Origin of the sequence: Aminobacter carboxidus, assembly GCF_014863355.1 — a bacterium.
Classification (GTDB): Bacteria; Pseudomonadota; Alphaproteobacteria; order Rhizobiales; family Rhizobiaceae; genus Aminobacter; species Aminobacter carboxidus.
Map to the genome: position 1 here is coordinate 166,556 of NZ_JACZEP010000006.1, position 55,839 is coordinate 222,394.

Sequence of the window (55,839 nt, forward strand, 5' to 3'; positions counted from 1 at the left end):
CCCAGCCGAGCAGCGAGATGTCGGCAATGGTGTAGTCGTCATCCATGATCCACTTGCGGCCTTCGAGCCGCTTGTCGAGCACGCCGAGCAGGCGGCGCGACTCGTCGCGGTAGCGCTCGAGCGGACGCTTGTCCGATATCTCGCGGCCGGCGAACTTGTGGAAGAAGCCGAGCTGGCCGAACATCGGGCCGACCGACGCCATCTGGAAGAACACCCACTGGATGGTCTCGTAGTGGCGGGCGCGATCACTGGGGATCAGGCGGCCGGTCTTTTCGGCGAGATAGATCAGGATAGCCCCTGACTCGAACAGCGCCAGCGGCTTGCCGCCGGGACCGTTGGGATCGATGATCGCGGGAATCTTGCCGTTCGGGTTCAGCGCCAGGAACTCCGGCGTCCAGCTCTCGTTCTTGCCGATATTGATGGCATGCGCCTCGTAGGGCAGGTCGAGCTCTTCGAGTGCGATCGACACCTTCACGCCGTTTGGCGTCGGGAAGGAATAAAGCTGGATGCGGTCGGGGTGCTGCGCCGGCCAGCGGGCCGCAATCGGAAATGGAGTGAGATCGCTCATCGTCGGTTCCTCGTGGGGTGGCCCGGCGTGACGCGCGCTGGCCAGAATGGTGGGGGCATGCAAAAGTTAGTTACGCAGGCGCGCCGCATCAATATGCAGGCGCGCTGTTTATCCCGATGACAGTTGAAGCCGACGACAGCGCGGTCAGACCGCCTTCACCGCAACGACGGCGTTGGTGCCGCCAAAGGCAAAGCCGTTGCTGATCGCCACGCGCACGTCGCGCTTCCTTGCCACGTTCGGCGTCACGTCGAGATCGCAATCGGCATCGGCCTCGCGATAGTTGGCGGTCGGCGGCACGATGCCTTCGCGCACCGCGTTGACGCAGGCGATCATCTCGAGCGCGCCAGAGGCGCCGAGGCAATGGGCGTGCATCGACTTTGTCGACGACACCGACAGCTTGTCGGCATGGGCGCCGAAGACGCGGCGGATGGCGGCCGTTTCGATCTGGTCGTTGGCCTTGGTGCCGGTGCCGTGCGCGTTGATGTAGTCGACCTCTTCAGGCGCAAGCCCGGCATCGGCCAGGCAGGCGCGCATTGCAGCGGTCGGGCCTTCGACAGTCGGCGCCACGATGTCGGACGCGTCACCGGACATGCCGGTGCCGGCAAGCTCGGCCAGGATCGTCGCGCCGCGCGCTGTTGCGTGTTCATACGTTTCGAGCACGACCATGCCCGCACCCTCGCCGAGGACCAGACCCTGCCTGTCGGCGGAGAACGGACGGCAGGTGTCGGGCGCAACGACGCGCAACGCTTCCCAGCCCTTGATCACGCCCCACACCAGCGGTGCATCGGTGCCGCCGGCAACGATCGCGTCGGCGCGGCCGAGCAGCAGCTGGTCCATCGCGGTGGCGAAGGCGTGGTTGGACGACGAGCAGGCGGAAGTGACACCGAACACCGGTCCACGCAGGCCAAGGCTCATGCTGACCTGGCCGGCGGCTGCACCCGGCATGACCTTCGGCACGGTGAAGATGCCGGCGCGGTTTTTGCCTTCGAGCAGGATAGCGCGATAGTTCTCTTCGATCGCGTCCCAGCCGCAGACGCCGACACCGACGATGGAGCCGACGCGGTGGGTGTTTTTTTCATCCACGACCAGGCCGGACTGCCGCATCGCTTCCTTGGCCGCGATGACAGCGAGAAGGCTGAAGCGGTCCATCGAAACGAGCTGCTTGCGCTCGATACCATGCTCGGGAAGCTGCTTGATCTCGGCGCCAATGCGGATCTTGAGGTCATGCAATTCGCCATTGGTCAGCGGCCCGATGGCCGGACGGCCAGCGCGCATGGCATCCCAGATGGCCGGAGCGTCGGTGCCGAGCCCGCAAAGCCCGCCGATACCGGTAATGACGATGCGGGGGCGCTTCATCTCAGGCAGATTTTGCAATCAGGACGCGAACGGCTTCGACCATGTCGCCGACATTCTTGAGGCTGCTCCACGCATCGACGGTGTTCATCTCGATCTCGATGCCGTACTCTTCCTCGAGGTCGAAGATGATCTCGGTGAGTTCCAGCGAGTGGATGCCGAGCGACGTCAGCTCGGTATCGAGCGTGATCTCTTCGCCACCTTCCTCAGCATGCGCCTTGATCTTGGCGATGATGTCCGTTGCCAACTGGTCGGCCATAAGTACCCTTCCCCAGAACTCTCAAACTTGCCGAGCCCGTGCCGCGCAGCTCCTGCGCCGGCCCCGAGCCCGACCTTTCAGACGAAAATCGCCCCCGAATTGAGCCAAAAAGGCGTCCCTGTATAGAAACGGAAACGTCAGGAGGCAACAAGCTTGTATATCGACAATTCCGCCAGTGTGGCTAACCTTTGGGCATCATGACATCAGACACATCCTTGTCCGCTCAGACGGACGCAGCGGCAATTTCCTCGCAGCGCGTGGCGGCGCGCGCCCGCATCGAGGTCGAGCGCAGTGCCGGCCGCAGCCGTCTCGCCCGCCTCTACCAGGACGGCGCGGCCAAGATCAGGCTGCCCGAAACCGACGCCGATCCATTGGAAGCGGTGCTGATCAACATGGCCGGCGGGCTGACCGGCGGCGACAGGCTTGGCTGGGAGGTTTGCGTCGGCGCGGGCGCACGCGCCGTCATCACAACCCAAGCCTGCGAGAAGGTCTACCGCGCGCTTGCCGACCGTGCCGAGGTCGACGTCCGCCTGTCGGTCGGTGCCGGCGGCTGCCTCGCCTGGCTGCCACAGGAAACCATCGTCTATGACCGCTCGGCCTTTTCACGCAGGCTCGACGCCGACCTCGCCGCCGGTGCGGAAGCGCTTGTTGTCGAAGCCACCGTCTTTGGCCGCAGCGCCATGGGCGAACGCGTGGAAGGTGGCATGTTCCGCGACCGCTGGCGCGTCAAGCGCGAGGGCCGGCTGGTCCATGCCGAGGATTTCGCCGTTGGCCCCGACATCGAAGCGACATTCGCCAGCCCGGCCTCGGCGGGCGGGCGGGTCGCCATGGCAACGCTGCTGCTGGTTTCCGACCGCACCGAAACGCTGCTGGAGCCGGCGCGCCAGATCATCGGCGACGACGGCGGCGCCAGCCTGTGGACGGTCGCCGGAACTGGCAAGCTTCTTGCGAGGCTTTACGCAGAGGACGGCTATTCGCTGCGCAAACGACTCGTCCCGCTGGTCGAACTGCTCAACGGGCAGGCAGGCCTGCCCAGACTTTGGTCACTTTAGGATTTTTGGTACCGGCATGAACCTGACGCCAAGGGAAAAAGACAAGCTTCTGGTCGCCATGGCGGCGATCGTCGCGCGCAAGCGGCTCGAACGCGGCGTCAAGCTCAACCATCCCGAGGCGGTCGCGCTGATCTCCGACTTCATCGTCGAGGGCGCGCGCGATGGCCGCCCCGTCGCCGAGCTGATGGAGGCCGGCGCCCATGTCATCACCCGCGCCCAGGTCATGGACGGCATCGCCGAGATGATCCACGACGTCCAGGTCGAGGCCACCTTTCCCGACGGCACCAAGCTCGTCACCGTCCATGAACCGATCCGCTGAGGTCTTGCCCATGCTGGAACTTCGCCCCAACTGCGAGTGCTGCGACCGCGACCTGCCACCCATGGCGACAGACGCTGTCATCTGCACCTTCGAATGCACCTTCTGCACCGACTGCGCGACTGGCGTGCTTGGTGGCTCCTGCCCCAATTGCGGTGGCAATTTTTCCGCCCGGCCGATCCGGCCTGCCGCGATGCTCGTCAAATATCCGGCCTCGACCAAGCGCGTGTTGAAAGCCGAAGGCTGCGCGTCGAAATCCGCAGCCTGATTGTCCCGAACCGAAGGTATCCGCACATGCTCAAGCGTCTCGCCCTCGCCGTATCCCTGCTCTCGCTCTCGGTTGCACCCGCCCTTGCCCATCTCAATCACCAGGAGCATGGCTCGTTGCTCGCCGGCGTGTCGCATCCGCTGTTTGGCGCCGATCACATCCTAGCCATGGTCGCGGTCGGCTTGTGGGCAGCACTGCTCGGCGGCCGCGCCCAGGGGCTGGTGCCCTTGGCCTTTGTCGGAACCATGGCGCTGGGCTTCGCCGCCGCCATCGCCGGCGCGCCTCTGCCCTTCGTCGAGCCCGTCATCCTCGCTTCGGTGGTGGTGATCGGCCTGCTTGCCACGGTTGCGCTCAAGGTGCCGACCTGGGCCGGCATGGTCATGGTCGGCTTCTTTGCCTTCTTCCACGGCCACGCCCATGGCGGCGAACTTGGTTCGGCGGGCGCGCTGTCCTTCGGCATCGGCTTTGCCCTGTCGACGGCGCTCTTGCATGCCTCCGGCGTCGGCCTCGGTCTCGGCATCGGCCGCATCTTCGGTGGCGATACCGGACGGCTGGTGACGCGCATTGCCGGTGGTGCGACAGCGCTCGGCGGCCTGTGGCTGGCGCTCGGGGCGTGAGACCCATGATCCCCGGCGAATTCATCACCGCTCCAGGCTCGATCGAGCTCAACAAGGGCCAGCCGACCGTCACGCTCAAGGTCGCCAACATCGGCGACCGGCCGATCCAGGTCGGCAGCCACTATCATTTCTACGAGACCAACAGCGGCCTTCGCTTCGACCGCGAACAAGCGCGCGGCATGCGGCTCGACATCGCCGCCGGCACCGCCGTGCGTTTCGAGCCGGGCCAGGAGCGCGACGTGACGCTGGTGCCCTATGGCGGCAAGCGCGAGGTCTACGGCTTCCAGCAGAAGGTGATGGGAAAACTCTGATGCCAGCACAAATCTCCCGCACCGCCTATGCCAGGATGTTCGGCCCCACCGTCGGCGACAAGGTGCGGCTTGCCGACACCGAGCTGTTCATCGAGGTCGAGAGTGATTTCACCTGTTATGGCGAAGAGGTGAAGTTTGGCGGCGGCAAGGTCATCCGCGACGGCATGGGCCAGAGCCAGCTCAGCCGCGCCCAGGGTTCGATGGACTGCGTCATCACCAACACTGTGGTTCTCGACCACACCGGCATCTACAAGGCCGATGTCGGCCTCAGGGACGGACGCATCGCTGCCATCGGCAAGGCAGGCAATCCCGACACCCAGCCCGGCGTCACCGTCGTCATCGGCCCCGGCACCGAGATCATCGCCGGCGAAGGCAAGATCCTGACCGCCGGCGCCATCGACACACACATCCACTTCATCTCGCCGCAGCAGGTCGAAACGGCGCTGAATTCGGGCGTCACCTGCATGGTCGGCGGCGGCACCGGCCCGGCGCACGGCACGCTTGCCACCACCTGCACACCGGGACCGTGGAACATCGCCCGCATCCTCCAGGCCTTCGATGGCCTACCGATGAATGTCGGCGTGTCCGGCAAGGGCAATGCCTCGCTGCCGGGCGCGCTGGAAGAGCAGGTGCTGGCCGGCGCCTGCGTGCTCAAGCTGCACGAGGACTGGGGCACGACGCCCGCCACCATCGACACCTGCCTCTCAGTCGCCGACGCCTACGACGTCCAGGTGGCCCTCCACTCCGATACGCTCAACGAAGGCGGCTTCGTCGAGGACACTGTCGCCGCCTTCAAGGGCCGCACCATCCACTCCTTCCACACCGAAGGTGCCGGCGGCGGCCATGCGCCCGACATCATCAAGATCTGCCAGTATCCGAACGTCATCCCTGGATCGACCAACCCGACGCGGCCCTACACCGTCAACACCGTCGCCGAGCACCTCGACATGCTGATGGTCTGCCACCATCTGTCGCCGTCGATCCCCGAGGACATCGCCTTCGCCGAAAGCCGCATTCGCAAGGAAACCATCGCCGCCGAGGACATCCTGCACGACCTCGGCGCCTTCTCTGTCATCTCGTCGGACAGCCAGGCCATGGGCCGCGTCGGCGAGATGATCATCCGGACATGGCAGACCGCCGACAAGATGAAGCGCCAGCGTGGTTCCTTGGCTGCTGAAACAGGCGACAACGACAATTTCCGCGCCCGCCGCTACATCGCCAAATACACCATCAACCCGGCCATCGCGCATGGCATGTCGCGCGAAATCGGGTCGATCGAAGTCGGCAAGCGCGCCGACCTCGTGCTGTGGAACCCGGCCTTCTTCGGCGTGAAGCCCGACCTGGTGCTGCTCGGCGGCTGGATCGCCACCGCCCCCATGGGCGACCCCAACGGCTCGATCCCGACGCCGCAGCCGAGCCACTACCGCCCGATGTTCGGCTCGTTTGGCAAGGCGCTGACCAACAGCTCGATCACCTTCGTCTCGAAGGCCGGGCTGGAGAGCGGCCTGCGTGAACGGATCGGCGTCGAAAAGCAGTTGGTGGCGGTGGAAAACACCCGTGGCGGCATCGGCAAGCGCTCGATGATCCTCAACGACGCGATGCCTGAGATGGAGGTCGATCCCGAGACCTACGAGGTGCGCGCCGACGGCGAGCTTCTGACCTGTGAGCCTGCGACGGTCCTGCCCATGGCGCAGCGCTACTTCCTGTTTTAGCTTCTGCGCCAAGCATTGGGAGGCCGCGATGAAGCTCGAAATGATCCAGGTGGATGCCTTCACCGATAAGGTTTTCACAGGCAATTCGGCGGCGGTCGTGTTCCTCGAGGACTGGCTGCCCGACCAAGTGCTCCAGGGCATCGCCTTGGAGAACAACCTCGCTGAAACGGCCTTCCTGAAGCCGAGCGGGGACGAGTGGGACATTCGCTGGTTCACCCCCACCGACGAGGTGCCGTTCTGCGGCCACGCGACGCTGGCCTCGGCCTGCGCGCTCCATTTGCGCAAGGGCGTCGAGCGGACCATGCGCTTTTCCACCCGCGAGGTCGGCGACCTCAAGGTCGCGCCACAGCACGGCGGTTATCGCATGGACATCCCACGCTTCGATCCCGACTACGCCATCCCTGACGATGCACTGGTCAACGGCCTGCGCGATGACGGCTGGGTCCGGCTGTTCCGCAACCGCGAGAACTTTTTCGTCGAGCTGGCTTCCGAGGCTACGCTGCGCGCCTACCAGCCCGACCTGCCGCACATCGCCAAGCTCGGCTCGTTCGGCCTGTGCATCACCGCGCGGGGCAGCGACTGCGATTTCGTCTCGCGCTATTTCGCGCCTGGTGCTGGCATCCCGGAAGATCCGGTCACCGGCTCGACCCACGCAACACTCGCTCCCTACTGGACGGAAAAACTTGGCAAGACCACGCTGGCGGCGCGCCAGCTGTCGGCCCGGGGCGGTGTGCTCGGCTGCGAAGTCGCGGGCAACAGGGTCTACCTCACCGGCCAGGCCGTGATCTACATGGATGCGACGATCCACCTTCCTTGATCGCCCCTGCCGTCGAAGAACCGCCCGCGACCTGATGCCACGCCGGCAGCGCTGGAACGGCTTCCGGCGAGTTGTTATCTAGCCCCCGCTAGCTAAAAATTCGGCAGGATTCCTGGACCCAAGACCAGGGCATCCTGCTTTCTTGGAAATGGAGTTTCAAATGATCGGCAAGAAAGTTCCTGCTGTCACCTTCCGCACGCGCGTGCGCGACGAGGCCGTTGGCGGCCCGAACCCCTTCCGCTGGGAAGACAAGACCTCGGCCGACTATTTCGACGGCAAGCGCGTCGTGCTGTTTTCGCTGCCGGGCGCCTTCACGCCGACCTGCTCGACCTACCAGCTGCCCGACTTCGAGAAGCTGTTCGGCGAATTCCAGGCTGAAGGCATCGACGCGATCTACTGCGTGTCGGTCAATGACGCCTTCGTCATGAACGCCTGGGGCAAGTCGCAGAACCTCGACAAGGTCAGCTTGATCCCGGACGGCTCGGGCGAGTTCACCCGCAAGATGGGCATGCTGGTTGCCAAGGACAATGTCGGCTTCGGCATGCGCTCGTGGCGCTACGCTGCCGTCATCAACAACGGCCGCATTGAAAAGTGGTTCGAGGAAGAAGGCTTCGCCGACAATTGCGACAGCGATCCCTACGGTGTCTCCTCGCCGCAGAACATTCTTGAAGCCCTCAAGAACGACGCCGTCGCCGAGGCCGCGTAAGCTTCAACGTCTTCGCTTGATACAAAGCCTCGGCCGCGAAAGCGCGCCGGGGTTTTTTTGTACCCCAGGCCATACACGGCCTGCTCACGGCAACGTCTATTGGCTCGAAATTTGTTTCGGCGCAGGATGCCCTCAAGCATCCTCCATCTCGAATTTCTCCCGGAACAAGACGACCATGCCCGCATTCGATACCAGGGGCGCGCGATGACGCCCGAACCGGCGGCCGCCGAAATCTTCCCGCATATCCGCATCGTCATGGGCATGATCATCGGCCTCGGCATGGCGCGGCTTTTGTCGGGCGTCGCCCGCATCGTCCAGCATCCCGACCAGTACCGGCTCTACCCGGTGCACCTCGCCTGGGTGGCGTCGCTGCTTTTGACGCTGGTGCATTTCTGGTGGTGGGAGTTTGGCCTCTATGCCGTCGAGAGCTGGACCTTCGGCACCTACCTGTTCATCCTCGGCTACGCGATCACGCTGTTTTTGCTCTGCGCCCTGCTCTTCCCCGACTCGATGCAGGACTACAAAAGCTACGAGGATTTCTTCTATTCGCGCCGTGCCTGGTTCTTCGGCCTGTTGGCCATGACCTACCTGCTCGACATCGTCGACACATTGATCAAGGGCGAGGCGCATTTCGCCCATTTCGGCGGCGAGTACCTGATCCGCACGCCCATCCTGGTGGCACTTTGCCTCATCGCCATCGCCACAGCGAGCAAGCGGTATCATCTGACTTTCGTGACGGCTACTTTGCTGTATCAGATATCGTGGATCTGGCGGCTGTTCGACACCATCGTCTAACCGCCGGCAGCTCCGCCATCACGCCACAGGAAAAAACGACCCATGCTGCGCGCTATCCAGATCATCCGTGCCGACGCCGCCACCGGTGCGCAGCCATTCGATGTCGCCGTGCTCGCTCATGACGAGCGCCACGTCAGGCGCCGCGTCATCGCGCTGTCACAAGGCGAGCGCGTTCTCGTCGACCTGCCCGAGCCGGTGGTGCTCGAAACCGGCGTTCTCCTGCTTCTTGAAGACGACCGCACCGTCGGGATCGTCGCAGCCGAGGAACAGCTCTACGATATTCGCGCCCGCGACGCCGTCCACCTGACGCAGCTTGCCTGGCACATCGGCAACCGCCATCTCGCCGCTGCCATATCGGCCGAGCGCATCCTCATCCTGCGCGACCATGTCATCAAGGCGATGCTGGAGGGGCTCGGCGCCACCGTCACCGACATGCTGGCGCCGTTCGAGCCGGTGCGCGGCGCCTATTCCGGCCATGGCGATCACGGCCACTCGCACGATCATGGCCATCACCATTACGACCATGGCAGCCACCACCATCACCACCATGACTGAGCGCGGCACCACCGCATTGCTGCGGCTGATGGCCTGGCTGTCGCCGGCCTTCCCGGTTGGCGGCTTCTCCTACAGCCATGGCCTCGAACGCACTGTGCATGACGGGCTCATCGCCAATCGCGACGACCTCGCCGGCTGGCTGGCAACGCTGGCCGTCTCAGGCTCGGGCTGGAACGATGCCGTGCTGTTTGCCGAGGCGTGGCGGCGTGCTCGCGATGGCGGCGACCTCGCCGGTGTCGCCGAACTTGCGGAAGCACTGGCCGGCTCGCGCGAACGCCACATGGAAACGATGCTACAGGGAAAGGCCTTCCTCGCCGCAGCAGCCGCCTGGCCGCATCCGGTGCTGGAACGACTTCCGCCCGACTGCCCCTATTGCGTCGCCGTCGGCGCTGTCGCCGGCGCGCATGGCATTGCGCTTGAGGATGCGCTGGCAGCTTACCTGCAGGCCTTTGCCAGCAACCTGATCCAGGCAGCGATCCGGCTCAGCGTCATCGGCCAGACCGCCGCCACCGGCATCGTTGCCGCGTTCGAACAGACCGCTCTTTCGACGGCGGCGCGTGCGGCAGTATCGACACTCGACGATCTGGGGTCCGCCGCCATAACCTCCGACATCATGGCGATGCGCCACGAGACCCAACATTCGAGGCTGTTCCGCTCATGACCGTGCTCGCTTTCGCCCTCGCCGCCGTGCTTTACCTCATTGCCTCCATTCATGCCTATTGGGGGCTCGGCGGCGTCTGGCCCGGCACCGACCAGGCCTCCTGTGCCCGCGCTGTCGCCGGTTTCCGCGGCGTCGAGACCATGCCCGGCGCCTTCGCCAGTTTCGCCGTCACCGCCTGCGTGGTGCTGGCAACGCTGTGGCCGCTGGCGCTTGTCGGCGTCTTCGCCACTCCCTTCCCCAAGGCGGGGCTTGCCGCCTCGGCCCTGCTGATCGCAATGGTCTTTCTCGGCCGTGGCATCGCCGGCTTCACCCCGGCATGGCGCCGGCTGACGCCGGAAATGCCGTTCGCGCGCCTCGACCGGCAATATTACTCGCCGCTGTGCCTGCTCATCGGCACGGGTTTCGTCGTCCTCGCAATCAGCGGATTTCAGTCATGACCTCGAAAAACGGCCCGCTTCGTATCGGCATCGGCGGCCCTGTCGGCTCTGGCAAGACGACGCTGACCGAAAAGCTGTGCAAGGCGCTGCGCGACGAGTTCTCCATCGCCGTCGTCACCAACGACATCTACACCAAGGAAGATGCGATGATGCTGGCGCGCCTGCAGGCGCTGCCGGAAGAGCGCATCATGGGCGTGGAAACCGGCGGCTGCCCGCACACCGCCATCCGTGAGGACGCCTCGATCAACCTCCAGGCGATCGCCGAGATGAACCGAAAATTCCCCGACCTCGACATCGTCTTCATCGAGTCCGGTGGTGACAATTTGGCCGCGACCTTCTCGCCCGACCTCGCCGACATCACGCTCTATGTCATCTCGGTCTGCCAGGGTGAGGAGATCCCACGCAAGGGCGGTCCCGGCATCACCCGCTCCGACTTCCTGGTCATCAACAAGAGCGATCTCGCGCCCTATGTGAACGTCAATCTCGAGGTCATGGAGGGCGACGCCGCCCGCCAGCGCGGCAAGCGCCCGTTCGGCTTCACCGATCTTTCGCGCGGCAAGGGCCTGGAAGCCGTCATCGATTTCATCGTCGAAAATGGCGGGCTCAGGCTGGATCAGCAGATTTCAGCCTGAGCCGATGTTGCCGTGCCGCGACAGGCACGGCATTCTTCCCCGGCTAAAGGGAGGAACAACATGGCCGTCACCCAGCTCAAGCAGACAAACCTGCCGTTCTATGAGGAGCGCGTCGACCTTGCCTGCGCCTTCCGCTGGACGGCGCGGCTCAACATGCATGAGGCGGTAGCCAACCATTTCTCGCTCGCCGTCAATGACGACGGCTCGAAATTCCTGATGAACCCCAACCAGGTGCATTTCTCGCGCATCAAGGCGAGCGACCTGCTTCTGATCGACGCCAACGATCCCGAAACGATGAGCGGGCCCAACGCGCCCGACCCCACCGCCTGGGGCTTGCACGGCGCGGTCCACCGCAACTGCGCCCATGCGCGCTGCGTCATGCATGTGCATTCGATCCACGCGACGGTGCTCGCTTCGCTCGCCGATTCCACCTTGCCGCCGATCGACCAGAACACGGCGATCTTCTTCCGCCGCCATGTCGTCGACGCCCATTATGGCGGGCTGGCTTTCGAGGAAGAGGGCGAGCGCTGCTCCAGCCTGCTCGCCGATTCCAAGGTCAAGGTGATGATCATGGGCAATCACGGCGTGCTGGTCGTCGGCGACAGCGTCGCCGACACCTTCAATCGGCTCTATTATTTCGAGCGCGCCTGCGAGACCTACATCAAGGCTTTGTGGACCGGCCGGCCGCTGCGCACGCTGTCGGACGAAATTGCCGAAAAGGCAGCGCTCGAGCAGGAAGACTATCCCGGCCAGGCCGAACGCCACCTCGCCGAGCTCAAGGCGATCCTCGACGAGCAGGAGCCGGTGTATCGGAACTGACGCACTGCCTGGCCAGGTCCGGATTGTTCGAAACCGCTTGTGCTCGGTTACATCGCGGATGGATCCCGGCTCTCCGACGCTCGCTGCGCTCGCGCTTCGCCCCGAAGATGACGAGGGTGAGATAACTTCGTCAGGAGCGCGACGTCGCGGAGACCCGGGGATCCATCCATCCTCGCCATCTCCGCCGCGCCAAAGGTCCCATTCAAATCCTTGCAGCTAGTCCAGCCCGAGCAACGCCCTGACCTCTTCAGCACTGTGCGCCACCAGCGCACCCGCCGGCCCCTCGATCTTGTCCTGCGGCCAGAAGATGGTGCGCATGCCGGCGGCGACGCCGGCCATGGCACCCGGCACGCTGTCTTCCATCACCGCCGTGTCGGCAGCCGCGATGCCGGTGAGGTAGGCGGCGCGCAGATAGGGCTCGGGATCGGGCTTGCCGTTGCGCACGTCGTTGCGGCTGATCGTCTTCATCGTCGGCTCGTGCACGCCGACGGCTTTCAGATTGGCCTCGACCACCATGCGGTCGGAATTGGACACGATCGCCTGGACCACGCCCTTGGCCTTCAGGTCGCGGAAGATCTCCATCGCGCCGTCGCGCGGCAGAAGGTTGGGCGCGCGGCCCATGTAGTGATCGTATTTGAGGTTGATCCAGTCATCGAATTCGAGGCCAAGACCGAACTGGTCGCGCAGCACCTCATAGACCGGGCGCGCCGCCTGGCCGACGACGCGGGCGTGCAGGTCGGCCGGTGGTTCCACGCCGACGCTGCGTAGTGCTGAAACCAGCGATTCCTCGTGCAGCGGCTCGCTGTCGATCAGCGTGCCGTCCATGTCCCAATACACTGCCTTCGGTGTCATGCGAGCGATCCTTGTTCACCCCATTGCTCATAGGAGCTTTGGCGGTGGAAATGAACCGCTCATGTGACAGTGCAGTACACATGCGCGTGCGCCAAACCATCAGCGGCGGCGGCCGCAAGGGTCGTTGCCGTCGAGATAGCCCATATCACGCTTAAGGTGATCCGGCAGGTCGCGGACATCAAGGAGACGTTTGCGCGAACGCCAACCGAAGACTGCCGCCAGCCGTGAAGTCAGGGAAACCGGTTCGCAGTGGATGAGACTTGCCTGTGCCGTGTTCATGACATTCAACTCCGCTAATACCCGTCATCAGTTGATGGGTTGACCTTGATATAACGCTGTGAAACCCTTTATTTCCAATCGAACGTCGATCTGAACCCATTAACAGGGCTTATGTATAATGGCCGAGCAACTACCGCCGCTTGCCGCTGTCAGGGTGTTTGAAGCCGCCGCCCGCCACGCCAGCTTCACCAAGGCAGCGGCTGAGCTCGGCATGACCCAGGCGGCGGTCAGCTACCAGATCAAGCTGCTCGAAGAGCGCGTCGGCGCGCCGTTGTTCCTGCGCCAACCCAGGCAGGTGGTGCTGACCGAAACCGGCGCCCGCCTGGCACCCGCCGTCAGCGACGCGTTCGGCATCCTGAGCGAGGCCTATGCCGCGGCGCGGGCCGGCTCGGGCGGCACCTTGTGCATCTCGACGGTGCTGACCTTCGCCTCCAACTGGCTGGCGCGCCATATCGGCTCGTTCCAGCTGCGCCACCCAGCCATCGCTGTGCGCCTCGATACCTCCAGCCACATGGTTGATTTTTCGCGCGAGGAGGTCGACATCGGCATCCGCTCCGGCGACGGCAATTGGCCGGGACTTGTCACCCATTTGCTGTTTCGCGCCCAATACGCCCCGATGCTGAGCCCGCGCCTTGCCGAAAGCGTCGGCGGCATCAAGGAGCCAGCCGATCTTCTGAAGCTGCGTATCCTCGATCCCAGCGACGTCTGGTGGAAACGCTGGTTCGAGCTCGCCGGTGTCCCCGCCGACAGCCTGGAAGGGCGCCCCGACACCTCGATGGGCTCGCAGGCCTACGAGGCCAATGCCGCAATGGCCGGCCAGGGCGTGGCGATCCTGACGCGAAAGTTCTTCACCAGCGAGCTCGCCGAAGGCCGGCTGATCCAGCCCTTCGACCTGCTTGGCGATGACGGCCATGCCTACTGGCTGGTCTATCCCGAGGCGCGCCGCAACGTGCCCAAAATCCGCGCCTTCCGCGAGTGGCTGCTGCCCGAGATTTCCGACTTCGCCGACTGAGCGCCGGCGCCCGCACCACGGTGCTGGCTCAATGCTTGGCCACCCTGACGCCTTGCCAGGCCAGCCCGTTTGCTTCAAAACCGCTCCACGGCGAGGCAAAACCAGGTGTTTTGAGGCCGAATCGATCGATATCGGCGGCATATCTCGCGATATCGGCACGAAAGACGAAAAGAAATGTCTGCGATCGCAACCGGCGCGCAATCACCGGCAACGCCTTGGCGTCACGAAATTCGGGCGATGCTGGCGCTCGCCTGGCCGATGATTCTGACCAATCTCGGCCAAACGGCGATGACCGCCACCGACGTCATGATGATGGGCCGGCTCGGATCGAACGCACTCGCTGCCGGCGCGCTCGGCTCCAACCTCTATTTCGCGCCACTGATCTTCGGGCTCGGCCTGATGCTGGCGACCTCGCCGATGATCGCCACCGAACTCGGCCGCAAGCGCCATTCGGTGCGCGACCTCAGGCGCACCGTGCGCCAGGGGCTGTGGCTCGCCATCCTGGTCTCGATCCCGATCTGGATCATCCTGTGGAACGCCGAGGCGATCCTCAAGGCGATGGGCCAGGAGCCCGCACTCGCCGAAACGGCCGGCGTCTATGTGCGCTGGCTGCAATGGGCGGTGCTGCCGTTCTACGGCTACATCGTGCTACGCTCGTTCATCTCGGCGCTCGAACGCCCCGGCTGGGCGCTGACCATCGTCTTCGCCGCCGTTGCCTTCAACGTACTCGCCAACTGGTGCCTGATGTTCGGCCATCTCGGCTTCCCGGCCATGGGCGTCGCCGGCTCGGGGCTGGCCACCACCTTGTCGAGCGTATTGATGTTCGCCGGCATGGCGGCGGTGGTGACGCTGGAGCCAAAATTCCGCCGCTACCACCTGTTTGGCCGCTTCTGGCGCGCCGACTGGCCACGTTTCGTCGGCCTGCTCAAGCTCGGCCTGCCGATCGCCGGCATCCTGGCCTTCGAGGTCACCATCTTCAACGCCGCGGCCCTGCTGATGGGCCTGATCGACGCGCCGTCGCTGGCAGCGCACGCCATCGCCATCCAGATCGCCTCGATCAGCTTCATGGTGCCGCTCGGCCTCAACCAGGCTGTCACCGTGCGCGTCGGCCTCGCCTATGGCGCTGGCAATCCCGAGGGCGTCAGCCGCGCCGGCTGGACCGCCTATGTCATGGGCGTCTCGTTCATGACGATGACCGCGCTGATCATGCTGTTCTGGCCGCATCTGCTGATCAGTGCCTTCATCGACGTCTCCGATCCGGCCAATGCGGTGGTCATCGGTCTCGCCGTGTCGTTCCTGGCGCTCGCCGCCCTGTTCCAGATCGTCGACGGCGCCCAGGCGGTTGCCGCCGGCATGCTGCGCGGCCTGCACGACACGACGGTGCCGATGATCTATGCCGGCATCGGCTACTGGGGTGTCGGCCTGCCGCTCGGCGCGGTGCTCGCCTTCCATTTCGGCTTCAATGGCGTCGGTATCTGGATCGGCCTGTCGGCCGGGCTCGCGGTGGTTTCCGTACTGCTTCTGTGGCGCTGGCTCAGACGCGACAGGCTCGGCCTGATGCACCAGCCGGTGATCTGACGAATAGGGCCGCGGGAACGCGGCCCTATTCGATTCAGCTCTCCGAGGACATCGCCCCAAGCAGCCGCCTGATGTCGCCGAACTTGGCGATCAGGCCGAACACCAGTGCCGCCACCGCGACGAAGAACACCGACACCGAGGCCATCGTCGGCGTGTAGCCATAGCGCAGGGCGTTGAAGATCTTGATCGGCAGCGTCTCCAGCGTGAAGCCGATCGTCATGTAGGCGACGATGTATTCGTTGAGCGACAAAACGAAAGCAAAGGCATAACCCGAGACGAGATAGGGCCGGATCAGCGGCAGCACCACCGTTTTCAGCACCGTGCGGTCGTCGGCGCCCATCGTCGCCGCCGCCTCGACCAGCGAACGGTCGATGGAGGCGAAGCCAAGCGACAACGTCACCAGCGGTAGGGTGACGAAGAAGATCGCGTGGCTGATGACAGCCGTCCAAGGCTGGCCGTAGAAGCCCGACGTCGCCCAGAAGGTGAGCATGCCGAGTGCGGTGATGACCGGCGGCAGGATGAACGGCGCCAGCCCCAGGATCTGGAACACGTTGGCCCAGGGCGCTATGCGCCGCCACAGGAACCATGCCAGCGGAAGCGCAATGGCGACGGCGAGAGCCGCCGCAGTCACCGCCAGCGACAACGAGGCGAACAGCGCCTTGCGCCATTCCGGATCGGCGAAGATCTGCGCGTACCAGGCCAGCGAAAAGCCTTTCGGCGGAAAGGCCAGGTCCTGCTTTTCGTTAACGGAGACGCCGGCAACGACGATCAGCGGTGCTGCCAGGAACAGGGCAACGGCTGCGAAATAGAGCCGGCGAAGGAATGTCTGTATCACAGCGCGTTCTCCCTGCGTCCGACGAGCAGCGTCAGGCCGACAAGTGCCAACGACATCAGCACCAGAAACACCGCCATCGCTGCCGCAAACGGCATGTTGGACTGGTAGATGGCCTGGTCGGTGATCAGCACCGACAGCGTCCAGTGCGACGGCCGGCCAAGGATCTGCGGCAGCAGATAGGAGCCGAGCGCGAAGACGAAGACCATGATCAGCGTCGCGACGATGGTGTTGCGCAGTGCTGGCACGACGACGTTCATGAAGGCCCTGACCGGCGAGGCGCCGAGCGTGCGCGCCGCCTCCAGCAAGGTTGGATCAAGCCGCACCAAGGCGGGGTAAAGCACCAGGATGGTGTAGGGCAGCGCCTGGTAGACCATGCCGGTCAGCACCGCCCAGAAGCTTGGCGTCAGCGCCACCGGCTCCTTCATCAGCCCGATCGCCACGAACAAATTGGTGATGCCGGCGGTTCGTGTAAACAACGTCGACCAGGCAAAGCCGATGATGACCTCCGACAGAGAAAGCACCGACAGCAGGCAGACCAGCCAGATCGTCTGCACCTTGCGTGGCCGCTTGGTCAAAAGGTAGGTGAAAGGAAAAGCGATGACCACGCAGCAGATCGCCACCGTCACCGCCAGCATCAGCGAAAAGCCCAGCACCTTGGCGAAAAACAGGCTGAGGAAGCGGGCGTAATTGTCGAAGACGAAGTCGGGCGTATAGAAGCCCGAGGGATCGCGCTGGAAAAAGCTGACGGCGATCATCGTCGAGAACGGCACGACGAAGAAGACGATCAGCATCAGCCCGGGAAAGAACAGCGGGCTGTAATCGGCTAGCGATTTCGGCGCCTCGCGTTTCATGACTTGAGCACCACGCAGGCTTCCTCCGGCAGGACCACGCCAACCTGCTGGCCGGCCACCACTTCGGGCCGTTCACGCGGCGTGGCGACAGCGACGATCGTCTTGCCGCCTGTTTCAACGAAGGTCTCGATGGTGCCGCCAAGATCGCGCACGAACGTCACCGTACCTGATATCGCGTCGCCGCCGACTGGGCCGAGATGCACGTCCTCGGGACGGATCGAAACAGACGCCTTGGTCAAGCCTTCGGGCATCGTCAGATTGGGGATGGCCTGGCCGAGCACCGAGACGCGGCCCGCTTTGTCGACGGTGGCGTCGAGCAGGTTGGTCATGCCGATGAAGTCGGCGACGAAGGCGTCGGCCGGCTTGCGGTAGATCTCGATCGGCGGTGCCGCCTGCAGAATCTTGCCGTTCCCCATGACGACGACAAGGTCGGCCATGGTCATTGCCTCGCGCTGGTCGTGGGTGACGACGAAGGTGGTGATGCCCAGGCGCTGCTGCAGCTGGCGCAGCTCGACCTGCATCGCCTCGCGCAGCTTGGCGTCGAGCGCCGACAGCGGCTCGTCGAGCAAAAACAGTTTTGGCGACAAAGCGAGCGCGCGGGCAATGGCGACGCGCTGGCGCTGGCCACCGGAAAGCTTGGCCACCGGGCGGTCGGAAAAGCCCTGCAGATGGATCAGCTTGAGCAACTCGTCCGAGCGCTTCTTCTGCTCGTCACGCGATGCGCCGCGGATGCGCAAGGGATAGGCGATGTTGTCACCGACCGACAGATGCGGAAACAATGCCAGCGACTGGAACACCATGCCGAGGTTGCGTTTGTGCGTCGGCACCGGCGTGATGTCGGTGTCGTCGAGCAGGATCTGTCCGCTGGATGGGTCCTCGAGCCCGGCGATCATGCGCAAAAGCGTGGTCTTGCCGCAGCCCGACGGACCAAGCAGGCAGACGAACTTGCCATGCGGCACCGACAGATTGGCCGTGTCGACAGCGGTGAAATTGCCGAATGACTTGGTGATGTCCTTAAGCACGAGTCCGGACATGAGGGGGCCTTGAAACGTTGGAGCGGCGTTGCGGAAAGCGTCTCTTGTCCCTGTCCTGAGCTTGTCGAAGGAACAGGAAGAAGATGCCGGCAGGCAGATGAGGGGCGGTGCGAGCCTTGCCGCGCCGGCTCTGCCCCTCATCCGGCCCTACGGGCCACCTTCTCCCCGCAAGCGGGGAGAAGGAAAGGAGAGATCAGCCAACGATCAGCTCGGTCCACTTCTGGTTAATCCAGTCGGCCTTGGTGGTGTAGAGATCGTAGCGTGGCAGGATCGGCGGGATGTCGGACGACACGCCGGCGAACTGTTCCGGCGTCAGGTCGAGCAGCTCGCGCTTGACCGTCGGTGCGGTGCCGACCTTGCGCGACATCAGCGACTGCACGGCGGGCTGGCACATGTGGTCGATGAAGGCGTGCGCCTCCTCGGTCTTCTTCGAGGCGCGCGACAGGACCCACGAGCCCGAATCCTGGATGCCGCCTTCCTTCGGGAAGGTCGAGCGCACCGGCTGGCCTTCTGCCGCAGCGAGACCGGTGACGTCGTGGTAATACTGGCCCATCGGGATTTCGCCCGACTTCAGCGCCTGTTCGAACTGCGCTTCGTCGCGATACCACAGCCGCACGTTCGGCTTGACCTCGGCGAGCTTCTCCAGCGCCTTCTGGATGCCCTCTTCAGTGTCGAGCGCCTTGGTCCCGCCCATGAAGGTGGTCGCCGTCACTTCGAGCAGGAACGAGTTGGAAGCGAGCGCCAAAAGGCCGAGCTTGTCGGCGTTGGCCGGATCCCAGAATGCCGCCCAGCTGTCGGGCGCCGTTGCAAAGACGTTGGTGTTGGTCACCAGCGTGATGTACCAGGCGACCGCGCCAATGCCGGCGACGCGGCCATCCGGATATTTGTTGACGAAGTGGTCGAGCAGGTTGGAGCTGTTCTTGATCTTGGCAAGGTCGAGCGGCGCCCACAGCTCGGTCGACTGGCCCTTCAGCATCGAGGTCTGCGACATCATTGAAAGGTCAGCCGGCGCCTGGCCTGCCTTGGCCGCCTGTTCGAGCTGCACCAGCCAGGCCTCGCCGGTCGGCTCGGCGACGGACTCGACCGCGATGCCCGTTGCCTTGGTGAATTCGGGGAAGATGTGCTCGTCGAAGGATTTCTTGAAGTAGCCGCCATAGACGCCGATCTTGATCGACTTGTCCTGGGCACGCAGGATCGACGGCATGGCCAGCAGGCTTGCCGACGCGACTCCGGCGCCGAGAACCGCACGGCGGCTGATCGGATGGTTCAGGATCTTGGTCATTGTCATTCTCCTCATTTATTGCCGGCTTTGTGCCGGCTGTTCCCTTGGATTTTTATGACGGAGTGTCGTTCAGCGTGCTGCGGCGCGGGCCTCCAGTGAACGGGCATATTGGGTCAGCGGGTAGCAGAGCACGAAGAAGATCAGTGCCACCAGCCCGTAGACGGTGAACGGTTCGAAGGTCGCGTTGTTGATGGCGTTGGAGGTCCTGAGCAGCTCCTCGAAGCCGATGATCGAGGTCAGTGCGGTTGCCTTGATCAGTTGGACGAGAAAGCCAACGACCGGCGCGCGGGTTATGGCGAAGGCCTGCGGCAGGATGATCAGGCGCAGTTCCTGGATGTAATGCAGGCCAAGGCTGGCGCCGGCATCCCACTGGCCGCGCGGCAAGGCATCGACGCCGCTACGCCAGATCTCGGCGAGATAGGCGCTGGCAAAGAAGGTCAGGCCGAGCACGGCGGCCGTCCACGGCTCGATGCGGAAACCGAGCATCGGCAGGCCGAAGAACATCAAGAACAGCTGCATCAGCAGCGGCGTGCCCTGAAACAGCGCGATGTAGCCGCTGGCGAAGCGGCGTGCCCACTTGGCCTTGGAGATGCGCAGGAACAGGATGGCGATGCCGACGACGCCGCCACCGACAAAAGCCGCGATCGACAACAGCACGGTCCAGCGCGTCGCGAAGATCAGGTTGCGCAGGATGTCCCAGAAGGTGAACTCGATCATGACACACCCGCCGAAAGTGTGCGGCGGCCGACGCCGACGAGAACACGGCGCAATATGATCGACAGGCCGAGATAGATCATCGCCACGACGAAGTAGGTCTCGAACGGACGGAAGGTCCGTGCCTGCAGCATATCGGCTTCGTAGGTGAGTTCACTCACTGCGATCTGCGACACGACTGAAGACTCGAGCATCATGATCACGATCTGGCTGGTCAGCGCCGGGAAGATGACCTTCAACGCCTGCGGCAAGACGATCTTGACGAAGACCTGACGCGGCCGCAAGCCCAAAGCAAAGGCCGCCTCGCGCTGGCCCCTGGGCACCGCGTCGAGGCCGGCGCCGACGATCTCGGTGGTGTAAGCGGCCATGTTGAGCGTCATCGCCAGGATGGCGGCAACGATCGGGTCGAGCCGGATGCCTAGGCTCGGCAGGCCGAAGAAGATGAAGAACAGCTGCACCAGGAACGGCGTGTTCCTGATGACCTCGACATAGACCGTGATCGTACGCTTCAGCCATGGCGGGCCGTTGCGGCGTCCGGCGGCGGCCAGCACCGAGATCACCGTGCCGGCAATCGTCGTGATGACGATCAAGAAGATCGTCATGGCGGCACCGCGGGCAATCGCGCCCGCAGCCCCTTCAAGCCAGCCGAAGTCGAGGCTGTAGCTCACCGCTTAGTCCTTGAGGTTTTCAGGGTTGAGCGGAACCTTCAGCCATGCCTCTGATGACTTGCTGAGGCGGCCATCAGTGAGCATCGCCGCCACCGTGTCGTTGATGACCTTCTTGAGGCCGTCTTCGCTCTTGTTGAGGCCGATATGCGACGGCGAGGTCAGGAGCTGGAACTTCTGCTCCGGCTTCAGCGCCTCCTGGCGTGCCAGCACCTGGGCGCCGACGTCGTTGCCGACAACCATCAGCTGGGTCTGGCCGGAAATGAAGGCCTGGATGACGGCGTTGTAGTTGTCGAAGCGCTTGATGTCGGCGCCGGCAGGGGCCGCCTCGGTCAGCGAGGTGTCTTCCAGCGTGCCGCGGTTGACGGCGATCGACTTGTCGGCGAGGTCTTCCTTGCCGGCGACCTTGAGCTCGGCGGGGCCGATCACGGCGATGTAGTAAGGCGCATAGGCGGCGGCGAAGTCGATGACCTGCTCGCGCTCCTTCGAGTAGCCGACGCTCATCAGCAGGTCGACGCGCTTGTCGGTCAGGTAGGGAATGCGGTTCTGGCCGGTCACCGGCACCGGGTTGAGCTTGACCTTGAGTGCGTCGGCGATGGCCTGCGCGACATCCATGTCATAGCCCTTGAGGCTCATGTCGGCGCTGGCCGAGGAGAAGGGCGGGAAATCGGCGAAGACGCCGACATTGATCTGGCCGGCCTTGGCGATGTCTTCGAGCGCGTCGGCATTGGCCGGCTGCACGGCGAAAATGGTAGTGCCGGCGACGAGCAGGGCCGCTGCCGTCGTTTGCAGAAGCGTTTTGATGTTCATGTCGGTTCCCTCTGGAATGTTTGTTGTTGAACAGTCGCGTTAGCATCTGGCCGCCGCTTCCCAAACAGCGGCCAGTCGAATTGCTGTTGGCTATGCACCCTTGTTGGTGACGAAGGGGCTGAACAGCATCAGGCTCAGGATTTCGAACAGCATCTGGGCCCCGGCATGCGCCGTGTTGGTGGTCGAATCATATTGCGGCGCGACCTCGACGACGTCGCCGCCGACAAGGTTGAGGCCCTTGAGGCCGCGCACGATCTCCAGCACCTCGCGCGTCGTCAGCCCACCGACCTCAGGCGTGCCGGTGCCGGGCGCGAAGGCGGGGTCGAGGCTGTCGATGTCGAAGGACAGGTAGGTCGGGCCGTCGCCAACGATCTTCTTCGCCTTGTCGATGACCGCCTGTATGCCCATGCCACTGACCTCTTCGGCGTGGATGATGGTCATGCCGGATTCGTAGGAGAACTCCCACAGATATTCGGCCGAGCCGCGGATGCCGATCTGGATGACGCGGCTGGGGTCGAGCACGCCGTCGAGCACGGCGTTGCGGAACGGGCCGCCATGGTGGAACTTGGTCAGGTCGTAGGCGCCGCCGGTGTCGCAATGGGCGTCGATGTGGATCATGCCGACCGGGCGGTTCTTGCCGACCGCCCTGAGGATCGGATGGGTGATCGAGTGGTCGCCGCCGACCGACAGCGGCACAACGCCGGCGTCGACGATCTGGCCGATGCGGCGCTCGATGTCCTCATGGCTCAGTTCGAGCCGGTAGCGGCTGCGGAACGCCACGTCGCCAATGTCGGCGACGCGCAGTTCCTGCACCGGGGCGCAGTCGAGCACATGGTTGTAAGGTCCGATGCGCTCGATGGTGCGCAGCGCGCGCGGACCGAAGCGCGAGCCCGGGCGGTTGGTGACGCCGAGATCCATCGGCACGCCGATCATCGCCACCTGCAGGTCGCCGAAGTCCGGGTTGTCGTTGTCGACCTGGAGGTAAGGTGCCGTCAGGAAGGTCGGGATGCCCGAATAGGGCGCAAGCCGGGTGCCGGCCTTGTTGAAAATCTTGTCGGCGACACGGCGAAACTTCGGGTCGAACAGGTCGCCGCCATGGCCTTCGCCATATTTCTTGCGCAGCTCGTCGAGCTTTTTGACGTCGAAACCCATGGTGTCCTCCTGTGGTCCGAGATGGCAATGCGGGACAATCGCCTGTGGCCGTCCGCTCCCGGCGGCCAGCCTGATACTCGTGTTCCCCGCATGCTTTTTGGTTGTTATGGGGCAAGTTTCCGGCAGCGCCGTTGAAATAGCAATTGATAATGTTAAGGTCTGTGCTGTGAGAATTTCTCACAGCCTCGATCTCTCCCAGGCGGAGTTTCCATGTCCCGGCGCCTGCCCCCGCTCAACCCGCTGCGCGCCTTCGAGGCGACCGCCCGCCATGGCTCGCTGACCAAGGCGGCGGGCGAGCTCAACGTCACTCATGGCGCCATCAGCCACCAGATCCGGGCGCTTGAAGCCACGTTGAAGGTCAAGCTGCTGGAACGCAGCGGCTCGCGCCTCAAGCTCACCCCGCAAGGCGCCGAGCTTTTGCCGGCTGTCACAGGCGCCTTCGAAAGCATTGCTTCCGCCACCGCGCGCATGACGCGGCCGACAAGTTCGGGCAAGCTCACTGTCAGCTGTGTGCCGGCGCTGCTGTCGTTGTGGCTGGTGCCGCGCATCGGCGGTTTCACAGCGCAATATCCGGGCATCAGCCTTAGCCTCAACGCCTCCAACGACCCGCGCGACATCCACGCGCCCGACGTCGATGTCTGCATGCTCTATGGCGACGGCAGCTGGACTGATTGCTGGCTGAAGAAGTGGTCGACGCTGGAGCTGTTTCCCGTCGTCAGCCCGACGCTGATCAACAACCGGCCGATCCGCAGCGTGCGCGACCTGTCCGACCACATCCTGTTGCACGCCGATGACGGCCGCGAATGGCACACCTGGCTCGCCGCCGCCGACGCGCTCGACGTCAAGCCGGTGCAGCAGCACCGCATGTCGGGCGCGAGCCTGACCACCGAAGCGGCGGTCCACGGTCATGGGCTGGCGCTCGGTGACAGCGTCACCGCGTCAGGCATGCTCGCCAAAGGCCAGTTGGTCACGCCGTTCAACCTGTCGGTGCCGGCTGTCGATGCCTTCTACATCGTCTGCCGCAACGAGGTGAAATCGGCCCCCATCGCCCAGGTCTTCATCGACTGGCTGTTTGCCGAGCGCGAGGAGCTTCCCGCCCGCACCGAACAGGCCGTGACCGGCCAGATCAGCATCCGCAAGCGCCGCGGCCAGAAGGCGGCGGCGGCCGGCTAGTCTTCGCCGGCGCCTAGCTTGTTCAGCCGATGCAACCGTAGGGCCAGCGCTGCTTTTTTCGCGTCTTAAGCTTGATCGCCCCGGCGCGATATCCCAATGCTAGCAACGAGGAATGCGTCCGGCAGCGGATGCGCCAAGGAGGAATGAAGCGGCATGGCCAGGACCGATATTGCACGCAGGGTGTACAACCACACCTGGAAGCTCGATCCGATCGTGCGCTCGCTGCTCGACACGGACTTCTACAAGCTGTTGATGCTGCAGATGATCTGGGGCATGCACCCGAAAGTCGACGCCACCTTTTCGCTGATCAACCGCGCCACTTCGGTCAAGCTCGCCGAGGAGATCGATGAGGGCGAGTTGCGCGAGCAGCTCGACCATGCGCGTTCGCTGCGCTTCTCCAAGAAGGAAATGATCTGGCTCGGCGGTAACAATTTCTATGGCCGCAAGCAGATCTTCGAGCCCGAGTTCCTGGCCTGGCTCGAGAACTTCCAGCTGCCGCCCTATCACCTCGAAAAGCGCGACGGCCAGTATGAGCTGACCTTCGCCGGGCCGTGGGTGCTGACCTCGATGTGGGAAATCCCCGCGCTTGCGATCATCAACGAGCTGCGCTCGCGCTCGGCGATGAAAGTATTCGGCCCGTTCGCGCTCGACGTGCTCTACGCCCGGGCCAAGGCCAAGATGTGGGACAAGACCGAGCGGCTGAAGATGCTGCCCGACATCAAGATCTCCGATTTCGGCACCCGCCGCCGCCACTCTTTCCTGTGGCAGCGCTGGTGCGTCGAAGCACTCAAGGAAGGCATCGGCGAGGCCTTCACCGGCACTTCCAACGTGCTTCTGGCCATGGACACCGACCTCGAGGCGCTCGGCACCAACGCGCATGAGCTGCCGATGGTCTATGCCGCACTCGCCAACAACGAGGATGAGCTCAAGCAATCGCCCTACAAGGTGCTGCGCGACTGGCAGCGCTACTATGGCGGCAACCTGCTGATCGTCCTGCCCGACGCCTTCGGCACCGCCGCCTTCCTGCGCGACGCGCCCGACTGGGTCGCCGACTGGACCGGCTTCCGCCCCGACAGCGCCCCGCCGATCGAAGGCGGCGAGCGCATCATCGAGTGGTGGCGCAAGAAGGGCCAGGACCCGCGCTCCAAGCTTTTGATCTTCTCCGACGGCCTCGACGTCGACACCATCATCGAGACCTACCGCCACTTCGAGGGCAAGGTGCGCATGTCGTTCGGCTGGGGCACCAACCTGACCAACGATTTCGAAGGCTGCGCGCCGGTCGAAACCGACCGCCTCAACGCCATCTCGCTGGTCTGCAAGGTCACCGAAACCGACGGCCGCCCAGCGGTCAAGCTGTCGGACAACCCCGCCAAGGCCACCGGCGACAAAAAAGAAATCGCCCGCTACCTCCGCATCTTTGGCGAGAAGGACCGGGTGGAGCAATTGGTGAAGGTGTAGGGCGGGCTCGACCGGCCCGAGGCAGGCTCGAGCCCGAGCGGGAGCTTGGAATGGTCGCATCCAGCGTGGCGAGGGGTTTCCACGCTTTGGTGTATTTCCTGTTGAGCGGAAGCCGCGCAGGACTTCTCGCAGCATCTCGTCGATCGCGATCCTGACAATGGCCGGGCGCGAAAGCGAGCGTGGCAGTGAAGAAATTTGGCTTCTTCTCCCCGTTCACGGGGAGAAAGTCCCGGCAGGGGGATGAGGGGCAGCGCGAACTTTCGGAATTGAGTGCCGCCCCTCACCCGGTCGCTTCGCGGCCACCCTCTCCCCGTAAACGGGGCGAGGGGTAACCTCACACCCCTTCCCGCAACCCCAGCCATGTGGCACATCGAAACAGTGAGTGGCGGGAACCGAAACATCTGCGGAACCATCCGGCGCGCGGCGGCGACAGTGCTTGCAGCATGCAGCGCAACGGCATGGCAAACACTGCCCGCTTTCGCCCACGCCTCCGATCGCGGCCATGTCCTGCTGTTGCCGACCGGGCACTACATAGCCGGCGCAGCTTTGGCCGTGGCGGCGAGTTTCCTGGTGCTCGCCGTCCTGCCTCCCGAACGGCTGGCCTCTCTCTGGCGCACACGTTTGCCGCTCGGTGCGATCCCCGACCTGCGGCTGCCTGTCAGCCTGCTGTCATTCGTTGCCTTCGCAGCATTGATCCTCGCCGGTTTCATCGGCTCGCGCGATCCGCTCTCCAACCCGCTGCCGCTGACGATCTGGACGCTGCTCTGGGTCGGCCTCACCCTCGTCCAGGGCCTGTTCGGCAATCTCTGGGCATGGCTCAACCCATGGTACGGACCTTATCGCCTGGTCGGCCGCACGCTCGGCTCGAAGGCGGATGGCAACGGCCCGCTACGCCTGCCCGAATGGCTCGGCTACTGGCCCGCCCTTATCCTGTTCCTCGCCTTCGCCTGGTTCGAGCTGATCGACCCGGCACCCGACGATCCGGCACGGCTCGCCATCGCTGCCGCCACCTACTGGCTGTTTTCGTTCCTTGCCATGCTGGCCTTCGGCTTCGAGCGCTGGAGTCGGCAAGGCGAATTCCTGTCTGTCTTCTTCGCCATGATCGGGCGCTTCGGCGTTGTCGATGGCAAGCAGGACGGCACGCGGCTGCGTCTCGCCTGGTGCTGGTCCGGCGCCAAACTCAACGACGTCGCGCCGCTGCCGCCCTCGGGCGCGCTGTTCCTGCTTGCGACACTCGCCTCGGTGTCGTTCGACGGCTTCTCCAAGACCTTCTTCTGGCTCGGGCTTAACGGCATCAACCCGCTCGAACTGCCCGGGCGCTCGGCACTCATCGGCACCAACAGCCTCGGCCTGATGGCGGTATTCGCAGCACTCGCTGTCGTCGGGCTGTTCGCGGTGCTGATCGGCCAAAGGCTGGTCAACAGCACCGTGCCGCTGTCGAAGGCCGCCGGTCTGTTCGTCTGGTCGATCGTGCCGATCGCGCTCGCCTATCATTTCTCGCACTACCTGACGGCATTGCTGGTCAACGGCCAATACGCGCTTGTCGCGCTGTCGGACCCGTTCGCGCTGGGCTGGAACCTGTTCGGCACCGCCCACATGCCGGTCGAGGCCGGCATCGCCATGGGCTCGGAATCCGCCTGGCTGATCTGGAACCTGCAGGCGGCGGCCATTGTCGCCGGGCACGTGCTGGCGGTGCTCGTCGCCCACCTGCTCGCCTGGCGGCTGCACCCCTCCCCGGCCGGCGCCTCGCTCAGCCAGTTGCCGCTGACATTGCTGATGATCGGCTACACCGTTTTCGGCCTCTGGCTGCTCTCGACAGCCACGGCGGGATAGTGCAAATGCAGCTGGATTTGACCTAGCGGAAGCAACTATTGCCACGTCTGGGGATTGGTGATCTAGTTTGTATACATGCAATTTTTCGCCATTTCTTGAGTTCCGGGCGGAGCAGCCGCCAATCCGCAGCACAGCTGGTCAAAAGGCACGGCAAGGGGACAGGGCATGACTGACAGCAAACGCTTCTTCGACCTCGGCAAATCAGGCCTCAGCCGCCGTACGGCGCTCAAGGGCCTCGCCGCCGGCGCCGGCCTGATGGCCGCGCCCGGTTTCGTCCGCTACTCGCAGGCGCAGTCATCGGCGCCGATCAAGATCGGCTTCCAGGCCCACCGCACAGGCATCGGCGCTGCCTATGGCCGCTGGTACGAAAAGACCACCAACGCCGCGGTCAAGCTGATCAACGATGCCGGCGGCATCAACGGCCGCCCGGTCGAGATCATCGTCGAAGATGACGGTACCGACCCCAAGCGCGGCGCCGAGGTGGTTGCCAAGTTCGCCTCTCAGCACAAGACCGACATCGTCTTCGGCACGCTGTTTTCGCATGTCGTCGTCGGCTCGGCGCCGACCGCCGGCGAACTCAAGATTCCCTACTACGTCGTCAGCGAAGGCTATCACGTCGCCTCGGGCAAGCTGAACCGCTGGGTCTTCCAGCCCGGCATTACCGACGTGCGCTCGCAGGTCACTTCGGTCGCCCCTTGGGTCGCCGCCAACCTCGGCAAGAAGGTGACGATGATCTATCCGGACTACGCCTTCGGCTACGATCACCGCGACTATTTCGCGCCCGCCCTCAAGGCCCAGGGCGGCGAGGTCGTGGCCCAGATTCCGATCCCGCCGACCGAAAGCTCGTTCACCAAGTATCTGCCGCAGATTCCCGCCGACACCGAGGTGCTGTACCACGTCATGGTCGGCCCCGGCGTTCTGACCTTCGTCAAGGAACTCGGCGAGTTCTACGGCTCGAATAAGCCGAAGCTGTTCGGCTTCATCGACTCGCTCGAGGCTGTCGACATCAACAGCCCCGGCCTCGAATTCCTCGACGGCAGCCATTTCTGGGAAGGCTCGCCGCGCTACGCCCAGGCCAATGACAGCGAGGCGCAGAAAGCCTATCGCGCGGCCGTCGGCATCGACGATAATGGCGCATCGACGACGGATGCCAAGGACGTGTCGACCGCCGCCCACATGTTCGGTTGCTGGGAAACGCTCTACGTCATCAAGAAGGCGATGGAGGATTCAAGCTACAAGGGCCCCGAGGACCGCGCCAAGCTGGTCGAGGCGACCGAGGCGCTGACCGAGTTCAAGGAAGGCCCCGAGCATCCCCAGGGCGACAAGAAGTTTAACGGCAAAATCCACCAGGTCTTCGGCCACCAGAACATCTCCAAGGTCGAAGGCGGCAAGCTCAACGTCGTGCACCGGACCTCGATCGAAGACGGCATGTACGAGCCGGAAGCGGACTACACGACACAGCCGCTGTGAGCAGCTTGCTGGATGCTGCTTAGGTTGAGTGCCTTGCCACCCCCCTCTGTCCTGCCGGCGATCTCCCCCTCAGAGGGGGAGATCGGCCGTCATCAAGACATACGGCAATCGCCCAGGTCGCAAGACTGGCGCGACGCCACTGCTGCTGATCTCCCCCCTTGCGGGGGAGATGTCCGGCAGGACAGAGGGGGGTGCGACGGAGCGCAACTTGGGTGGGTTCCCTAGTGGCCTTTTTCCCGCATCTCCTGCTCGCCACGCTCGAAGGCCTGGTCACCTCGGCGGTTCTGGCGCTGACGGCACTCGGGCTGTCGCTGGTGTTCGGCGTCATGCGCATCGTCAACGTCGCGCATGGCGAATTCTTCATGCTGGGTGCCGTACTTGCCTGGGCGATCACCACCACGCTCACTGGCCACCCGGCCCTTGGCTTCGCGATCGCTTTGGTGCTGTCGCCGCTGATCGTCGGCGCCATCGCCTGGATCGCCGAGCGGCTGGTGCTGCGCCGCATCGAGTACAATCCCGAAGCGACCATCGTGGCCACCATCGGCCTGCTCTATATCATCCAGCAGTTGGCGCTGACCTTCTACGGCCCCGAGGCGCGGCCGGTGACGCCGCCGTTCAACTACCGCATCCAGCTGCCATGGTTCGGCTACTCCGGCTACAAGCTGTCGATCATCGCGGCCTCCGCACTACTCCTGCTCGCCACCTGGTTCGTGCTGACACGCACCCGCATCGGGCTGATCATGCGGGCAACGCAATATGACCGCGAGACAGCCCTTGCCTTCGGCATCCCGGTCGGGCGCGTCTATGGTGCGGTCTTCGCGCTCGGCGCCATGCTCGCGGCCATCGCCGCGGTGCTGATCGTGCCGATCCAGCAGGCGCATTATCTGATGGGGCTCGACCCGCTGCTGCTGTCGTTCATCGTCGTCATCATCGGTGGGCTCGGCTCGCTGCGTGGTACGGTCATCGCCGCCCTGCTGATCGGCGTCTCCGACGGCATCATTTCGGTGTTCTTCTCACCGACGCTGGCCAAGATCATCGCCACGCTCGTCGTTGCCATGGTGCTGGTGTTCCGGCCGCAGGGTCTGTTCGGGACAGCAACGAAATGAGCGGCGACGGCACGACAACAAAGGTCTACGCGCTGCATGGGGCCGTCATAGCCGTGCTCGTCGCGCTGAATTTCGTGCTGCCCGAGTATCATCATGGCGTACTGGCGCGGGTGCTGGTGCTCGCCGTCTTTGCCATGGGCTACAACTTGCTGTTCGGCTATGTCGGGCTGCTCAGCCTCGGCCATGCCATGTTCTTTTCAGCCGGGCTCTATGGTGCCGGCCTGCCGCTCTACCATCTCGGCTGGGGCGTCGTGCCGGCCTTTGCCGGAGGCATTGGCGCGGGTTTCACCGTATCGCTGTTCATCGGCCTTTTGGCGCTGCGCACCTCGGGCGTCGCCTTCATGATCGTGACGATGATGTTCGCCCAGGTGTTCTATCTCACCACGCTCTATTTCGGCGAATGGACCCGCGGCGACGAAGGGCTGGTGCTGCAGCAGCACACGCGGCGGATAGCGCTCGGCAGCGAAACACTCGACCTGACCAACCCGGCGACGCGCTATCTGATGGCGGTGGCGCTTTTTGCGGCAACACTCTTCGCCACGCTTGCCATCGTCCGCTCGCGCCATGGCCGCGTCCTCGTCGCGATCCGCGAGAACGAAGAGCGAACGAAGATGCTCGGCTACGACACCTTCGCCAACAAGCTGGCCGCGGTCGTGACCTCGGGTGTCATTTGCGCCGCGGCGGGTGCAGCCTATGCGCTGTTGTTCGGTTATGTCGGCTCGACCTTCGCCTCGGTGCAATACTCGATCCTGCCGCTGCTCTGGGTCCTGCTCGGCGGTGCCGCGACAACGCTCGGCCCGCTGCTCGGCACGCTGTTCATGTACTACGTCGTCGACATCACCAGTGGTTACACCTCGGCCTACATGCTGGTCGTCGGCGCCATGCTGATCCTTCTGGTGCTGTGGTTCCGCAAAGGCGTGCTCGGCACGGTGCGCGAGCGCTGGCTCAGGTGGTTGCCATGACGGCACTTTTGACCACCAAGGGCCTGTCGCGCCATTTCGGCGGCCTGCGTGCCGTCGATAATGTCGATTTCTCACTCGAGCCGGGCGAGATCCGAGCGGTGATCGGCCCCAATGGCGCTGGCAAGACGACCTTCGTCAGCCTCGTCTGCGGCCGCTACGCGCCAAGTTCTGGCCGCATCGTCTTCGACGGCGAGGACATCACCGACATGCCGGCACACCTCAGGGTCCGGCGCGGCATCGCCTATACGTTCCAGATCACCAGCGTATTCGCCAACCTCAGCGCCTACGAGAACGTCGCCCTGCCGGTGCAGCGCACGCTGACCGACGGGCGTTCGCGCAGGGCGGTGCGGCAAAGCGCGATGGAAGCGCTCGAACGCGTCGGGCTGGCCAGCCGGGCGCATGAGCAGGCCGGCGCCTTGGCCTACGGCCACCAACGGCTGCTCGAGGTGGCGATGGGGCTGGCGCTCAAGCCGCGGCTGCTCATCCTCGACGAGCCGACGCAGGGCCTTTCGGACAGCGAGATCGAAAACTTCATCGCCCTTGTGCGCGAGATAGCCAGCGATGCAACGGTGCTGCTGATCGAACACAACATGCAGGTGGTGATGGAATTGGCCCGGCGCATCACCGTGTTCGACGCCGGCAAGATCCTGGCTGAAGGCAGCCCGGCTGAGATCCGCGCCAACACTGCGGTGCAGGAAGCCTATCTCGGCACCGTGCAGGAGGCAGGCGCATGAGTGTCACCCTGACGATCGCCGGCCTCGACTGCTTTTACGGCGAAGTGCAGGTGCTGCATGGCCTCGAGCTTGAACTGCGCAAGGGCGAGGTGTTGTGCCTGCTCGGCCGCAATGGTGCAGGCAAGACCACCACGCTGAAAGCGATCATGGGGCTGGTGCCGGCACGCGCCGGCTCGATCACGCTGGGCACAAGCGAACTGACCGAACTGCCGGCGCATGAGGTGCCGAGGGCAGGCATCGCCTATGTGCCGCAGGGCCGGCGCCTGTTTGCCGAGTTGACCGTCGCCGAAAACATCGAGATCGGCCTGATGACGCGCAACAAGGGCAAGATGGTGCGGGAAAACGTGCTCGACCTGTTCCCGGTCCTGCGCGAGCGGCTGAAGCAGCGCTCGGGCACGCTGTCGGGCGGCGAGCAGCAGATGCTGGCGATGGCGCGGGCGCTGTGCCTCGAACCCGAGGTTCTGCTGCTCGACGAGCCGACCGAAGGCCTGATGCCGTCGATGATCGCGAAAATCCGCGAGACCGTGACGGGTTTACGCGAACGAGGTGTGTCGACCATCCTCGTCGAACAGCGCGTCGACGCCGTTCTCTCCGTCGCCGACCGCGTCGCCTTCATCGAAAACGGCCGCAACCGCGAAACCGTTGACGTCACGCAGCTGCGCGACGACCCAGAAATGGTGAGGCGCTATGTCGGCGTCGGCTAGCCGAAGAACACGAAGCCGGCGATCAGGAAGGTCGGGATCAGCACCGCGCCCGACCACAGCATGTAGCCGAAGAAACCCGGCATGCTGACCCCGCTCTCCCTGGCGATGGCATAGACCATGAAGTTGGGCGCGTTGCCGATGTAGGTGTTAGCGCCCATGAACACGGCGCCTGCCGAGATCGCCACAAGCGTCGGGGCAAGAGTCGTCATCAGCGCCTGCGGGTCGCCGCCGGCCAACTCGAAAAAGACCAGATAGGTCGGCGCGTTGTCGAGGAAGGACGACAGCGCGCCCGTCAGCCAGAAATAGGCGAGGTTGTCGGGTTCGCCCGCCGGCCCAGTGACCAGCGACACCAGCGGCGCGAACGCGCCGTCGAGCCCTGCACGCAGGATGGCGATGACAGGCACGATGCAGATGAAGATGCCGGCGAACAACTTTGCCACCTCTGTTATCGGCCCCCAGGAGAAGCCGTTGGCGGCGCGGTATTCCTTGCGTGTGACGGCGAGCGACACGAACGCCAGTGCCAGGATGATGGCATCGCGGGCAAGGTTCTGCAGCTCGACATGGACGCCTTGGATCGAGAACGCGACGCCGGGTTTCCAGAACGCCGACATCAGGATCGCGGCAATAACGCCGGTGAGCAGCGCTATGTTGGCAAGGCCGCGGATACGCACCTTGGAATGTGGAGTCGGGTCCTTGATCTTGGGCTGCCCCGCCTCGCGCCTGTGGAAGTGCCAGTCGACGGCGAGGAAGGCCGCCAGCACGATGCCGCCGACCAGCAGGGTCTCGCGCCAGAGATGAACCGTCGTCCAGAAGAAATCGACGCCACGCAGGAAGCCAACGAACAACGGCGGATCACCGAGCGGGGTCAACGATCCCCCGATATTGGACACCAGGAAGATGAAGAAGACGACGACATGGGCGTTGAACGGCCGGTTGTCGTTGGCACGGATCACCGGCCGGATCATGATCATCGAGGCGCCCGTGGTGCCGACGACCGAAGCGAGCAGCGCGCCGATGACCAGCATGCCGGCATTGACCAGCGGCGTGCCTTGGATGTTGCCCGCCACAAGAATGCCGCCCGAAATGGTGAACAGGGCAAACAGCAGGATGATGAATGACATGTATTCGAGCAAAAGCGTGTGCAGCACTGCACCGGCCGAGACATCGAAGCCGAAGGACAACGACATCGGCACCACCACAAGGGCCGCCCAGCCGATCGTGATCTTGCCGTAGTGGTGCTCCCATACATGCGGGTAGAGCAGCGGCCCGGTGGCGACGGAGAACAGCAACCCCGCGAAGGGCAACGCCCACCACAATGACATCGACGCGCCAGGCAAGCCTTGGTCGGCGGCCAGCGCCGATCCCGCGCTCACAAGCAGGCCGGCGAGCGCCAGTGACGCTGCCGCAAGACGCGAATTTTTCATGCTGTCCCCTCAAAGCCGGCGTATGCGCCGGGCATTCTTTTCGAAGTTCGTCATGGTCGAAATTCGTCATGGCGGCGGCGCAGCCGACGCTGCCGAGGTCGGATAGCTAGACGAGCTTCACGCCGGCGTCGCGCATCTTGCCGATCATCATTTCCAAGGAGCCGCCGAGATCGATGGCCCGGCATGCATCGAGGCGCACCGTGGTGGCAAAACCATGCTTGACCGCGTCGAGCGCCGAATAGGCGACGCAAAAATCGGTGGCGAGGCCGACAAGAGTGATCGAAGCGACGTCGCGCTCGCGCAGGTAGCCGGCGAGACCGGTCGGGGTAAAACGATCGTTCTCGAAGAACGCCGAATAACTGTCGATATGCGGGCGAAAGCCCTTGCGGATGACCAGTTCGGCCTTGGACCAGGCAAGGCCGGAATGGAAGTCGGCGCCACGGCTGCCCTGGATGCAATGATCCGGCCACAGGGTCTGTGGGCCATAGGACATGCGCACGCTTTCGAACGGCTGCTTGCCGGTGTGGCTGGAAGCGAAGCTCGAATGACCGGCCGGATGCCAGTCCTGGGTCAGCATGACGTGCTCGGCGTTGCGGATGAGATCGTTGACCAGCGGAATGATCTCGTCGCCCCCATTCACGGCAAGCGCACCGCCAGGGCAGAAGTCGTTTTGCAGATCGACGACGACGAGCGCGTCCGTGGCCATGGGGCCCCCATGCTGGTTTCGGTACCGCCTCGCTGGCGGGCCGCCGAAATTCGTCCAGAAGGCGCCTTGCGTCAACCATCAACTTGGCGAAGCGCGATCCCACCAGGAAGTGATCCGGCGAAGTAAAGCCAGGCTTTGACAAAAGATCGCGGCAGGTTATCACTTGTGTACGAATGAAAATGTCCGGCACCGGCCCGGAGGCATTGCGTGACCCGTTACGCGAAACCCAAGACGCTCGACGAAGCGCTGGCGCTGCTCAGCGAGGGTTCGTGGCGAGTTCTGGCGGGCGCAACGGACTTCTACCCCGCCCTGGGCAGCCGGCCGCTGCAACACGATGTAATCGATATCAATGGCATCGGCGCGCTGCGGGGCATCGCCGAAAACGGCAGCCATTTCATCATCGGGGCACGTACGAGCTGGGCCGAGATCGACAAGGCGCCGCTGCCGCCGGCCTTTGAGGCGCTGAAGCAGTCGGCGCGCGAGATCGGATCGATCCAGATTCAGAACGTCGCGTCGGTAGCCGGCAATATATGCAATGCTTCGCCGGCGGCCGATGGCGTGCCGCCACTGATGGTCCTCGACGCCGAAGTCGAGCTGCAGTCGCGTCACGAGCTGCGAATCCTGCCACTTGGCGAATTCATCGTCGGCAACCGCCAAACGAGGCTGCGCGCGGACGAACTGGTAACAGCCCTGCGCATCCCAAAGGCCAGCGTTGCCGGGCGTTCGGCCTTCGTCAAACTGGGTGCCCGGCGCTATCTCGTCATTTCAATCGCCATGGCGGCGGCACGGGTCGTGCTTGACGGCCAAGGGCGGATCGCCAGCGCGGCGATTTCGGTGGGCTCCTGCTCCGCGGTGGCGCAACGGCTGCGAACCCTGGAAGCTTCGCTCGCCGGGCAAAGGCTGGAAGCTACCGAAGCCGCCGTTTTAGCCGCAGAGCTGGATGAATTGTCGCCGATCGACGACGTGCGCGGCAGCGCCGGATACAGGCGACGTGCGGCGCGCGAGATCGTGACGCGAGCCTTGTTGCAGGCAGCCGGCGGTTCGCAGAAACAGGCAGCGGCATGAAGAGCGACCGGGCGCCGATCAGCTTCACAGTGAACGGCGCCCTCACGTCGGTAACCGCCGCGCCGATGCGGCGGCTGTCGTCGGTGCTGCGTGACGACCTCAGGCTGACTGGGACCAAGGTCGGCTGCGACGCCGGCGACTGCGGCGCCTGCACCGTGCTCATGGACGGCGAACCGGTCTGCGCTTGCCTGTTGCCGATGGCGTCGGTCGAGGGCGCCTCAATCCGCACGATCGAAGGATTGAGCAATGGCAAGCTGTCGGCGCTGCAGGCTTCGTTCCTGGCCCATGGCGCAGCACAATGCGGCATCTGCACACCCGGACTGCTGGTGACCGCGACCCCACTGCTGGAACACACGCCACGGCCGAGCGAACAGCAGGTGCAAGACGCGCTCGGCGGGGTTTTGTGCCGCTGCACCGGCTACCGCAAGATCATTGAAGCGGTGATGGAGGCGTGGAAGCATGTCAGCGCGACCGACGGACCACTCGACTTACGCCTGCCGCCGGCAGGTGGCGCAATCGGCGCCTCTCCCGTCAGGCTCGACGGCATTCCCAAGGTAACGGGCGCCGAACGATTCGGTGGCGATTCATTCCCCGCTGATGCGCTGTCGGTGCTGGTGATCCGCTCACCGCATCACCGCTCCAGCTTCTCCTTCGGCGATCTGGATGCCTATGTCGCCGACAACACCGGCGTTGTGGCTGTCTTCACCGCCCGGGATATTCCGGGCATCAACAGCTTTGGCGTGATCCCGCCGTTTGCCGACCAGCCGGCACTGGCCGAGGGCGAGACGCGCTTCCGCGGTGAAGCGGTGGCGCTGGTGGCCTGCGAGAGCTGGGCGGCGCGCGATCTGGATATGGCAGCTTTCCCGGTCGCATGGCGCGAATTGCCGGCGTCGCTGGAACCGGCCGACGCCCAAGCGGAGGGGGCAGCACTCGTCCATGCCAACCGGGCCGGCAATCTGTTGGTGCGCGGATTGGTCGAGCGCGGCGAGCCGGAAAGTGCCTTGGCTCAAGCCGTATGCGTAGTCGCGGGCACCATGCAGACATCCTATGTCGAGCACGCTTACATCGAACCGGAAGCCGGCTATGCATTTGTCGACGGCGATACGCTGACCATCGTCGCCTGCACCCAGGCGCCACACATGGACCGCGACGACACTGCGCGCATCCTCGGCCTCGCGCCCGAAAAACTGCGCATCGTGCCGACGGCAACCGGCGGCGGTTTCGGCTCGAAGATCGACATCTCGCTGCAGCCGCTGATCGGGCTGGTGGCGCTGAAGACGGGGCGCCCGGCGGCACTCGCCTACAGCCGCACGGAATCGATGGCCTCGACCACCAAGCGCCATCCGGCATCGATGCAGGCAACGATCGGCGCCGACGCCGACGGCACCATCCGTGGCATGGTGTTTTCAGGCGAATTCAACACCGGCGCCTATGCCAGTTTTGGACCGACCGTCGCCAACAGGGTGCCGGTGCATGCCTCGGGCCCTTATGCCACGCCGAACTATCGCGCCATTGCCCGCGCAATCCACACCAACGGACCGGTGTCGGGCGCCTTTCGCGGCTTCGGCGTGCCGCAGGCGACGCTGATGCAGGAGACGCTGCTCGACGAGCTTGCCGACCAGCTAGGCATCGACCGGTTGCAGATACGCTTACGCAATGCACTTCGGAACGGCTCCGAAACAGTGACCGGGCAGCGGCTTGAAAGCGGTGTCGGCATCGGCGAGTGCCTTGAGGCGCTGCGATCACACTGGACCCGCGCGCTGGCCGAAGCGTACGCCTTCAACGCAACCCATTCCATGACGAAACGCGGCGTCGGCATCGCCTCGTGCTGGTATGGCTGCGGCAACACCTCGCTGCCCAACCCCTCGACAATCAAGCTCGGCATCTCGCCCGACGGCAAGTTGGTGCTGCACCAGGGCGCGGTCGACATCGGCCAGGGATCGAACACCGTCATCGCCCAGATCGCCGCCGACGCGCTTGGCCTGCCGCTCGGCGACTTCGTGCTGCGAAGTGCCGACACCTCGATCACACCCGACGCCGGCAAGACTTCGGCGTCGCGCCAAACCTTCGTCAGTGGGAAAGCGGCGGAAAAGGCGGCAAGGGCGCTGCGCGACACGGTCCTGCGCTACGCCAATGTCTCAAACGAGGCATCGCTGCAGTTGCTGCAAGGCGGCCTGCTGCTGGTGTATGAAGGTGGCGAACGGCGGCGCATCGACCTGACGCAGCTTGATGCCGACAAGGACGGCCTCGTCTTCGTTTCAGAGGAAAGCTACGACCCGCCAACCGCGCCGCTCGATGCCATGGGCCAGGGCAAGCCCTATGCGGTCTATGGCTATGGCGCCCAGATCGCCGAGCTCGAAGTCGACCTAGCGCTTGGCACGGTGAGGCTGGTCAAGATCACCGCGGCGCACGATGTCGGCAAGGCGATCAATCCGATGCTCGCCGAGGGCCAGATCGAAGGCGGCATTGCCCAGGGCATCGGCATGGCGCTGATGGAGGAATACATCCCCGGCCGAACCGAGAACCTGCACGACTACCTGATCCCGACCATCGGCGACGTACCGCCGATCGAGACGATATTGATCGAAGTTTCGGATCCGGAAGGACCGTTTGGCGCCAAGGGTTTGGGCGAGCACGTGCTGATTCCGACGGCACCGGCGATCCTCAACGCCATCCGCCACGCCACCGGCGTAACGATGACCAAGGTGCCGGCGACGCCGTCGCGGGTGCTGGCGGCAATCCAGCAGGCACGTCGATGAACGAGCTCTCGGAACGTTTCGAAACGCATGAACCCGGCGACGTGCACGCCGGCGAAAAGCTGCGCTGCGACGCCTGCCCGGTCATGTGCTACATCGCCGAGGGCCGCACCGGCGCCTGCGACCGCTACGGCAATTTCGGCGGGCGCATCGTGCGCGCCGATCCCGTCCGCATCCTCGACTATGCGGTCCAAAGCAACGCGGCCTTGGTGCCATTCGGCGGCGAGGCGTGGGACGGGGAGTTGGTCAACACCGGCCGGCGCTTCGTTACCGCTATCGGCGCCGGCACGACCTATCCCGATTACAAGCCAGCGCCATTCATCGTCAGCCAGGAGGTCGAGGGCGTCGATCTGGTTACCGTCGTGACCGAAGGCATCTTCTCTTATTGCGGCGTCAAGGTGAAGATCGACACCGACCGACACCTTGGTCCCGAGACGGCGACGGTGCGCGCCCAGGGCGAGGCTGTCGGCCATGTGACAACGGGCGAGTACGGCTCGCAGATGCTGTCGCTCGGCGGCGTGCATCATTTGACCGGAGGCTCCAAGTCGGAAGGCCGAGTAACCTGCGCGGCTCTGCTCGACCTGTGCAACAAGAAGCCGGTGGAACTTAGCATCGACGGCGGCGCGACAATCCTGGTCGAGGCCGGCAAGCCGCCGATCATTGACGGCACCGTCGAACATCGCATGCGCGTCGGCTGCGGATCGGCGACCATCGGCATGTTCGCCACCCAGTGGCGCGGGCTTGTCGACGAGGTCGTGGTGGTCGACGACCACATCACCGGCGTCGTCTCCGAGCATCAGGCCGGCAAGGTGCTGGGCTGGCAGGCGACCGGGATCAGGATCCTCGGCCGTCGCTCGACGCCGGGGCGCTATTTCAAGGTATCGGAACCCGGCCTCGGCTGGGGCGGCACCTCGATTTCCGATCCGCTTGCCATCCTCGGCGAGTGGAACGCCGGCAAGGGCGCGCGGCCCGGCCTGTCGATGTTGATGGTGTCCACCACCGGCGAGCAGTTCGCCTATTACGAGCTCGACGACGATCTGAAGCCGGTCGAAAAGCCGTTTCCGGAGCGGCTGCGCAAGTCGGTCGGGCTGATCGAGGAAAATTGTGAGCCGGCTTTGTGTACGGTGTTGTTCGTCGGCGGCGCCGGCGGCAGCCTGCGCGCCGGCGTGACGGAGAACCCGGTCAACCTGACACGTTCGGTGCAAGGCTTGAGAACCTATGTGACGGTGGGCGGCGCGCCGGTTTATGTCTGGCCCGGCGGCGGCATCACCTTGATGGTCGACGTCACGCGCGTGCCTGACAACGCCTTTGGCTACGTGCCGACCCCGGCACTGGTGGCGCCGATCGAATTCACGTTGCGGCGCGACGACTATCTGGCGCTGGGCGGCTACGAAAGCGAGATCAGGAGCCTCGCCGACGTGCTGCAGCGCGGCGGTGAATATTACAACGAGCGGGCGACTGGGTCGGCCGGGACAGACAACCCCTGGCCACCGCTGGCGCAACTGCGCCTGATGGCGCCGGGCGGGTTGCCATGAATGGTCCCGAGATCTCATGGCTGCCGGATCGGCGCCGCCTGCATTTCAACCATGGCCCGATCGACCTGATCGTCGAGGCATGGGGCGATCCCAAGGAGTTGCAGGCGGCCTACCGGCAAGCCGCCGCGCGTTTCGAAACGATCCTGCCTGAGCTTGTCGGGGAACTCACCGAGTTGCGCCGCCCGGCTTCGACCACGCCCCGAAACTTCCTTGGGTCGACGGCGCAGCGCATGGAGGCGGCGGTGGCGCCGCTGTCCCGGACATTCATCACACCGATGGCCGCTGTCGCCGGTTCTGTCGCCGACGAGATGATGGCGGCGATGGTCGCCGGGCGCAGGCTCGACCGCGCCTATGTCAACAATGGCGGCGATATCGCCTTGCATATCTCGCCGGGCCAGGAGATTTCGGCAGCGATTGCCGACACCGGCCACGGTCTTGCCGACAGGCTGACCATCCGGGCGGAAGACCCGGTGCGCGGCATCGCCACCAGCGGCTGGCGCGGGCGCAGCTTTTCGCTCGGCATCGCCGATGCGGTGACGGTGCTAGCTGTCAGCGCTGCGGCGGCCGATGCGGCGGCAACGCTGATCGCCAATGCCGTCGACCTGCCGGGGCACCGCGCCATCCAGCGCCAGCCCGCGCGCGACCTCGCTCCCGACAACGATCTCGGCGACCGGCTGGTCACCACAGGCGTCGGCCCGCTTGACGCTGAAGAAATCGAACTGGCGCTCGAAGCGGGACTTTCAATTGCCGAAACCTTGCGGCGGCAAGGGTCGATCCAGACTGCAGCTCTATACCTAGGAGGCCGAAACCGCATAAGCGGCACGCATGAGCTTGCCGTAGCCGGTAATGTGACAAGGGGGGTTCCTGTCCATGCCTGATTTTCCGATCCGCAAGATTGCCGTGACAGTCGAGGAAATCCTTCACGACGGAGGGCCGCCCGCGCATGTCCCGCGACGACGGGCGGCGGCGCTTGCGGTGGTGAAGAACCCGTTCGCCGGCCGCTATGTCGAAGAGCTGCAAAGCGCGATGGAGGATCTGAAACCGCTCGGCCTGATGCTTTCCGACCGGCTGATTGCTTCGCTCGGTGGCGATACGAAGGCTATCGACGGTTATGGCAAGGGCGCCATCGTCGGCTCGGCCGGCGAGTTGGAACATGGCGCGCTATGGCATGTGCCCGGCGGCTACGCCATGCGCGATCGCCTCGGCGAAGCCAAGGCGATCGTGCCCTCCGCCAAGAAGCTCGGCGCCTTCGGTGCGCGGCTCGACGTGCCGATCGGCCATGTCAATGCCGCTTATGTACGTAGCCATTTCGACGCCATGGAAGTGGGCATGCCCGACGGGCCGCGCGCCGACGAAATCGTCTTTGCGCTGGTCATGACCTGCGGCCCGCGCATTCACGACCGCATGGGTGGATTGAAGGCCTCCGACATCAAGGCCTGGGATGGCTTGCGATGAGCCCTGAAACCACCGAAGGCGGCTATCAGGTCCAGGGACAGATCGGTTTTGTGCTGCGCAAGGCCAACCAGCGTCATGTCGCGATCTTCGCGACACATATTGCGGACCTGACGCCACCGCAGTTCGCCGCGCTCGCCAAACTGCGCGATGTCGGCGAAACCTCGCAGAACCAGCTTGGCGGCCTGATCGCCATGGATGCAGCGACCGTCAAGGGCGTCATCGACCGGCTAGCGGCACGCGGGCTGGTGCGACTGGCCAAGCATGAGGTCGACAAAAGGCGCCTGATGGTAACGCTGACCGACGAGGGCCACCGCCTCGTCGTCGAGCTTCTGCCGCAGGCGCGGACGATCACCGAAGAGACGTTGTCGCCGCTGTCGGCGAAGGATGCCGAAACGCTGCTGCAACTGCTGACGAAGATAAGTTAGGGGAATAGGGGAATAGGGGAGTAAGGGAATAGAGCAGTACGAAACCATACTGACTTGCTCCTTTACTTCCCTACTGCCCTACTCACTTATTCCCTAGTCGCCATATGGGACCCAGACGTTCTTCACTTCCACGGCGCGGCGAAGGAAGGCTTCGCCTTGGGCGGTTGGCCAGTCGAGGCTGCGGCCGTGGCCGGTCCAGACGCGTTTGAGATTGCCTGTCGATTCAGCTTCGGCCCTGGCGCAGATGTCGGCCTCGGCGACGACCCACAGGCCGTCGACGTCGTCGTGCTTGGCAAGCACGGCTGCGAGTTCGGCGGTATGGCCGGTGACGATGTTGATCGCGCCTGCCGGCACGTCGGAATATTCGATCACCTGGTAGAGGTCGGTGGCGACCAGCGGGGCGGTGGTCGAGGGCACAACGACCGTGGTGTTGCCCATGGCCAGTGCCGGGGCGATCAGCGAGATCAGTCCGAGCAGCGGGGCCTCGTCAGGGGCGACGATGCCGATGACGCCGACGGGTTCGTGCAGCGCAAGGGTGACCGTGCGTGCCGGCGGCTGGTGGACGCGACCCTCGAACTTGTCGGCCATGCCGGCATAATAGAACAGCCGTTCGATCGAGGCTTCGACCTCGGCTTTCGCGGCCTTGTGGCTGGCACCGGTCAGCTCGACGATGCGGGCGGCGAACTCTTCGGTGCGGCCGGACAGGTTTTCGGCGAGATAATACAGCACCTGGGAACGATTGTAGGCGGTGGCTTCCGGCCAGGCCTTGCAGGCCCGTGCCGCCGAGACCGCGTCGCGGATGTCCTTGCGGCTGCCGAGACCGATCTCGCCTGCCAGCCTGCCCTTGGATGTCAGAACGGGGAGTGAATAGTTGCCGTCGGGGCGGACCTGCTTGCCTGAGATGAACAGCTTTGCGGTGCGGTCGATGCCGTGGCTTTCGCCATTGTCGCGGGCGGCTGCCTTGGGTGCCGAAGCCTGTTTGATGACGGGGCCATGCGGTTCGCTTGGTGCCAGATATTCCTCCAGCCCCTCACGCCCGCCCTCACGGCCGAAGCCGCTCTCGCGATAGCCGCCGAAGCCGCAGGCTGCGTCGAACATGTTGGTACCGTTGACCCAGACCACGCCGGCCTTGAGCTGCGGGGCGACATGCAGCGCCAGGTTGACGTTTTCGCTCCACACCGAAGCGGCAAGGCCGTAACGGGTGTTGTTGGCAAGCTCGACCGCCTCTTCGGTGTTGCGGAAGCTCATGGTGGCAAGCACCGGGCCGAAGACTTCTTCCTGCGCAAGGATGTTGGCAGGCGCGACACCTGTCGCCAGCGTCGGCAGGTGGTAATAGCCGGTCGCAGGCACGTCCTGGTCGGGCTGCCAGCAGACCGCCCCTTGCCTGGCGCCTTCCTCGACCAGGCGTTTGACCCTGTCGAGCTGGGTCTTGTCGACCAGCGGGCCGATGTCGGTGTTCTTGTCGAGCGGGGAACCGACGCGCAGACGGCTCATGCGTGTCTTGACCTTGGCGATGAAGGCCTCGGCAACACTCTCCTGCACCAAAAGACGAGAACCAGCACAGCAGACCTGGCCCTGGTTGAACCAGATGCCGTCGACAAGCCCTTCAACAGCACTGTCGAGATCGGCGTCCTCAAAGACGATGAAGGCCGACTTGCCGCCGAGCTCCAGCGACAGCTTCTTGCCCGAGCCGGCTGTTGCCTTGCGAATGATCTTGCCGACCTCGGACGAGCCGGTAAAGGCGATCTTGTCGATGCCGGGATGATTGACGATCGCAGCGCCCGCCTCGGGGCCACCCTGGACGATGTTGACCACGCCCTTGGGCACGCCGGCGCGCTCGCAGATCTCGGCAAACAGGATTGCCGTCAGCGGCGTGAACTCGGCCGGCTTCAGCACCACCGTGCAACCGGTGGCAAGAGCGGGGGCGATCTTCCAGGCCAGCATCAAAAGCGGAAAATTCCACGGGATGATCTGGCCGACGACGCCGGCAGCCTTGCGGCCGGGGAACTCGCTCGCCAACGACTGGGCCCAGCCGGCATGGTGGATGAAGTGGCGGATCGCCAGCGGCACGTCGATGTCGCGGCTTTCGCGGATCGGCTTGCCGTTGTCGAGGCTTTCCAGCACGGCAAACAGGCGCTGGTGGCGCTGCATGGCGCGGCCGATGGCATAAAGCACTTTTGCGCGCTCATAGCCTGACGTGGCACTCCACTTGGGCAGCACCTTGCGCGCTGCTGCCACCGCCGTCTCGATGTCGGCGGCGGAGGCATCGGAGACCTTGGCCAGAAGCTTGCCGGTCGAGGGATCTTCGGTGTCGAAGCTCTTGCCGTCGATGCCGGCGCGCCAGTCGCCTGCGATGAACAGCGACTTCGAGAAATCGCGGGCACCAAGCCAGGCATCGGCCTCGCTGCGGGCCTCGGGGGCTGGGGCATAATCCATGGCGTGGTATCGTTCGAGGATGTTCATGAGAGGCTCCGGACTGTGCGGGGCGAAGATAGGGTTCGGCGTTCGCGAGCTTTCACACGAAACTCCACTGTCATTGCTTTCGCACCCTCACGCCATGGCGTGGCGGTGGTTGGCCGAGTAGCGGCCACTGACATGGTGCTCGAGTTGGCGTTCGATATCGGTCAAAAGGCTCGATGCGCCGAAGCGGAACAGTTCGGGCTCGAGCCACTCCCGGCCGAGCTCTTCTTTCATCAGCACCAGCCAGTCGAGCGAGACCTTTGCCGTCGAGATGCCGCCGGCCGGCTTGAAGCCGATGAGATAGCCGGTCTGCTCGTGATAGGCGCGGATGGCGCGGACCATGGCGAGGCCGACCGGCAGCGTCGCGTTGACGCTTTCCTTGCCGGTCGAGGTCTTGATGAAGTCGGCGCCAGCCATCATCGCCACCATCGAGGCGAGCGTGACATTGCGCAAAGTCGCGAGATCGCCGGTGCCCAAAATGACCTTGAGATGGGCCTCACCGCAAGCAGCGCGAAACGCCTTGATCTCGTCATAGAGCTCCTGCCACTTCGCCCCGAACACCAGCCCGCGCGGAATGACGACGTCGATCTCGTCGGCACCATCGGCGACCGACGCCTCGATCTCGGCGATGCGCGTCGACAAGGGTGCCAAGCCATGCGGAAAGGCCGTCGACACCGCGGCAACATGGATGCCGGTGCCCTTGACCGCTTCGACCGCGGTGGCGACAAACGGATGGTAGACGCAGACCGCAGCCGGGCGGATCACCGTCTCGCCGAGCCCGAGCGCTTCGGTCAGATCACGCCGCAGCGGGTTCACCGCCTTGGCGCAGAGCCGGCGCACGCGCTCGTCGGTGTCGTTGGAGTTGAGCGTCGTCAGGTCCATCAGCGAGATCGACCTGAGCAGCCAGGCCGCCTGGTTGTCGGCCTTGATCGAGCGCCTTTTGGTCAGCGTGCCGACCCGGCGCTCGAGTGCCGAACGGTTGACGCTGCGCATCGATTCGACAAAACCCAGATCCAGCGCCATCCCGGGATTGCGCACCACACCATGGCCACCCTCCGCCGCATTCGCAGCCAGCCGCGAAGGCAAAGGCATAACAGTGGCTGAGGGGTGGATTTCGGCTTCGCGCAGCTTGCCGCTCATCTGACTGCCTTTCCTCCGGACGCCTTGTGTCGGCGCGATATCTCAGGAGCCGTCGAGGAAAAGCAGGTGCGCTTTCACCACGGCACAAACAAGAATAGCCCGTGGCGCGATGCTCCACGAGTCCCCGGGGGCGGAAGATAGACGAAAAAGCTGAACGGTGCAGCGATATTTTGACCGGATGGTCAAAACGCCGGACCGATGGGCGATCCGGCGCAATCAGGGAAGCGTCAGCCGACGAAGGCGCGCTCGACGACGAAGGTGCCCGGCTCGTGCAGCGAGCCTTCGACGAAGCCGAGGCTCTCGGCCAGTTCCTTGACGTCTTTCAGCATATGCATCGAGCCGCAGATCATGATGCGGTCGGTTTCCGGATCGAGCTTGTCGATGCCGAGATCGCTGAAGAACTTGCCCGACGAAATGAGCGCGGTGATGCGGCCCATACGCTCAGATTCCTCACGCGTCGTCGAATTGTAGAGCGTGACGCGGCCATGGGTCAGCTCGCCGATCAGCGGGTCGCTTTCCAGATTGGCGACCAGTTCCTGGCCGTAGGTCAACTCGGCGACGTCGCGGCAGGTGTGGGTGAGGAAGACGTGTTCGTAGCGCTCATAGGTATCAGGATCGCGCAGCAGGCTGGCGAAAGGCGCGATGCCGGTGCCGGTCGAGATCATGAACAGGCGCTTGCCGGGGGTCAGCGCGTCGAGCACCAGCGTGCCGGTCGACTTCTGGCGCATCAGCACGGTGTCGCCGGGAACGATCTTCTGCAGCTCGGAGGTCAGCGGACCATCCGGCACCTTGATCGAGAAGAACTCGACTTCGTCGTCCCAGGACGGGCTCGCCACCGAATAGGCGCGGTAAACAGGCTTTTCGGCATTGGGTAGGCCGATCATGACGAACTCGCCCGAACGGAAGCGCAGCGACTGCGGCCGGGTGATGCGGAAGGCAAAGAGGCGATCCGTGTAATGCTTCACCGAAACCACAGTTTCGGCGTAGACATTGGCAGGGATTGGGAACTGAAGCGGCTTGGCTTCGGCCGTCTTCAGCGCTGCTGCGGTGTTCATCGATCAAACCTCTCGCCCGGCGCGGCCACGTTTCCAAACCCGGCGCGCAGCGGAAATACAGGCAAATAATGGGACCTTGTTCGGGTTATTAATTAGTATACAAATGATATCAGCGTCAAGATTGTGGCATAAAACGCCTTTCTAAACTGGCACAGGAATGTAGTCCGGGCTTTTCGGGATTAGTCCATGGACGAGAATATTCCCGCACAGGCGGGAAATGTCGTTGCAGGAATCGATGTCGGCGGGACCTTCACCGACCTGCTGCTGATCGACGGCGCAAATGGCGGGGCGGTCCGCATCGCCAAAACGCCAACGACGGTCGAAAACCAGGCCCATGGCGTGATCGCAGCGCTCGCTGCAACCGGCTTCCCCATCCCTGCCATCGACCTCATCGTCCATGGTACGACGACCACCACCAATGCCGTGCTGGAGCGGCGGCTGGCCAAGACAGGCATGATCACCACGCTCGGCTTTCGCGACGTGATCGAGCTTGGGCGGCGGACAAGGCCGCAGCCCTATGGCATGACGGGGGTGTTCGTACCGGTCATTCCGCGCAATCTCAGGCTGGAAGTCAGCGAGCGCGTCGAGGCGTCGGGGCGGGTGCGCGAGCCACTCGACGAGGACGGCATGCGGTCGGCGGTGGCCGAGCTTGTCGCGGCCGGCTGCGAGGCGCTGGTCATCCATTTCCTGCATTCCTACGCCAATCCGTCGCATGAGAAGCGCGCTGCCGAGATCGCCGCCGAGATCTGGCCGAACAGCCACATCACCACGGGGCATTCGCTGTTGTCGGAAGCGCGCGAGTTCGAACGCGGTGTGACCGCCTCGGTCAACGCGGCAGTACAGCCGATCCTCGAACGCTATGTGGCACGGCTGCGCGATGAACTCAGCCAGCGCGGCTACCGCAGCGACTTCCTGATCATGAACGGCAATGGCGGCATGATATCGGCCCGCTTCGTCACCCGCGAGGCGGCAAAGACCGTCATGTCCGGCCCGGCCTCGGGAGTCATCGCCGCTGCCTATACCGGGCGGCGCGCCGGCTTCGACAACCTCGTCACCTATGACATGGGCGGCACCTCGACCGACGTGGCGCTGATCCTCAATGCGGAACCTGCGGTGTCGAACGAGATCGAGATCGAATATGCGATGCCGATCCATGTGCCGATGGTCGCGGTGCATACCGTGGGTGCCGGCGGCGGCTCGATAGCGCGTGTCGATGCTTCCGGGCTGATCCAGGTCGGGCCGGAGAGTGCTGGGGCCAATCCCGGGCCGATCTGCTACGGCCGCGGCGGCACCGAGCCGACGATCACCGACGCCAATCTGGTGCTCGGGCGCCTTGACCCCAGGAAACTGCTCGCGGTCGACAATCCGGTAACCGTCGAGGCGGTACGGAAAATCTTCGCAGACAGGATCGGCAAGGCGACTGGGCTGGACGGCGTGGCAGCGGCAGGTGCGGTGCTCAGGCTCGGCAACATCAGGATGGCGGGCGCCATCCGCATGGTCTCGGTGTCGCGCGGCCATGACCCGCGCGACTTCACGCTGTTTGCCTTCGGTGGTGCGGGACCGCTGCATGCCTCGGCACTTGCCCGCGAACTCGGCCTGCCCCGCGTGCTGGTGCCGGCGCGGCCAGGCATTACCAATGCGCTCGGCTGCGTCGTCGCCGATTTGCGCCACGACTTCGTCAACACGCTCAACCAGCCAGTGGCGATGCTCGACGAAAAGCGCGTCCACGAGGTGCTGGCGCGCCACCGGGCTGAGGGCGAGGCGCTGATCGCCAAGGAGGCGGTCCGGCCCCAGAGCATCCGCGTCAGCCATTCTGCCGACATGCAGTTTGTCGGGCAGACCCATCTCATCAACGTGCCGCTGCCTTCAGCGCATGTCGACCGCGAGACGCTGCAAGGGCTGTTCGAAACAGCCTATTTCGCCCGCTTCAAGGTCGAGCTGCCGGAAATCCGCGCCAACCTCGTCAATCTCAACACCTCGGTGACGGGCGTGCGCCCCGACATCGACCTCGGCAGCCTGATCGATCCGGCCGGGCGTGTGGCAACGCTGGAAGGAGCGCTGCGCGAAGTGAGGCCGGTGTGGTTCGACAGCGGCTGGCGCGATACGCCGGTGTATCTCAGGGAGAAATTGCCGCTCGATGCCGCCATCGAAGGCCCGGCGATCCTCGAGCAGATGGACGCGACGACGGTGCTGGAGCCCGGCGACCGGGCGCGGTCGGACCGGGATGGAAACATTATCGTCGAGGTGGGAGCACCATGACCCTCGACGCCATCACGCTTTCCGTCATCCAGGCAGCGCTACAGCAGACCTGCGACGAGATGGACCTGACGTTTTCGCGGGCGGCGTTTTCGCCGGTCATCGCCGAGGCCAACGACCGTTCCGATGGCATCTATTCCGCAGTTGACGGCGCGCTGATCGCACAGGGGTCGCAAGGGCTGCCGGTGTTCGTCGGCGTGATGCAGCACTCGACCAGGACCATCATCGAGATGATTTCGGACGGGCGTGTCCTGCCACCCGAACCCGGCGACATCTATGTCGTCAACGACCCCTATCTCGGCGGCACGCATCTGATGGACGTGCGTTTCGCCATGCCTTTATGGCGCGCGGGAAATATCTTCTGCTGGCTGTCCAACACTGGCCACTGGCCCGACATCGGCGGCGCGGTGCCGGGCGGCTTTTCAGCCTCAGCCACTGCGGTCGAGCAGGAAGGTCTGCGCCTGCCGCCGGTCAAGCTGTTCAAAAAGGGGGTGATGGACCCCGAGATCTACGCCATCATCTGCTCCAACATCCGCGTCGCCGACCAGCGCATCGGCGACATCAGGGCGCAGGCGGCAGCACTTCATGTCGGGCAAGACAGGCTGTTTGCGATCCTCGACCGTTACGGCGACGAAACCGTTGTCGAAGCGATCGCCGAATTGCGCCGGCGCGCCGCCGAACAGATGCGGGCGCATATCGCGGCCCTGCCTGACGGCACCTATCGATCCAAAGCGTTCGTCGATTCCGACGGCGTCGTCGACGCGCCACTGACTATCGCGCTGTCGGTCGAGAAAGCTGGCAGCACGCTGACCTTCGACTTTTCCGGCTCGTCGGCGCCTTGCGCCGGGCCGATGAACAGCGTGCTGGCAACGACGCTGTCGTCGGTCTATCTCGCCATGCGCCATATCTTCCCCGACGTCCCGATCAGCGCCGGCGCCTTTGAGCCGCTGATGATCAAACGACCGGAAGGCACGTTCCTCGACGCACGCTACCCGCGCCCCGTTTCAGGCTGCGCGGCGGAGGTGTCTCAGCGCATCGCCGAGGCGGTGTTCGCGGCCATGGTGCAGGCCGCACCCGACAAGGTGACGGCGTCGCCGGCCGGATCGAGCGGCAATTTCGCGCTTGGCGGCAACGACCCGGCGCGCGGTCGCGACTATGTCATGTACCAGATCTCGGGCGGCGGCTATGGCGGCAACTCAGGCCATGACGGGCTGTCGAATGGCTGCTCGACCATCGGCATCTCCAAATCGCCGCCGGTCGAGATCATGGAGCAGGCCTATCCGGTGCTGTACCGGCAATACGCCCTGCGCGAAGGGTCCGGCGGTGCGGGCAAACAGCGCGGCGGCTTCGGCCTCGCCTACGAGATCGAGCTGTTGCGGGGTGAGGCGCGAGCTTCCTTCGTCATGGACCATGGCCGCTTCGGGCCGCAGGGCGCGCTGGGCGGCAGGGACGGCGCGGTGAACACGGTCACCGTGTTTCGCGACGGGCAGCCGCATGTGCCGCCGCATTTGTCGAAAGAGCAGGATATTGCGCTGAAAGCCGGCGACCGGGTGTTGGTCGGCACGCCGGGTGGCGGCGGTTATGGCGACCCGCTGGAGCGCGATCCGGAACTGGTGCTGCGCGATGTCGGGCTTGGCTACTACACGCGCGAGCAGGCAGCGGAGATGTTCGGGGTAGTGGTTGGGAATGGCAGTGTGGATGCTGCGGAGACGGAGCGGTTGAGGCGGCGGTAGCGGCTTCGCCGTGCCACCTCTCCCCCATTTCATGGGGGGCGAGGAAACGCCAACTTCGAAGGGCACAACCTGCCAGAACTCGGTTCCTCGCCCCCATGAAATGGGGAGATGTGGCGAGCGAAGCGAGCCGGAGAGGGGGTAACTGCCTTCCCGCATCACAACATCAATCGTCAGCCCAGAACCTTGCCGTCCTCGCCGAAGCGATAGGTCCGTGCCGCGTCGGGCGTGGCATAGAGTGTGGCGCCCGGGCCGGTCTGGTACTCGCCGAACAGGCGGATGGTGATGAGGCCGGCCTTTTCGGTTTCGAGGAAAACATTGGTGTCGGCGCCGAGATGCTCGGCATGGATGACAGTGCCCTTCCACGCGCCCTCGGTCTGGCTGACCGCGATGTGCTCGGGACGGACGCCAACGGTCTTGGCCGTCTCGCCGAGGCGGGCGCCGTCGACGAAGTTCATCTTGGGCGAGCCGATGAAGCCGGCGACGAACAGATTTGCCGGCTTGTTGTAGAGCTCCATCGGTGCACCGACCTGCTCGATACGGCCGGCATTGAGCACGACGATGCGGTCGGCCAACGTCATTGCCTCGACCTGGTCGTGGGTGACGTAGACCATCGTCGCCTTGAGGCGGTTGTGCAGCTGGGCGATCTCGAGGCGAGTGTTGACGCGAAGCGCGGCGTCGAGGTTCGACAGCGGCTCGTCGAACAGGAACAGCTTGGGTTCGCGCACCAAAGCGCGGCCGATGGCGACGCGCTGGCGCTGGCCACCCGAAAGCTCGGCCGGGCGGCGCTTGAGGTAGGGTTCCAGCGAAAGCATCGACGACGACGCAGTGATGCGCTTGTCGATCTCGTCAGCCGGCGTTCCCGCCTGCTTGAGGCCGAGCGCCATGTTGTCGCGCACCGTCAAGTGCGGATAGAGCGCGTAGGTCTGGAACACCATGGCGATGCCGCGCTTCGACGGCGGGGCGTTGGTGACCCTGGCGCCGTCGATCAGCACATTGCCCGCGCTCGCATCTTCGAGGCCGGCGATGATGCGCAGCAACGTCGACTTTCCGCAGCCCGACGGGCCGACGAACACAACAAACTCACCGTCCTTGACGTCGAGGTCGATGCCTTTCAGCACTTCGACCGGGCCAAAGGACTTCTTGACGTTTTCGATCTTGAGAGATCCCACAGGCTATTCCTCTCGTTTTCCTGACGCATGAACCCGACCGAAAAGCGCTGAGCTTTTCGGGGGCATGGCTTAAAGCTTGACGGCGAGGCCAGTGCGGACGCTTTCGTCCGCGGCAAGGCATACGCGCAGTGATTTGACGGCGTCCGCCATGTGGCGGGTGAGGTCGATGTCCTCGCGGATGGCCTTCAGCACGAAGGCCTGCTCGCGGTCGCACAGGCCCTGGTGGCCGGGTTCGTCCTTCATCGACAGGTCTTCGTCGGCATGAAGGAAGTTTCCATCGGTGCCGAGGTCGGCACGGTGGACGCGGATCATGCTGGTCTTGGTGTGCGAATCGACGTCGTCGGACTTGGTCGTCGCTTCGTTGACGACGATCGAGACGCTGCCCTTGGGCGAGATGACGTCCTTCACGAAGAACGCCGTCTCCGACATCATCGGACCCCAGCCGGCCTCGTACCAGCCGACCGAACCGTCGGCGAACAGCACCTGCAGATGGCCGTAATTGTACATCGCCGGATCGATCTCATCGGTCATACGCAGACCCATGCCGCGGACCTCGACCGGGTCGGCATCGGTGATCTGGCACATGACGTCGAGATAATGCACACCGCAGTCGACGATCGGCGACGTCGTCTTCATCAGTTGCTTGTGGGTGTCCCACTTGTGGGCCGATGACTGTTGGTTGAGGTTCATGCGGAACACGTAGGGACCGCCCAGCGCCCGCGCCTCGCCGATCAGCCGCATCCACGACGGGTGGTGGCGCAGGATGTAGCCGATCACCAGCTTTCGGCCATTGGCCTTGGCAGCGGCAACGACCCGCTCGGCATCGGCCACGGTGGTGGCCAGCGGCTTTTCGAGGAAGACGTGGCAGCCGGCTTCCAGCGCCATCACCGCATAATCGGCGTGGCTGTCCGAGTAGGTGTTGATCGAGGCGACGTCGGGCTTCAGTTCGCGCAGCGCGCCTTCGAAGGAACGCTGGATGCCGTAGCCTTCCATGCCCTCAGGCAGCGGCACGTCGGAGCGGTTGACGAGGGCCGCGATCTCGAAGCCCGGGTTGTTGTGATAGGCGAGCGCGTGGCTGCGGCCCATATTGCCGAGGCCAGCGACGACGACGCGAAGAGGCTTTTCAGTTGTCACTTGACGGCTCCGGAAGTGATGCCGCGGATCAGCTGCCGCGAGAAGAAGAAGTAAAGGATCAGCACCGGCAAGATGGCGAGCGAGAGTGCGGCCAAAACGGCGTTCCAGTTGGTGACGAACTGGCCGATGAACACCTGGGCGCCGAGCGTCACGGTCTTAGTCGCTTCCGACGGCGCCAGGATCAGCGGGAACCACAGATCGTTCCAGATCGGGATCATGGTGAAGACGGCGACCGTTGCCATGGCCGGACGGACCAGTGGCAGGACGAGGCGGAAGAAGATGCGGTATTCCGAGAGCCCGTCGATGCGGCCGGCATTCTTCAGATCGTCCGACACCTGCTTCATGAATTCGGACAGGATGAAGACGGCGAGCGGCAGGCCTTGCGCGGTGTAGACCAGGATCAGCGCGGTCAGCGTGTTGACCAGGCCCGACGCCACCATCAGCTGCAGGATCGCGACCGTGCCGAGGCGGATCGGGATCATGATGCCAAGCGCCAAATAGAGGCCCATCATGGTGTTGCCCTTGAAGCGGTACTCCGACAGAGCGAAGGCGGCCATGGCGCCGAACAAAAGCACGAAGAACAGTGAGGCGACGGTAACGATCAGGCTGTTCTGGAAGTAGAGAAAGAAGTCGCCCTGCGCCATCACGGTCGTGTAGCCGATCAGGTCGAAGGTCTCGGCGGTCGGCAGCGACAAGGGCGAACGGAAGATGGCGTTGCGCGACTTGAACGAGTTGACGACGATGACGAGCACCGGAAACAGCGCGATTGCGGTGTAGGTCAAAAGCACCGCATGGGCGCCGATGGTGCGTGGCAGGGAAGTGGCAGCCTTGCTCATGACGCCCTCAGAACTGGTAGCGGCGCAGCCGCGTCTGGATAAGGAACAGGTACAGGCACACGCCGGCGAGGATGATGAAGAACATCATTGAGGCAATGGTGGCGCCCATGTTCTTGTCGCCGATCTGCAGCTGGAAGCCGAAGAAGGTGCGGTAAAGGAACGTACCCAGGATGTCGGTGGCATAATTCGGACCGGCAAGTGCGCCCTGCGCCGAATAGATCAGGTCGAAGGCGTTGAAGTTGCCGACAAAGGTCAGGATCGAGATGATACCGATGGAGGGCAGGATCAGCGGCAGCTGGATTTTCCAGAACTGCGAGAAGCCGGTGACGCCGTCGCATTCGGCAGCCTCGATGACTTCGTCGGGGATCGACAGCATCGCGGCGTAGATCAGCATCATCGGGATACCGACGAACTGCCACACCGAGATCAGGCTGAGCGTGGTCAGCGCGTACTCTTCCTTGCCGAGCCACGGCACGAACAGGCTCTTGAGACCAACGAGGTCGAGCAGGTTGGGTGCCACGCCCCAGAGCGGGCTCAGGATCAGCTTCCAGGCAAAGCCGACGATGACAAAGGACAGGATCGTGGGGATGAAGATCGCCGTGCGGTAGAAGGCCGAGAAACGTAGCTTGGGGCTCGACAGCAGGGCAGCGAGGACGACGCCGATCGGGTTCTGCACCAGCATATGGATGATGAAGAACCAGGTGTTATTGCCAAGCGCGTTCCAGAACGAGGCCGACCAGCGCGGATCGCCAAACAGGGTGCGGAAATTGTCGAAGCCTGCGAACACCTGGGCGTTGTCGACGTTGCGGAACAACGACAGCTGCAAGGTGCCGAACAGCGGCAGGATCATTACCGCAGTGTAGACCAATAGCGCAGGCGCCAGGAATACGGCGATGTGCCAGCGCGTCGGTCGTCTGTCTTGGCTATGCTCTAGGCTTTGCTGCGACATCTCAAAATCCCTGGGTCCGGCCGCGAGGGGGCCGTTGTTCATCGTAGCGAGGATGGACCTCTGCGGGCTTCCCGCCAATGGCCTGGGAAGCAGTAGCGCATCTTTGTGCGCCAGCGTTCAACCCCTCTTGCCGATTCCGCGAGGTTCGAATTCGCCGAGGGGATGGAGAGCGCCGCTTATGCGGCGCTCTCCAAAGCGAGCATCAAGCCCGCCGCATCTTACTTAGCCGGCTTGTACCAGCTGTCGAGGCCCTTCTGCAGTTCGGCAGAAGCAGCTTCCGGGGTCTCGGTGCCGTTGATGACATTGGCCGACTTGACCCAGGTCTCGTTTTCGAGGTTCGGCGTACCGCGCGACAGGACCTGATAGGTCGAGCGGATCGTCGGCTTGCACTTATCGCGCCAGGAGACGAATTCCTGGGCCAGCGGATCTTCCATCTTCACAGCAGCCGAGTTGAGGCTGAAGAAGCCCGGCAGCGCGTTGGCATAGATGGTCGCGAATTCAGGCGAGGCCACCCAGGTCAGGAAGGTCTTGGCGGCATCGGCGTTCGCGCTCTTGGGGTTGAGGCCAATGCCGATGTCGTTGTGGTCGGAGATGTAGCAGGTGTCGCCAGCCTTCTGGACCGGCGGCGCGAAGGCACCCATCTTGAACTGAGCCTGGGTGTTGAAGGTCGAAATCTCCCACGAACCGGCCGGATAGATGGCGGCGCGGCCGAGCGTGAAGAGGTTCTGGCTGTCCGGATAGGTCTGGGCTTCGAAACCATCGCCGAGATAAGGCTTCCACTTGGCCAGCGTCGCATAAGGTGCAACCCAGTCGGCGTCGGTCAGCTTCTGTTCGCCCTTGATCAGCGCCAGACGGCCTTCTTCGCCTTTCCAGTAGTTCGGGCCGATGTTCTGGTAGCCCATGGTCGCGGCTTCCCAGAGATCCTTGGTGCCCATCGCCATCGGGATGAAGGTGCCGTCGGCCTTGATCTTTTCAAGCGCTGCGAAGAACTCTTCCTCGGTCGCCGGCACGGCGATGCCGAGCTTCTCGAAGGCATCCTTGTTGTAGATGAAGCCGTGGATGACGGAGGCCATCGGCACGCAGAAGCTGGCCTTGCCGTCGTCGGTCTGCCAGGCGGACTTGGCGACGTCGGAGAAGTTCTCCATGCCGGCAAGGCCGGTCAGGTCGGCGAGGTGACCCTTCTTGAACAGTTCGAGCGAGGCGTCGAACGGACGGCAGGTGATCAGGTCACCAGCAGAGCCAGCGTCGAGCTTGGCGTTGAGGGCGGCGTTGTACTCGGTCGGAGCCGACGGCGAGAAGGTGACCTTGATACCCGGATTGGCCTTCTCGAAGGCCGGGATCAGCTTTTCCTGCCAGATG

The 55,839-nt window shown here is 64.2% G+C and carries 55 protein-coding genes (2 of these 55 only partly in view); 32 read left to right on the top strand and 23 right to left on the bottom strand.

What is annotated here, in order from left to right; translation table 11 throughout:
• The 3 genes from IHE39_RS19385 to IHE39_RS19395 form a co-directional block, all read right to left on the bottom strand.
• Nucleotides 1–568 carry the 5' portion of a glutathione S-transferase N-terminal domain-containing protein gene (locus IHE39_RS19385; RefSeq protein ID WP_184770312.1) on the bottom strand. It extends 137 nt beyond the left edge of the window, so only the first 568 of its 705 coding nucleotides appear in the window; the start codon lies at nt 566–568; its stop codon lies off the left edge, out of view.
• 144 nt (nt 569–712) lie between these two features.
• Entirely contained in the window at nt 713–1,924 is a 1,212-nt protein-coding gene (locus IHE39_RS19390) for a beta-ketoacyl-[acyl-carrier-protein] synthase family protein (RefSeq protein WP_192567634.1), read from the bottom strand.
• Nucleotide 1,925: 1 nt separating this feature from the next.
• Nucleotides 1,926–2,180, bottom strand: coding sequence for an acyl carrier protein (locus IHE39_RS19395; RefSeq protein WP_184770310.1), 255 nt, complete (start codon nt 2,178–2,180; stop codon nt 1,926–1,928).
• A 197-nt stretch (nt 2,181–2,377) separates the two neighbouring features.
• Here IHE39_RS19395 and IHE39_RS19400 point away from each other — a divergent pair, with 197 nt between their 5' ends.
• The 14 genes from IHE39_RS19400 (at nt 2,378) to IHE39_RS19465 (ending at nt 11,878) form a co-directional block, all read left to right on the top strand.
• The gene (locus IHE39_RS19400) at nt 2,378–3,232 is read left to right on the top strand and encodes an urease accessory protein UreD (protein WP_192567635.1); all 855 of its coding nucleotides are present in this window, start codon (nt 2,378–2,380) and stop codon (nt 3,230–3,232) included.
• Nucleotides 3,233–3,248: 16 nt separating this feature from the next.
• Entirely contained in the window at nt 3,249–3,551 is a 303-nt protein-coding gene (locus tag IHE39_RS19405) for an urease subunit gamma (protein ID WP_184770308.1), read from the top strand.
• A 10-nt stretch (nt 3,552–3,561) separates the two neighbouring features.
• Nucleotides 3,562–3,816 (top strand): DUF1272 domain-containing protein, encoded by a 255-nt coding sequence (locus IHE39_RS19410; RefSeq protein WP_192567636.1) that lies wholly within the window; start codon nt 3,562–3,564, stop codon nt 3,814–3,816.
• A gap of 26 nt (nt 3,817–3,842) precedes the next feature.
• Entirely contained in the window at nt 3,843–4,433 is a 591-nt protein-coding gene (locus IHE39_RS19415; RefSeq protein WP_192567637.1) for a HupE/UreJ family protein, read from the top strand.
• Between the two features lie 5 nt (nt 4,434–4,438).
• Nucleotides 4,439–4,744 (top strand): urease subunit beta, encoded by a 306-nt coding sequence (locus IHE39_RS19420; RefSeq protein ID WP_192567762.1) that lies wholly within the window; start codon nt 4,439–4,441, stop codon nt 4,742–4,744.
• Nucleotides 4,744–6,456 (top strand): urease subunit alpha, encoded by a 1,713-nt coding sequence (ureC, locus tag IHE39_RS19425; protein ID WP_184770304.1) that lies wholly within the window; start codon nt 4,744–4,746, stop codon nt 6,454–6,456. The genes IHE39_RS19420 and ureC overlap by 1 nt, the downstream gene beginning before the upstream one ends.
• A 28-nt stretch (nt 6,457–6,484) precedes the next feature.
• Complete coding sequence (locus IHE39_RS19430; RefSeq protein WP_192567638.1) at nt 6,485–7,273, top strand: PhzF family phenazine biosynthesis protein; 789 nt, start codon at nt 6,485–6,487, stop codon at nt 7,271–7,273.
• A 160-nt stretch (nt 7,274–7,433) separates the two neighbouring features.
• On the top strand, nt 7,434–7,979 hold the full coding sequence (locus IHE39_RS19435) for a peroxiredoxin (RefSeq protein WP_192567639.1): 546 nt from the start codon (nt 7,434–7,436) through the stop codon (nt 7,977–7,979).
• A 204-nt stretch (nt 7,980–8,183) separates the two neighbouring features.
• Nucleotides 8,184–8,774 carry a hypothetical protein gene (locus IHE39_RS19440; protein ID WP_184770301.1) on the top strand — a complete coding sequence of 197 codons (591 nt, stop codon included), beginning with the start codon at nt 8,184–8,186 and terminating at the stop codon, nt 8,772–8,774.
• Between the two features lie 42 nt (nt 8,775–8,816).
• Nucleotides 8,817–9,329: an urease accessory protein UreE gene (gene ureE / locus IHE39_RS19445; RefSeq protein ID WP_192567640.1), complete on the top strand. Its 513-nt coding sequence runs from the start codon at nt 8,817–8,819 to the stop codon at nt 9,327–9,329.
• Complete coding sequence (locus IHE39_RS19450; RefSeq protein WP_434781326.1) at nt 9,298–9,990, top strand: urease accessory protein UreF; 693 nt, start codon at nt 9,298–9,300, stop codon at nt 9,988–9,990. Before ureE ends, IHE39_RS19450 begins: the two co-directional genes overlap by 32 nt.
• Complete coding sequence (locus IHE39_RS19455) at nt 9,987–10,427, top strand: DUF3995 domain-containing protein (protein ID WP_192567641.1); 441 nt, start codon at nt 9,987–9,989, stop codon at nt 10,425–10,427. Before IHE39_RS19450 ends, IHE39_RS19455 begins: the two co-directional genes overlap by 4 nt.
• Complete coding sequence (gene ureG / locus IHE39_RS19460; protein ID WP_184770298.1) at nt 10,424–11,059, top strand: urease accessory protein UreG; 636 nt, start codon at nt 10,424–10,426, stop codon at nt 11,057–11,059. Before IHE39_RS19455 ends, ureG begins: the two co-directional genes overlap by 4 nt.
• A gap of 60 nt (nt 11,060–11,119) precedes the next feature.
• Nucleotides 11,120–11,878 (top strand): class II aldolase and adducin N-terminal domain-containing protein, encoded by a 759-nt coding sequence (locus tag IHE39_RS19465; RefSeq protein ID WP_184770297.1) that lies wholly within the window; start codon nt 11,120–11,122, stop codon nt 11,876–11,878.
• Between the two features lie 216 nt (nt 11,879–12,094).
• On the opposite strand, the gene IHE39_RS19470 is transcribed toward IHE39_RS19465, so the two are convergent.
• Both IHE39_RS19470 and IHE39_RS19475 read right to left on the bottom strand, forming a co-directional pair.
• Nucleotides 12,095–12,730 (bottom strand): HAD family hydrolase, encoded by a 636-nt coding sequence (locus IHE39_RS19470; RefSeq protein ID WP_184770296.1) that lies wholly within the window; start codon nt 12,728–12,730, stop codon nt 12,095–12,097.
• Between the two features lie 99 nt (nt 12,731–12,829).
• Entirely contained in the window at nt 12,830–13,009 is a 180-nt protein-coding gene (locus tag IHE39_RS19475) for a hypothetical protein (RefSeq protein WP_192567642.1), read from the bottom strand.
• A 118-nt stretch (nt 13,010–13,127) separates the two neighbouring features.
• Between IHE39_RS19475 and IHE39_RS19480 the strand changes: the two genes are divergently transcribed.
• Both IHE39_RS19480 and IHE39_RS19485 read left to right on the top strand, forming a co-directional pair.
• Nucleotides 13,128–14,021 (top strand): LysR substrate-binding domain-containing protein, encoded by an 894-nt coding sequence (locus IHE39_RS19480; protein ID WP_192567643.1) that lies wholly within the window; start codon nt 13,128–13,130, stop codon nt 14,019–14,021.
• A 174-nt stretch (nt 14,022–14,195) separates the two neighbouring features.
• Nucleotides 14,196–15,599, top strand: a complete 1,404-nt coding sequence (locus IHE39_RS19485; RefSeq protein ID WP_184770293.1) for an MATE family efflux transporter — start codon at nt 14,196–14,198, stop codon at nt 15,597–15,599.
• A 34-nt stretch (nt 15,600–15,633) separates the two neighbouring features.
• Here IHE39_RS19485 and IHE39_RS19490 read toward each other — a convergent pair whose 3' ends face one another.
• From IHE39_RS19490 to speB, 8 genes are all read right to left on the bottom strand, one after another.
• Nucleotides 15,634–16,431 (bottom strand): ABC transporter permease, encoded by a 798-nt coding sequence (locus IHE39_RS19490; protein ID WP_184770368.1) that lies wholly within the window; start codon nt 16,429–16,431, stop codon nt 15,634–15,636.
• Nucleotides 16,431–17,285, bottom strand: coding sequence for an ABC transporter permease (locus IHE39_RS19495; RefSeq protein ID WP_192567644.1), 855 nt, complete (start codon nt 17,283–17,285; stop codon nt 16,431–16,433). The genes IHE39_RS19490 and IHE39_RS19495 overlap by 1 nt, the downstream gene beginning before the upstream one ends.
• Nucleotides 17,282–18,319 (bottom strand): ABC transporter ATP-binding protein, encoded by a 1,038-nt coding sequence (locus IHE39_RS19500; RefSeq protein WP_192567645.1) that lies wholly within the window; start codon nt 18,317–18,319, stop codon nt 17,282–17,284. Before IHE39_RS19500 ends, IHE39_RS19495 begins: the two co-directional genes overlap by 4 nt.
• 193 nt (nt 18,320–18,512) lie before the next feature.
• Nucleotides 18,513–19,601: an ABC transporter substrate-binding protein gene (locus IHE39_RS19505; RefSeq protein WP_192567646.1), complete on the bottom strand. Its 1,089-nt coding sequence runs from the start codon at nt 19,599–19,601 to the stop codon at nt 18,513–18,515.
• 69 nt (nt 19,602–19,670) lie between these two features.
• Nucleotides 19,671–20,318: an amino acid ABC transporter permease gene (locus IHE39_RS19510; protein WP_184770289.1), complete on the bottom strand. Its 648-nt coding sequence runs from the start codon at nt 20,316–20,318 to the stop codon at nt 19,671–19,673.
• Nucleotides 20,315–20,983 carry an amino acid ABC transporter permease gene (locus IHE39_RS19515; RefSeq protein WP_184770288.1) on the bottom strand — a complete coding sequence of 223 codons (669 nt, stop codon included), beginning with the start codon at nt 20,981–20,983 and terminating at the stop codon, nt 20,315–20,317. Before IHE39_RS19515 ends, IHE39_RS19510 begins: the two co-directional genes overlap by 4 nt.
• Before the next feature lie 3 nt (nt 20,984–20,986).
• Nucleotides 20,987–21,790: a transporter substrate-binding domain-containing protein gene (locus IHE39_RS19520; RefSeq protein WP_184770287.1), complete on the bottom strand. Its 804-nt coding sequence runs from the start codon at nt 21,788–21,790 to the stop codon at nt 20,987–20,989.
• 90 nt (nt 21,791–21,880) lie between these two features.
• Nucleotides 21,881–22,942, bottom strand: coding sequence for an agmatinase (gene speB, locus IHE39_RS19525; RefSeq protein WP_192567647.1), 1,062 nt, complete (start codon nt 22,940–22,942; stop codon nt 21,881–21,883).
• A gap of 210 nt (nt 22,943–23,152) precedes the next feature.
• On the opposite strand from speB, the gene gcvA reads away from it, so the two are divergent.
• The 8 genes from gcvA to IHE39_RS19565 all read left to right on the top strand — a co-directional run bounded on the left by gcvA (nt 23,153) and on the right by IHE39_RS19565 (nt 32,382).
• Nucleotides 23,153–24,115 (top strand): transcriptional regulator GcvA, encoded by a 963-nt coding sequence (gene gcvA, locus IHE39_RS19530; protein ID WP_192567648.1) that lies wholly within the window; start codon nt 23,153–23,155, stop codon nt 24,113–24,115.
• Between the two features lie 153 nt (nt 24,116–24,268).
• Nucleotides 24,269–25,573, top strand: coding sequence for a nicotinate phosphoribosyltransferase (pncB, locus tag IHE39_RS19535; protein WP_192567649.1), 1,305 nt, complete (start codon nt 24,269–24,271; stop codon nt 25,571–25,573).
• Nucleotides 25,574–25,933: 360 nt separating this feature from the next.
• Nucleotides 25,934–27,406 (top strand): hypothetical protein, encoded by a 1,473-nt coding sequence (locus tag IHE39_RS19540; protein WP_246485569.1) that lies wholly within the window; start codon nt 25,934–25,936, stop codon nt 27,404–27,406.
• Nucleotides 27,407–27,571: 165 nt separating this feature from the next.
• Nucleotides 27,572–28,876, top strand: coding sequence for an ABC transporter substrate-binding protein (locus tag IHE39_RS19545; protein WP_192567651.1), 1,305 nt, complete (start codon nt 27,572–27,574; stop codon nt 28,874–28,876).
• Between the two features lie 224 nt (nt 28,877–29,100).
• The gene (locus IHE39_RS19550) at nt 29,101–29,982 is read left to right on the top strand and encodes an ABC transporter permease subunit (RefSeq protein WP_192567763.1); all 882 of its coding nucleotides are present in this window, start codon (nt 29,101–29,103) and stop codon (nt 29,980–29,982) included.
• On the top strand, nt 29,979–30,944 hold the full coding sequence (locus IHE39_RS19555; protein WP_192567652.1) for a branched-chain amino acid ABC transporter permease: 966 nt from the start codon (nt 29,979–29,981) through the stop codon (nt 30,942–30,944). The genes IHE39_RS19550 and IHE39_RS19555 overlap by 4 nt, the downstream gene beginning before the upstream one ends.
• A complete protein-coding gene (locus tag IHE39_RS19560; protein ID WP_192567653.1) occupies nt 30,941–31,678 on the top strand; it encodes an ABC transporter ATP-binding protein in 738 nt (245 codons plus the stop codon). The genes IHE39_RS19555 and IHE39_RS19560 overlap by 4 nt, the downstream gene beginning before the upstream one ends.
• Nucleotides 31,675–32,382, top strand: a complete 708-nt coding sequence (locus IHE39_RS19565) for an ABC transporter ATP-binding protein (protein WP_192567654.1) — start codon at nt 31,675–31,677, stop codon at nt 32,380–32,382. The genes IHE39_RS19560 and IHE39_RS19565 overlap by 4 nt, the downstream gene beginning before the upstream one ends.
• Here the strand turns inward: IHE39_RS19565 and IHE39_RS19570 are convergent.
• Nucleotides 32,379–33,806 (bottom strand): sodium:proton antiporter, encoded by a 1,428-nt coding sequence (locus IHE39_RS19570; protein ID WP_192567655.1) that lies wholly within the window; start codon nt 33,804–33,806, stop codon nt 32,379–32,381. The two genes, IHE39_RS19565 and IHE39_RS19570, sit on opposite strands and share 4 nt — an antisense overlap.
• Before the next feature lie 106 nt (nt 33,807–33,912).
• The gene (gene pncA / locus IHE39_RS19575) at nt 33,913–34,512 is read right to left on the bottom strand and encodes a bifunctional nicotinamidase/pyrazinamidase (RefSeq protein WP_192567656.1); all 600 of its coding nucleotides are present in this window, start codon (nt 34,510–34,512) and stop codon (nt 33,913–33,915) included.
• Nucleotides 34,513–34,719: 207 nt separating this feature from the next.
• On the opposite strand from pncA, the gene IHE39_RS19580 reads away from it, so the two are divergent.
• The 6 genes from IHE39_RS19580 to IHE39_RS19605 are packed head-to-tail and all read left to right on the top strand — an operon-like array spanning nt 34,720 to nt 41,748.
• Nucleotides 34,720–35,577: an FAD binding domain-containing protein gene (locus IHE39_RS19580; RefSeq protein ID WP_192567657.1), complete on the top strand. Its 858-nt coding sequence runs from the start codon at nt 34,720–34,722 to the stop codon at nt 35,575–35,577.
• Nucleotides 35,574–38,336 (top strand): molybdopterin-dependent oxidoreductase, encoded by a 2,763-nt coding sequence (locus IHE39_RS19585; RefSeq protein ID WP_192567658.1) that lies wholly within the window; start codon nt 35,574–35,576, stop codon nt 38,334–38,336. Before IHE39_RS19580 ends, IHE39_RS19585 begins: the two co-directional genes overlap by 4 nt.
• Nucleotides 38,333–39,868, top strand: coding sequence for a 6-hydroxynicotinate reductase (locus tag IHE39_RS19590; RefSeq protein WP_192567659.1), 1,536 nt, complete (start codon nt 38,333–38,335; stop codon nt 39,866–39,868). Before IHE39_RS19585 ends, IHE39_RS19590 begins: the two co-directional genes overlap by 4 nt.
• Nucleotides 39,865–40,746: a UPF0280 family protein gene (locus IHE39_RS19595; RefSeq protein WP_192567660.1), complete on the top strand. Its 882-nt coding sequence runs from the start codon at nt 39,865–39,867 to the stop codon at nt 40,744–40,746. Before IHE39_RS19590 ends, IHE39_RS19595 begins: the two co-directional genes overlap by 4 nt.
• Complete coding sequence (locus IHE39_RS19600; protein ID WP_184770271.1) at nt 40,739–41,323, top strand: amino acid synthesis family protein; 585 nt, start codon at nt 40,739–40,741, stop codon at nt 41,321–41,323. Before IHE39_RS19595 ends, IHE39_RS19600 begins: the two co-directional genes overlap by 8 nt.
• The gene (locus tag IHE39_RS19605) at nt 41,320–41,748 is read left to right on the top strand and encodes a MarR family winged helix-turn-helix transcriptional regulator (RefSeq protein WP_184770270.1); all 429 of its coding nucleotides are present in this window, start codon (nt 41,320–41,322) and stop codon (nt 41,746–41,748) included. Before IHE39_RS19600 ends, IHE39_RS19605 begins: the two co-directional genes overlap by 4 nt.
• A gap of 93 nt (nt 41,749–41,841) precedes the next feature.
• On the opposite strand, the gene IHE39_RS19610 is transcribed toward IHE39_RS19605, so the two are convergent.
• From IHE39_RS19610 to IHE39_RS19620, 3 genes are all read right to left on the bottom strand, one after another.
• Complete coding sequence (locus IHE39_RS19610; protein ID WP_192567661.1) at nt 41,842–44,211, bottom strand: aldehyde dehydrogenase family protein; 2,370 nt, start codon at nt 44,209–44,211, stop codon at nt 41,842–41,844.
• Between the two features lie 87 nt (nt 44,212–44,298).
• Nucleotides 44,299–45,348: a deoxyribose-phosphate aldolase gene (deoC, locus tag IHE39_RS19615; RefSeq protein ID WP_184770268.1), complete on the bottom strand. Its 1,050-nt coding sequence runs from the start codon at nt 45,346–45,348 to the stop codon at nt 44,299–44,301.
• 227 nt (nt 45,349–45,575) lie between these two features.
• The gene (locus IHE39_RS19620) at nt 45,576–46,403 is read right to left on the bottom strand and encodes a ferredoxin--NADP reductase (protein ID WP_184770267.1); all 828 of its coding nucleotides are present in this window, start codon (nt 46,401–46,403) and stop codon (nt 45,576–45,578) included.
• Nucleotides 46,404–46,589: 186 nt separating this feature from the next.
• On the opposite strand from IHE39_RS19620, the gene IHE39_RS19625 reads away from it, so the two are divergent.
• Both IHE39_RS19625 and IHE39_RS19630 read left to right on the top strand, forming a co-directional pair.
• Nucleotides 46,590–48,662 carry a hydantoinase/oxoprolinase family protein gene (locus IHE39_RS19625; RefSeq protein WP_192567662.1) on the top strand — a complete coding sequence of 691 codons (2,073 nt, stop codon included), beginning with the start codon at nt 46,590–46,592 and terminating at the stop codon, nt 48,660–48,662.
• Complete coding sequence (locus IHE39_RS19630; RefSeq protein WP_192567663.1) at nt 48,659–50,392, top strand: hydantoinase B/oxoprolinase family protein; 1,734 nt, start codon at nt 48,659–48,661, stop codon at nt 50,390–50,392. The genes IHE39_RS19625 and IHE39_RS19630 overlap by 4 nt, the downstream gene beginning before the upstream one ends.
• Nucleotides 50,393–50,562: 170 nt before the next feature.
• Here IHE39_RS19630 and IHE39_RS19635 read toward each other — a convergent pair whose 3' ends face one another.
• From IHE39_RS19635 to IHE39_RS19655, 5 genes are all read right to left on the bottom strand, one after another.
• Nucleotides 50,563–51,561 carry an ABC transporter ATP-binding protein gene (locus IHE39_RS19635; RefSeq protein ID WP_184770264.1) on the bottom strand — a complete coding sequence of 333 codons (999 nt, stop codon included), beginning with the start codon at nt 51,559–51,561 and terminating at the stop codon, nt 50,563–50,565.
• 69 nt (nt 51,562–51,630) lie between these two features.
• On the bottom strand, nt 51,631–52,695 hold the full coding sequence (locus IHE39_RS19640) for a Gfo/Idh/MocA family protein (RefSeq protein WP_184770263.1): 1,065 nt from the start codon (nt 52,693–52,695) through the stop codon (nt 51,631–51,633).
• Nucleotides 52,692–53,531 (bottom strand): carbohydrate ABC transporter permease, encoded by an 840-nt coding sequence (locus tag IHE39_RS19645; RefSeq protein ID WP_115729752.1) that lies wholly within the window; start codon nt 53,529–53,531, stop codon nt 52,692–52,694. The genes IHE39_RS19640 and IHE39_RS19645 overlap by 4 nt, the downstream gene beginning before the upstream one ends.
• A gap of 7 nt (nt 53,532–53,538) precedes the next feature.
• A complete protein-coding gene (locus IHE39_RS19650; RefSeq protein ID WP_184770261.1) occupies nt 53,539–54,480 on the bottom strand; it encodes a carbohydrate ABC transporter permease in 942 nt (313 codons plus the stop codon).
• Between the two features lie 218 nt (nt 54,481–54,698).
• Nucleotides 54,699–55,839 carry the 3' portion of an ABC transporter substrate-binding protein gene (locus tag IHE39_RS19655; RefSeq protein ID WP_192567664.1) on the bottom strand. Its footprint extends 119 nt past the window's final position, so only the last 1,141 of its 1,260 coding nucleotides appear in the window; the start codon falls outside the window, past its right edge — the gene reads right to left on this strand; it ends in the stop codon at nt 54,699–54,701.

What these genes read in the sequence shown, in the direction of transcription:
- IHE39_RS19390 (WP_192567634.1), bottom strand. Translation starts at nt 1,924, where the DNA reads ATGAAGCGCCCCCGCATCGTCATTACCGGTATCGGCGGGCTTTGCGGG.
- IHE39_RS19395 (WP_184770310.1), bottom strand. Translation starts at nt 2,180, where the DNA reads ATGGCCGACCAGTTGGCAACGGACATCATCGCCAAGATCAAGGCGCAT.
- IHE39_RS19400 (WP_192567635.1), top strand. Translation starts at nt 2,378, where the DNA reads ATGACATCAGACACATCCTTGTCCGCTCAGACGGACGCAGCGGCAATT.
- IHE39_RS19405 (WP_184770308.1), top strand. Translation starts at nt 3,249, where the DNA reads ATGAACCTGACGCCAAGGGAAAAAGACAAGCTTCTGGTCGCCATGGCG.
- IHE39_RS19410 (WP_192567636.1), top strand. Translation starts at nt 3,562, where the DNA reads ATGCTGGAACTTCGCCCCAACTGCGAGTGCTGCGACCGCGACCTGCCA.
- IHE39_RS19415 (WP_192567637.1), top strand. Translation starts at nt 3,843, where the DNA reads ATGCTCAAGCGTCTCGCCCTCGCCGTATCCCTGCTCTCGCTCTCGGTT.
- IHE39_RS19420 (WP_192567762.1), top strand. Translation starts at nt 4,439, where the DNA reads ATGATCCCCGGCGAATTCATCACCGCTCCAGGCTCGATCGAGCTCAAC.
- ureC (WP_184770304.1), top strand. Translation starts at nt 4,744, where the DNA reads ATGCCAGCACAAATCTCCCGCACCGCCTATGCCAGGATGTTCGGCCCC.
- IHE39_RS19430 (WP_192567638.1), top strand. Translation starts at nt 6,485, where the DNA reads ATGAAGCTCGAAATGATCCAGGTGGATGCCTTCACCGATAAGGTTTTC.
- IHE39_RS19435 (WP_192567639.1), top strand. Translation starts at nt 7,434, where the DNA reads ATGATCGGCAAGAAAGTTCCTGCTGTCACCTTCCGCACGCGCGTGCGC.
- IHE39_RS19440 (WP_184770301.1), top strand. Translation starts at nt 8,184, where the DNA reads ATGACGCCCGAACCGGCGGCCGCCGAAATCTTCCCGCATATCCGCATC.
- ureE (WP_192567640.1), top strand. Translation starts at nt 8,817, where the DNA reads ATGCTGCGCGCTATCCAGATCATCCGTGCCGACGCCGCCACCGGTGCG.
- IHE39_RS19450 (WP_434781326.1), top strand. Translation starts at nt 9,298, where the DNA reads ATGGCAGCCACCACCATCACCACCATGACTGAGCGCGGCACCACCGCA.
- IHE39_RS19455 (WP_192567641.1), top strand. Translation starts at nt 9,987, where the DNA reads ATGACCGTGCTCGCTTTCGCCCTCGCCGCCGTGCTTTACCTCATTGCC.
- ureG (WP_184770298.1), top strand. Translation starts at nt 10,424, where the DNA reads ATGACCTCGAAAAACGGCCCGCTTCGTATCGGCATCGGCGGCCCTGTC.
- IHE39_RS19465 (WP_184770297.1), top strand. Translation starts at nt 11,120, where the DNA reads ATGGCCGTCACCCAGCTCAAGCAGACAAACCTGCCGTTCTATGAGGAG.
- IHE39_RS19470 (WP_184770296.1), bottom strand. Translation starts at nt 12,730, where the DNA reads ATGACACCGAAGGCAGTGTATTGGGACATGGACGGCACGCTGATCGAC.
- IHE39_RS19475 (WP_192567642.1), bottom strand. Translation starts at nt 13,009, where the DNA reads ATGAACACGGCACAGGCAAGTCTCATCCACTGCGAACCGGTTTCCCTG.
- IHE39_RS19480 (WP_192567643.1), top strand. Translation starts at nt 13,128, where the DNA reads ATGGCCGAGCAACTACCGCCGCTTGCCGCTGTCAGGGTGTTTGAAGCC.
- IHE39_RS19485 (WP_184770293.1), top strand. Translation starts at nt 14,196, where the DNA reads ATGTCTGCGATCGCAACCGGCGCGCAATCACCGGCAACGCCTTGGCGT.
- IHE39_RS19495 (WP_192567644.1), bottom strand. Translation starts at nt 17,285, where the DNA reads ATGAAACGCGAGGCGCCGAAATCGCTAGCCGATTACAGCCCGCTGTTC.
- IHE39_RS19500 (WP_192567645.1), bottom strand. Translation starts at nt 18,319, where the DNA reads ATGTCCGGACTCGTGCTTAAGGACATCACCAAGTCATTCGGCAATTTC.
- IHE39_RS19505 (WP_192567646.1), bottom strand. Translation starts at nt 19,601, where the DNA reads ATGACCAAGATCCTGAACCATCCGATCAGCCGCCGTGCGGTTCTCGGC.
- IHE39_RS19510 (WP_184770289.1), bottom strand. Translation starts at nt 20,318, where the DNA reads ATGATCGAGTTCACCTTCTGGGACATCCTGCGCAACCTGATCTTCGCG.
- IHE39_RS19520 (WP_184770287.1), bottom strand. Translation starts at nt 21,790, where the DNA reads ATGAACATCAAAACGCTTCTGCAAACGACGGCAGCGGCCCTGCTCGTC.
- speB (WP_192567647.1), bottom strand. Translation starts at nt 22,942, where the DNA reads ATGGGTTTCGACGTCAAAAAGCTCGACGAGCTGCGCAAGAAATATGGC.
- gcvA (WP_192567648.1), top strand. Translation starts at nt 23,153, where the DNA reads ATGTCCCGGCGCCTGCCCCCGCTCAACCCGCTGCGCGCCTTCGAGGCG.
- pncB (WP_192567649.1), top strand. Translation starts at nt 24,269, where the DNA reads ATGGCCAGGACCGATATTGCACGCAGGGTGTACAACCACACCTGGAAG.
- IHE39_RS19540 (WP_246485569.1), top strand. Translation starts at nt 25,934, where the DNA reads ATGTGGCACATCGAAACAGTGAGTGGCGGGAACCGAAACATCTGCGGA.
- IHE39_RS19545 (WP_192567651.1), top strand. Translation starts at nt 27,572, where the DNA reads ATGACTGACAGCAAACGCTTCTTCGACCTCGGCAAATCAGGCCTCAGC.
- IHE39_RS19555 (WP_192567652.1), top strand. Translation starts at nt 29,979, where the DNA reads ATGAGCGGCGACGGCACGACAACAAAGGTCTACGCGCTGCATGGGGCC.
- IHE39_RS19560 (WP_192567653.1), top strand. Translation starts at nt 30,941, where the DNA reads ATGACGGCACTTTTGACCACCAAGGGCCTGTCGCGCCATTTCGGCGGC.
- IHE39_RS19565 (WP_192567654.1), top strand. Translation starts at nt 31,675, where the DNA reads ATGAGTGTCACCCTGACGATCGCCGGCCTCGACTGCTTTTACGGCGAA.
- IHE39_RS19570 (WP_192567655.1), bottom strand. Translation starts at nt 33,806, where the DNA reads ATGAAAAATTCGCGTCTTGCGGCAGCGTCACTGGCGCTCGCCGGCCTG.
- pncA (WP_192567656.1), bottom strand. Translation starts at nt 34,512, where the DNA reads ATGGCCACGGACGCGCTCGTCGTCGTCGATCTGCAAAACGACTTCTGC.
- IHE39_RS19585 (WP_192567658.1), top strand. Translation starts at nt 35,574, where the DNA reads ATGAAGAGCGACCGGGCGCCGATCAGCTTCACAGTGAACGGCGCCCTC.
- IHE39_RS19590 (WP_192567659.1), top strand. Translation starts at nt 38,333, where the DNA reads ATGAACGAGCTCTCGGAACGTTTCGAAACGCATGAACCCGGCGACGTG.
- IHE39_RS19595 (WP_192567660.1), top strand. Translation starts at nt 39,865, where the DNA reads ATGAATGGTCCCGAGATCTCATGGCTGCCGGATCGGCGCCGCCTGCAT.
- IHE39_RS19600 (WP_184770271.1), top strand. Translation starts at nt 40,739, where the DNA reads ATGCCTGATTTTCCGATCCGCAAGATTGCCGTGACAGTCGAGGAAATC.
- IHE39_RS19605 (WP_184770270.1), top strand. Translation starts at nt 41,320, where the DNA reads ATGAGCCCTGAAACCACCGAAGGCGGCTATCAGGTCCAGGGACAGATC.
- IHE39_RS19610 (WP_192567661.1), bottom strand. Translation starts at nt 44,211, where the DNA reads ATGAACATCCTCGAACGATACCACGCCATGGATTATGCCCCAGCCCCC.
- deoC (WP_184770268.1), bottom strand. Translation starts at nt 45,348, where the DNA reads ATGAGCGGCAAGCTGCGCGAAGCCGAAATCCACCCCTCAGCCACTGTT.
- IHE39_RS19620 (WP_184770267.1), bottom strand. Translation starts at nt 46,403, where the DNA reads ATGAACACCGCAGCAGCGCTGAAGACGGCCGAAGCCAAGCCGCTTCAG.
- IHE39_RS19625 (WP_192567662.1), top strand. Translation starts at nt 46,590, where the DNA reads ATGGACGAGAATATTCCCGCACAGGCGGGAAATGTCGTTGCAGGAATC.
- IHE39_RS19630 (WP_192567663.1), top strand. Translation starts at nt 48,659, where the DNA reads ATGACCCTCGACGCCATCACGCTTTCCGTCATCCAGGCAGCGCTACAG.
- IHE39_RS19645 (WP_115729752.1), bottom strand. Translation starts at nt 53,531, where the DNA reads ATGAGCAAGGCTGCCACTTCCCTGCCACGCACCATCGGCGCCCATGCG.
- IHE39_RS19650 (WP_184770261.1), bottom strand. Translation starts at nt 54,480, where the DNA reads ATGTCGCAGCAAAGCCTAGAGCATAGCCAAGACAGACGACCGACGCGC.